Genomic DNA, 53,125 nt, shown 5'->3' with positions numbered 1-53,125 from the left:
GGGCTCCGCCTTGTTTTTCTTCACAGCATCCAGTGTCGTCATCACGGCACCTTCCCCGCCAGACTCACGCCCGACGTATCAGGCCAAAAACACCAAATTCCGAACAGTCCCATGTACTCCTTAGGAAATACATCCTGGGGGTGGCTTCTGGTGAGGTAGCGCCAATAGGTAGGAATGCAATTCGTAGGTGTCAAACATTTGCGAAGTGTCTGCAATCAGGTGGAGGCGGGTATCGTCGTCACAGGGCCATTACTGTCCAAAACCAACTCGTCTACGAGCCAGGAAGGGTCATCCCTATGCGCAAAACACCGGCAGTTCTGGTCTTTGACGTCAATGAGACTTTGTCTGACATGACGCCGATGAAAAATGCGTTCACAGAATCTGGGTTACACGAGACCCTCTCACGTGTATGGTTCGCCGAATTACTCCGCGACGGGTTCGCACTCACTACAACCGGCGAAAACCCGGCCTTCCTGGACATCGCATCCGACAGCCTTCACCGGCTCCTCACCCAAACCTTAGGACCGGGCAACTATCAGAACCAGACCAATCACATCATGGGCGTGTTCAAGAACCTCCCTCTGCACCCCGATGTGGCACCCGGCATCAGGAAACTGAACACCATCACTCAACTGGTCACGCTTAGCAACGGTTCTCCTTCAGTAGCGGAATCTTTAACCTCCAGGGGCGGCATCCGGGACAAGTTCTCCCGATTGCTCAGCGTCCAAGATGCGCCATGCTGGAAACCAGCCGCAGAGGCCTACCGCTACGTTTCACGCCAGACCGGCCATACGCCCGGCGATCTCATGCTGGTAGCGGTCCACCCGTGGGACATCCACGGCGCAAAAACCGCCGGTTTGCAGACCGCCTGGATAAACCGCTCGGCTACTGCCTACCCCTCCTACTACGCCCAGCCCGATGTAGAATCTCAGGACCTTATTGAACTAGCGAGAACACTCCAAACGACCTGATCTCGCCTCTTCTCCCTAACAGTCCACCGAGTTGTATAACCAAATGGTCCTGGATGCCTCTGGGATGGTCTTGCTCCGACTCGTCTGGTCACGGACACTCCAATCTGGACCATTTAGGTAGTAGATGAGGAACGCCGCTGGGAGGACAATGGCTCTCCTCCGGCGCACATCAGGTGCACCTTCGGAGGCGATGAAGGAATAACGATGACTGAAACTATTCTCGTCTACGGGGCAACGGGTACCCAAGGGACTCCGGTCGAGGACCAGCTCCTCACACAGGGGCGGACCACTCGCGTCGTAACTCGTGACGCCAACCGCGCCGCCCACTGGAGCGCTCGGGGCGCTGAGGTCGCAGTGGCCGACTTGGGCGACCCGGACAGCCTAGCGAAGGCGAACGCCGGCAGAGATCGTGCGGTCCTCCAACTCCCCCTGCAGTATGACTTCGAATTGCATGAGGCATATGGCCGCAATGCCGTCGACTCCGCCGGTGCAGCCGGAGTGAAGCTGGTCGTGTTCAATACCAGCGCGCACGTCATCCCCGGCGAAAACGTTCATGCTTATGAGGCGCACAGTGGCCGCTCTAGACCGGCCTGACCTGGCGGGGAGGGGATTCGACGTCGGCGGACCAGAAGCGCTTACCGGCGTCGACATCGCCGGTCGGTTCGCTGACGTTACCGGACGTCCGATGACCTACGTGTCTATCGACCCCAACGATTACGAGCTTGCGCTGGCGCCCATTTTCGGCGAAACGGTAGCGTTTGAGGTGGCAGCTCAGGTGAGATGCATGATCCGCCGCGGGAGTGGTGCAATAGACATGGCGGCGACCAGCGCAGACTTTGGGGTTGAGGCGTTACCGCTTGCACGGTGGCTGAATGGGCATGACTGGGACGTAGCCTGACGGCCCCCACTCAATTTTTGGCGGCAGAAATTCAGCGCTACTTCGAGGGATTTGACGGCACCCACTGTTGCTGGCGAATGCACGCCGATCCCGCCTCCGATAAGACCCAGCGGTCTCCATTGTTCAGCAGTTTCATGCTCATCAGGTGGCAACTCTCCAACCGCCCCCGTGACACCGAACAAATGGCGTCCTGATGGTCCGCCCGAGCCCTCGCATGGACACAGCCTCGACCCGTGACATCCGGACCGCGCTTTGCGTTGTCTGGCGCGAAGCTTCCTGCGGCTATGGTCGCGGTGGCTGGGCTGTCCGCGAGGGATTTGCCAACCTCCACCTGCCCAGATGTGATGCTGAATCTGACATGCGCCTTGTCAGACCGAACATATGCCGACCTGTGCAGGGGATGACAATCCCGCTGGCAGGCAGCGGTGTTTCCGGTGCCGACTGCCACAGCGCGCTGAGAAGCTCACGCGAGAACAAGCCTGTGGAGTGAGTCCACTACGCCCGCTTTCGTCCTCTGGAACTAAGCAGGTTTGGCATATGCGGCTGCGCTCAGAATTTCGTAGCCCACAAATGTTTCATCGTTTTCGACCCAGGCATCATGGCCAGGGGGGATTGAATAGGCTTCGCCGACGCGAATTGTGGCGCGGGTTCCATCTTCCATCTCAACTGTCAGCGTTCCGGCAATACAAAACCCCAAATGACTATTTTGGCAGCTCTCGGTCTGCACCACGGTCTTGACGGTCTCGGACCACCTCCAGCCGGGCTCGAAAGTGAACCTGCCTAAGGTAGTGTCGCCAAGGTTGACCACATCAACTTCGGTCTTAGGCGGACGGCGTTTTTCATCGGGTTCGTTGAATGACTTTGATTCCAGAGCCTTGACACTTATCGCGGACATCTCGTCCTCCCCACTAAGCCTTGCCCAACTGGTTTGACCCGGAGGAGAGATGCTCCGGGATGAGGGTCCGGAGACCTCTGAAGCGTGGCCTTTTCAGGGCTAAACCGGACATTTGCGACCAACGGCTACAGTGTGCTCTCAGCTGTGGCCTATGTCAACAGCTTTCATCGGCATCCTGAAGCCCGGTTCCAAAGTCGCTTCCTCCCTGCTCATCGATGTGATTGTTGGGAAGACTTAGCCCGGCTCGACCGCCCTTTGCCATCCAGTTATTTCACTCAGCAATCACCTCAAGTCATCCTGATAGCAGAATGGAAGACTAGGAGAGGGCTGAGTAGGAAGGAACGATTTCGGGGGTCTCCCCCGCCTGCTTGATGTTTAATAGCTCCTGCCTTGGACTGTGATGTGAGTGTGTACTGTGCGCCGGTCACCGTGTCGATGAGTGCGCCTCGCAGGCGCTGATTGCGGCGGTTATCGTTCAACTGGGCAGCTAGGGGCAACTCTTAGGCGTTGGCGAGCCAGAGGTCGGATCCGAATACTTCATAGTGGATGCGGTCAGCCGGGACGCCTGATTTTAGTGCCTGCGATCGGATTGAGCGCATGAAGGGTAGCGGTCCGCAAAGGTAAACGGACGCGTTATCCGGGATGGTTATTGAGTCCAGGGACATGAATCCCTCACGCGAATCGCTGGTTGGCGTTTCCAGCCAGAGCTCGAGCTCGGCGGACTCGAGGCTTGCCGCGTCGTTGCTCATCTGTTCCCGAAGCGCCCAGCGGTCAAGGCTGGCTTCAGCATGCAGGACGAGTACCTCTCGACGGGATTCTTGTTGAGCCAGGGACCGCAGAATCGAGGCTGTGGGGGTGCAGCCGATCCCCGCAGACGCCAAAACGAGCGGGTGATCACCGTCAGCCAAGGTGACGTCTCCACAGGGGTTTGAGAGCATTAACTGGTCGCCGACCTGGACGCTGTTGTGAAGCACCGGAGTTACTTCGCCCTCCGTGTCGAGTCGGGCGGTGAATACCCGCACGGCTGTCCCGTCGTCTGCGGCCAGCGAGTATTGGCGTACCTGGTGAACGCCGTCTGGCATCCTTACCTTCACGCCAACGTACTGTCCCGGCTGGGATGGTGTCACCGGGGTCTCATCGGCAGGAACGAGAGTGAAGGTCACGGCGTCGCTGCCCGCAGCTTCTTTTTTGCTCACCGTCCATGGGGCCCAGGGCTTGTCATTGGCGGCTGAGGCATATAGTCCCTTTTCCATTTTGATCAGGGTGTGGGCCATCAGCCAGTAGACCTCAGTCCATGCTCCAGCTATTTCGGCGGTAATTACATCGCTGAGTTCCTCGGCAATAGCGTCGAAGAGATGCTTGTAAACGACGTCGTACTGCTCCGGCACAATGCCGAGGGACACGTGCTTGTGGGCGATACGGGCCAGCAGAATTTCCGGGGCACTGTCTGGGTTATTGACCATGTGAGTGGCAAATCCCGCAATGCTTCCCGCCAAGGCCTGCTGCTGTGTCCCATTTTTCTGATTTGATCGGCTAAAGAGGCCATCAAACAACTCCGGATGCGCAGTGAAGAGCCTGGCGTAGAAGTTCTTGGCAATTTCGGGCATTTTCTCGCCCACCAAGGGAAGAGTCGCCTCGATGATGGGATGGGACTGGGTCGAAAGCATGCCGTCTCCTAGATTTGAGGCTCATTTGCCTACTCTAAAAGTAGCATCCCATATGCTGGTTTAACTATTTGAGCTATGACAAGCGCCCCGCTGCGGCACCACCTATTGGTTACTTATTGTGCTCAAAGCAACGAAGACAGGACCCGTCCCACGGGGATCGGCCAGCCCTGCTATGACAACCTCGTCGAGCTCCGAGTAAAAAGCTTCCCGGGCGCGGCGCAATGCCGTACGCAAACCGCAACCGTGAATGAGCGGGCAATCACCGGCCGGTGTGCGGCAATCCGCGAGATCCTCCCGGGTGTCCAAAGCCCGCAGCAAAGAGCCGACACTCGCACGGCGGCCCTCCTCACTGATCCTTAGCCCACCGGAGCGCCCACGGACGACATCGACAAGACCAAGATCGCGGAGCCGTATTACGGCTTTGCTGACATGGTTGTAGGGGATGCCAATTTCCTCGGCGATAACTCTGGAAGTTTTCAGTTCCGCCGCTGGAGCAAGGATCATCATCACGCGCAGGCAGACATCCGAAAAGGCGTTGATCCTCATGTATCAACAGTAGGCCGAGAAAAGGTACCCGGCGGAATTTGGCCTACGGGTTCCCTTCATAGGTGAACTTTCGCCTTTCCCACTGATCAATCTCTGGGCCTACCTGCGAAACGCGGCCGGACACCGGCTGTCAGGAGACTGGCACTTCGACATCAACGATGCCGACGAACCGACTTCCGATTCCCTCGTACTCGCTGCGGACCAGACTCGGCATTACCGGCGGGAGGTCCTCAAGGGCGTGGTGCGCGCAGTAGACATAGGTGAACGGCGGCCACCACTTCTTAGGCCGTGCGGCTTCCGAGAAACCACAGACCGCGCAGGTCAGTTGAACCCAAACGGGGCGCTTACCCGTCCGGTTGTTCCTGGACTGAACGAGCCAGCCCGGTGGACTGTCCATGAGCTCGGATAGCTCGGTGTCCGTCAGCCTTGCAGGGATACCGTGACGGTGCGCCATTTCCAGGGAAATATCGAGGATTTGAGCTGCTTCACGTCGTGTAACCATCAGACAACGATACGGGATGCGGGCCCCTCCCTGCTCACGGATCCGCGTAGGACGCCAATACCCACCAGCACCCCCGACGCCCTTCACAACTGCCGGTTAAAGCCTATTTGGACGTGTCGGCAGTGGACTCCGTCCTCCCATCGACCTCAGAATGCTCGGCCAGCTCGTGTGGACGTACGGCGTCTACCGGTATGCCGTTTACCAGTACCTGCTCGTCCATGTCCTCGGCGCTGCGGGTCTTGAGTAGACTCGCGACGGTCGCTACAACGACGGTGGCTGCGATGAAGAGCAGCGAGAACCAGATGGGGATCTCGGGTACCCAAAGAAGTGGCTCCCCGCCGTTGACGAAGGGGAGCTCGTTGACGTGCAGGGCGTGGAAGACGAGCTTCACTCCGATGAAGCCGAGGATGACGGCCAGACCCTGGGCGAGGTAGACCAAGCGCTCGAGCAGCCCTCCGATGAGGAAGAACAACTGCCGCAGACCCATCAACGCGAAGGCGTTGGCGGTGAAAACGATGTAGGCCTCGTTGGTCAGACCGTAGATTGCGGGGATTGAATCGACAGCGAAGATGACGTCCACAAACCCAATCGCGATGATTGTCAGCAGCATCGGCGTGACGTAGCGCTTCCCGCCCTGCTTCACAGTGAGTTTGTCCTGGTGATACTCATCGGTGACGGGCAGGACCCGGCGGACCAGTGTCATAAACCTACCGTTAGCCGGATTGGACTCGTGGCTGCTGAACGCTTGCCGGTAGGCCAGAACGAGCAGTAGAGCGCCGAAGATGTAAAAAACCCACGAAAAGTTCTCGATCAGGGTCGCTCCGATAGCGATGAACCCGCCACGCAGGATGAGGGCGATGATGATCCCGATCATCAGCACCTTCTGCTGATACTTTTTCGGGACGGCGAATCCGGCCATCACGATGAGGAAAACGAATAGGTTGTCGATCGACAGAGCCTTCTCGGTGAGATAGCCAGCAAAGTACTCACCGCCGAACTTCCATCCCGACACCACCCCGATCCCCACCCCAAACAACAGTGCCAGTCCGATATAGAAGGCCGACCAGCGCGCCGATTCTGCGATGGACGGCTCGTGTGGTTTACGCACGTGGGCGAAGAACTCGTAGACAAAGAAGAGGATCGTCACAGCGATCGTGATGAGCCAGATCAGGGGTGTGACCTGCATAAGATTGCTCCCAAGGGGTAGGCGTTGAACAGATACGCCAAGGTCTCCTCCGCCCCGGACAACACCGGAACCAACGACCCGAGATGCTTCAGTGCATCCGTATTGACGGGCCAATCACAGACGGGAGTACTCCCCTTGATAAAAGAATCCTAACCCACCCGAAACCGGCAGACCAACCGGCATCCACTCAGCGGGACTTATGCTGGGCGGAATCCTTCTTCTTGCCCTTCGGCGCTTTTTTAGATTTCCCGATCTCGTAGCGCTGCGGAACGAACCGCTGGCGGTCCAACGGCGGTCGGTCGTAGATCCGGTTCTGGCGCTCGGGCAACTCGATGTCCGGAAACTCCCGGCGCTCGTAAGGCAGCAGCGATAGCAGATGGGCCATCAGGTTAAGCCGGGCCTCCTTCTTGTTGTCGGCGTCGACCACCCACCACGGGCTGCGCTCGGTGTCACTGAACTCAAACATCTTGTCCTTGGCCTCGGCGTAGTCAACCCACCGGGCTTGCGCCTCAAGGTCCAGGGTGCTCAGCTTCCAACGCTTAGCCGGGTTATCGATGCGGCCCTGGAATCGTCGGCGCTGCTCGGAGTCAGAAAGACTCAACCAGTACTTCACCAGGACGATCCCATCGGAGATCAATGCCTCTTCAAGCATGGGCACCGCCTCGACGAAGTCGGCATACTGTTCATCGGTGCAATAGCCCATCACCCGCTCCACCCCGGCCCGGTTGTACCAAGACCGGTCGAACAGCACAATTTCCCCAGCCGCTGGTAGATGGGCGATGTAGCGTTGAAAGTACCACTGTGACCGCTCGCGCTCAGTGGGCGCCGGGAGTGCAACAACCCTGCAGAAGCGCGGGTTGAGCGCCCCGCTAATGCGTTGGATCGTTCCGCCCTTACCGGCGGTGTCGCGTCCTTCGAAAATAACGACCAACCGCGTGCCGGTTGCGCGCACCCACTCCTGCAAGGCGACCAGTTCCTCCTGCAACCGCAGCAATTCCTTGTCGTAGTCCTTCTTGGACAGGACCTGGGGGCTCGCCTCATCAGACGTTTTCTTGACCACACCTCATATTCTGCCCCAGAGCAGAGCATTTCAGGGAGGTACTTCCACTGTTCGGGCCGAGGGCCACGAGAACCGGCCTTCTCCGAGAACCGTTGGCGCTGATACTCGGACCTTCCTACTCTTGATGTTCATGCACCGCAGGTCGGTGACGGTCGGCGTCTGAGCCGCCGTAATGGCTTGGCGCCCAGCCACCATGGAAGATGTCACAGGCGGGTTTCACACTGCGACCAGAACCTCACCATGCCCCGTGCGGCGCCCCCTCGGTTGGTACGGGCAATCCACTGCAGGGCTTCATAGCGGGTTCTCAATGGAGATCTGTTCCAGGTGTTCAGGCATCCGGGCCCGCCAGCCCAGTTCCCGTTTAATACGGATGCGGAGGGCATCCGATGCAACGGGTTCGCCATGCGTAATGTAGGTCATACGGGGTTGGGTTTCTGCTGCTTTCATCCACGCGATGAGCCCGTCGGAATCGGCGTGGGCAGACAGGCTTTGCATCTGGATAACTTCGGCGCGGATCAAAACGTCCTCACCATAGATGCGGAGCACACGTTCCCCGGCGGCGAGGACCGCGCCCCGGGTACCGCTGGCCTGGTAGCCGCTGAGGACGATGGCGTTTTTCGGATCCGGTCCATACGCTGCGATGTGATGCAGGATCCTGCCGCCGGTCAGCATGCCGCTGGCTGAAATGATGATCATCGGTCCGCCTCGCAGGTTCAGCAGCTTGGACTCATCCGCGGTGCGGGTGAGCGTGGCTAGCCTATACATGCCTTCGTAGTCGTCCTGCTTGAGATGGTGTTCCTCGCGGTACCGCTGGTACATCCGGGAAGCGTCGATCGCCATGGGGCTGTTCAGGTACACCGGGATGTCCGGAATCGCGTTCTTCTTGCGGAGCTTGGACAGATACAGCATCAGCGTCTCAGCCCGGCCTACGGCGAACGCTGCAATCATGATCACCCCGCCGCGTTTCGCCACCCGATTAATGATCTCCCCAAGTTGTTTCTGCGGGTCCATGCCTGAGTGTTTCCGGTTGCCGTACGTTGACTCGGTTACCAGCACCCCGACACGGCCAAGGGCCCGCGGCGGGTACATGAAAGGATCATCGGCTCGGCCCAGATCCCCGGTGAAATGCACGGAGTGTGAGCCGATCCGGATATGGACCTGCGCGGCGCCCAGGATGTGACCGGCGGGCAGGAACGTCAGTTCCATGCCTCCGCCAAGCGGCAAGGGGGTGTCGAACCCGTGGGTTTTGAAACTGTTGAGGGACTTCACGGCATCGGCCGCCGTGTAGAGCGGAAGCGGCGGCCTGTGTTGGGACGATCCGCGGTGGGATGCGTACCTGGCCTCTTCTTCCTGTAAGTGTCCGCTGTCCGGGAGGATCAGCTTGCAGAGGTCGAAGGTGCCCTCTGTGGCGTAGACAGGTCCGGCGAAGCCGTCCCTGACGAGCGCGGGTAAGTATCCGGTGTGGTCCAGGTGCGCATGAGTCAGGACCACGGCGTCGATGGAATGCGGCGGGACGGGAAAGGGTGCGCGGTTGCGTTCGCGGCTGCGCTTGTAGCCCTGGAAAAGTCCGCAGTCGACCAGCACACGCTTGCCACCGGCCTCAATCAGGTATCGGGAACCGGTAACGGTATCGGTGGCTCCAAGGAACCGGAGGGTCGGCTGCTGGTGTTTCATAATTTCCCGTTCCCGTTGATTTTCCCGCACTCTGCCGCCGGATACCGCATTCAGCTATGACCGGCGAGGTAACTAACGAGGCCGTCAACCGTTGCCACCGCCGGATAGTCGCGTTCCGGAATGTCCACACCGGTGGTCTTTGCGATGGTCTCCACGAGATGAAGAAAGTCCAGCGAGTCAAGTTCCAGGTCCTGGCGCAACCGGGCACCGCCTTCGAGATCATCAGGTTCAACATCGGGGGCCACCTGGCTGATTGCTGCCTGCACTGCCTGTCTGGCGTCCTGTTCCTTCATAACTCCTCCGGTCTCTGCAGTAATTCATCGATGCGGGAAAGGAAACGGCCGCCGCGGAGCCCGTCGCTGACGCGATGGTCTGCCGATAGCGTTGCGGTGACAGTGTGGCGGATGCCGAGCATTCCGTTGTGCGCCCACGGCTGCTCAAGGACTTTGCCGAAGCCCACCATGGCCACCTGGGGTGGATAGATTACGCCGTAGACGCTGTCCACGCCGAGGTCGCCCAGGTTGGTCACGGTGATGGTGGGGTCGGTCATCTCGGCGCGCTGCAGCCGGCCCGCCCGGGCTCGGCTGACGAGGCCGCGCAACTTGTCCATAAGTTCATCGAGGGTCAGCGTTTGGGCATCGTGCAGGGCGGGAGCCACCAGACCTCCGTGGCGCAGGGCCACAGCGACGCCAAGATGGACGCTGGCGCTCGGGTGAAACGTCCCACGGGTAAAGAACCCGTTCATCTCCGGCGTTTCCTTTGCGGCCAATGCCGTCGCCTTCAGCAGCAGGGCCGAGGGAACCAGGCGGGATGAGACCGGCCGCTGTTGGTTCTGCGATTGCATCCACGCCATCGCCGTTGCCAGGTCAAGAGTGTTGGCCAAGTAGTAGTGCGGAATTTCCTTCTTCGAACGGGACATGAGGGAGCCGATGGCCTGCCTGAGGGTGGCGGCCTTATCCCCGCCGATCTCTTTCCGGCTCCGCGGTGCAGCGTCGACCGCAGGCTCCGCTTGCCGTGGAGGCTCGGATGCCATCGCCTCCCGTTTTCCGGTGGCCGCGCCCGCGGCGCGACGGACATCGGACTCGGTGATGGCGCCGTCGGGCCCGGTACCGACCACTTCTTGAAGGTCGACCCCAATCTGGGTCGCCAGCCGCCGGGCACGCGGGGAGGACCGCATCCTGCGTTGCCACGCCGGGCCGTTTTGGGCTCCGGGAGCTGCCGGCACTCCCCTGGCCGTACTCTCGGCGGCAGCACTTTCGACGTCGGCACGGGTCACCTCGCCATTCAGGCCGCTGCCACGGATCGAGCCGACGTCGACCCCGAGGGAGTGGGCCAGATGCCGGACCGGGGGCGAGATTTTGCTGCCGTGTTTTACCGGCGGAGATGAAGGGACTTTGGGCTCCACAACGGCTGGTGCCGGCCGGGGTTCGCCAGCCGACGCCATGGTGGGGGTTGGTTCTGACGGGGCCGGGCTTCGGTCGGCGGGTGTCGGAGTGAACCGGGCGATGGGTGTCCCTACGTTCACGGTGTCGCCGATGTCCACAAGGAACTCGGCGACCACGCCTTCCTCGAATGACTCGATGTCCATGACGGTCTTGTCGGTGTCCACAGCGGCCACGATGTCACCCTTGTGGACATAGTCACCGGGCTTGACCAGCCACTCCACCACCTTGCCGTGCTCCATATCGGCGCCCAGGGACGGCATTCGAAACTCAGCCACGGTTTCCCACGGCCTTCCGCACGGCAGCCACGACCCTCTCAACCGACGGCAGCGCGGCCAGCTCCATGTGCTTGGCGTACGGCACGGGCACTTCTTCACTGCAGACCCGTTCCACCGGGGCGTCGAGGTCGAAAAAGGCGTGCTCGCCGATCCTGGCGGCGATCTCGGCGGAGAGGCTGCCGCTCCGCCAGCCTTCATCCACGACCACTGCCCGGTGGGTCTTGCCGACGCTGTTGAAGATGGTCCCGTCGTCGAGCGGCCGGAGGGTGCGCAGGTCAAGGACCTCAGCGTCAATGCCGTCCCCGGCCAAGCGGTCCGCGGCCTCCAGCACGATGGGAAGGGTACCGCCGTAGGTGATAAGGGTGACGGCGTTTCCGCGGCGCCGGATGGCAGCTTTGTCGATGTCCACAGGCCCGGCGCCGTCCTCCAGCTCCCCCGCGACGTTGTACAGCGACCCGTGCTCGAAGATCAGCACCGGGTCCGCGTCCTGGAGCGCGGTCCATAACATCCCGCGGGCGTCGGCGAGGGTGGCGGGGGCCAGGATGCGCAGGCCCGGAATGTGCGCGTACCACCCTTCCAGGCTGTGCGAGTGCTGTGCGCCGAGCTGGCGGCCCGCCCCTGTGGTCATCCGGATCACTATTGGCACGTTGAATTGGCCGCCGGACATGTGCAGCAGGGTCGCTGCGTTGTTGATGATCTGGTCCAGGGCAAGCAGGCTGAAGTTGACTGTCATGATTTCGACGACGGGACGCATTCCGCCCAGGGCCGCTCCGATTCCCGCCCCGACAAAGCCGGATTCGGACAGCGGAGTATCGCGGATGCGCTCCGGGCCGAATTCCTCAAGAAGGCCCAGGCTGACGGCGAAGCTGCCGCCGTAGCGGCCCACGTCCTCGCCCATCAGGAACACCCGCTCGTCGCGCTGCAGGGCGTCCCGGAGGGCTGCCCTGACCGCTTCCCGGTAAGTGGTTTTCATGCTGCCGGCCCCCCTTCGGCTACGTCGTTTCGCTCGCTGTAGACAAACCGGGTGAGGTCCTCCACCGGTTCGAGTGTGCCCGCCTCTGCGAATTCGACGCCGGCAGCCACCTCCGCGTCGACGTCGGCCTGCAGCGCGGCCCACTGCTCGTCCGACAGCTCACCTGCCGCCTCCAGCGCGGATTTGATCAGGACGATGGGATCCCGTTCCATCCACCGGGCCACCTCGGATTTCTCCCGGTACAGCTCAGGGTCGAACATCGAGTGGGCGCGGAAGCGGTAGGTACGCAGCTCCAGGAAATGCGGGCCTCCGCCGGAGCGCACGGCATCAACGGCCCGCCGGGCAGCTTCCTCGACCGCGAGCACGTCCATCCCGTCGACGGCCCAGGCGGGTATCTCATAGCCGGCGGCCTTGAGGGCCATGTCGGTTTGTGACTCCGAACGGAACAGTGCCGTGCCCATGGCGTACAGGTTGTTCTCGCAGCAGAAGAGCACCGGAAGCTGCCACAGCGCTGCAAGGTTCAGGCTTTCGTGGAACTCGCCTTCAGCTACCGCACCTTCCCCAAAGAAGCAGGCGGTCACCCGGCGCCGGCCGGCCATTTTGTCGGCCAAGGCTAGGCCGACGGCGAGCGGCAACCCGCCGGCCACAATCGCGTTTCCACCGTAGAAGCGGGTGGCGGCATCGAAGAGGTGCATGGAGCCGCCCCGGCCGCGGCAGCATCCTTCAAGACGCCCATACATCTCGGCCAGGATGGAGCCGGCGGACAACCCCCGCAGGAGCGCATGGCCGTGCTCCCGGTAGGTGGCCACCACAGCGTCCTCCGGCGCCAGCGTTTCCAGCACCCCGGCGGCCACGGCTTCTTCACCGATGTAGACATGCAGGAAGCCGCGGATCTTAGCGGCGCTGTAAAGTTCAATGCACTTTTCCTCGAGGGTGCGCACACGCAGCATCTGCCGCAAGAGATGCCGGGCGTGGCCAGCATCAGGGATGGCCTGCTCCCGCCGCTCGTTCATGGCCGCAGCCCGGCCTGTTCCAGCGTTGACAGGTCGCCCTCGGGCAGGCTCAGCTCGCGCGCCTTGAGCAGCCGGCGGAGAATCTTGCCGCTACGGGTCTTGGGCAGGTCGGTGGTGAACTCGAGGACCCTGGGGGCGACCGCGGCGCCCAAGCGTTTGCGGGCGAATCCGATAATTTGCAGCCGGAGTTCCTCGGAGGGTTCCTGGCCTCGCTGCAGTTCGACAAAGGCCTTGACCACTTCTCCGGCCACCGGGTCGGGGACACCGATGACCCCGGCCTCCGCCACTGCCGGGTGCTCCATCAGGCAGCTTTCCACTTCGAAGGGCCCGATCAGGTGACCTGATGACTTGATGACATCGTCCCCGCGGCCCACGAACCAGAAGTACCCGTCGCCGTCGCGCCTTGCCAGGTCGCCGGTGAGATACCAGCCACCGGCGAAACAGTGGCGGTACCTCTCGTCCTCGTTGAGGTAGCCGCGGAACATGGAAGGCCATCCGGGCCGGAGCGCCAGTTCCCCCATGGTGTCCGGGTCGGTGACGAGCGTGGCCTTTCCGTCCTGGATGATGGGCTCACCGTGGGCGTCCCGCGCTACCAGCGCAGCTTCGATTCCCGGCAGCGCTCGCCCCATGGAGCCGGGGCGGATGGGCATGGAAGGATAGTTGGAGATCATGATGCCCCCGGTCTCGGTCTGCCACCAGTTGTCATGAATCGGCAGGCCGAGGACATCCTGTCCCCACACCACGGCTTCGGGATTCAACGGCTCGCCAACACTCGCGACGAAGCGCAGGGCAGACAAGTCGTGGCCAGCAGCCCTCTCAGCCCCCGCCTTCATCAGCATGCGCAGCGCCGTCGGAGCCGTGTACCAGACCGTGATGTGCTGTTCGGCGAGAATCCTGTACCACCGGTCAATGTCGAGTTCTTCCTCATCCACCACCACAGTGACCCCATGGACCAGGGGTGCGATGATGCCGTAGGAGGTCCCGGTAACCCAACCCGGATCGGCTGTGCACCAGTAGATGTCATCCGGATGGAGGTCCAGGGCGTAGCGGCCGGTGGCATAGTGGGCGACCACTGCCTCATGGACGTGGATCGCACCTTTGGGGGTGCCTGTGGTTCCGCTGGTGAAGTGCAGCAGGGCCATGTCCTCGGGCTGCGTGACCGCAATGTCCTGGTCCGGCGAGGCTTGGGCCAGGAGCTCGGTGAGGTCCAGGGTGTCCGGTTCAGGGTGGCCGTCAGCATCGGCCAGCAGGACGAAGCGCAGCTCGGGAAGGCTCTCCCTGATGGGTGCGACCTTCTTCCGGTACAACGCCCTGCTGGTCACCAGCACACGGCCCGCCCCGAGACGCAGTCTTTGCTGCACCGGTTCGGGACCAAAGGCCGGAAAGAGCGGGCAGAAGACACTGGCATTTTTAAACGTGCCCAGGACCGCCACGTAAAGGTCCGGGCTGCGGCCCAGGAGGGAGAAGACCCGTTCGCCCCTCCCGACCCCGAGTTCCCGCAGGACCGCGGCAAACCGGCTGGTCTGGCTGGCCAGCTGCGCATAACTCAGTGAGCGGGTGCCGCCGTCTGACCGGATGAAGCGCAGCGCTTCAATGCCGGACCGGTCACCTGCGGCGTGCCGGTCTACTGCCTCGTAGGCGATGTTCAGACCCCGGCCCCCGGGTAGCCCGGATAGCTCTCGCCGCGCCTGGTCCCATGTGAAGGACTTCCGAACTTCCTCGTACTCGCCGAGATTGGGCGGCACGCGAAACGATGCCGGGTCCTTCACGATGACAGGCCACCGGGTGGGACGTGCGGTTGCTGCTTTCATGGTTCCATCACTCCTATCCGTTAGAAGCCCATGGGCTCGGTTTCGAGCTCAGGTTCAACCGGCAGGTCCTCGTAGTGCAGCGGGCCCTGCACCAGCCCTGTTCGAGAACCCGAACACCGCGGTCCTCATCAGGTTGTCTCTTCCTCGTCCAGGGGAGCAGCATTCGAAGGACTCCACGACATCCTGAGGATGAAATGCGCGTCCCCACTGCTGCGGGCGATCAGCGCCCCCGCATCCCCAGCCAGTTTCACGCCGAATTCGATCTCCACCTTTTCAGGGGTCAGCTCTGCCATGGCCTCCAACGCTGCCCGGGCTGCTGGGCGGATGCTCGCGAGAGCATCCTCCAGACGCCTGCCGACATCCAGGATTCCCTGTTCGTTGCGGGCCGGGTGGTTCACGCCGTAGCTGTTATCTTCAGTCTCGACGAGCACCGTCCCGGAGCCCACTTCATACCGCATTACCTCAGTCATGGCAGCTTTCCTCCGCTATTGGGACGTGCGCATGTTGTGCTGAGCCTGGGTGAAGGACAAGGGCCCCAACCGCCCCTGATACGACTTATCCACGCGATTCCCTCTCTATCCGGTGCGGAAGAGTTCCACCTTCCGTCCCGCTTGTACTTTCGGCCCGCAGTTCAAGTCAACGCTGCCCAAAATCCGCCCGCTAGGGTAGAAAGGCCTGCCCTCCGATGTCATGAACCGCTAGGAAACTGTTCGCTCTATTTGTGTCTCGGGCATTTCCGTCGACCCCTGCCCAGCGGACAACCGGGTTGCTCAGGAAGGTGGGACTTTCGGCTCTTCGGGTGCGTTTCCTAACCTGACATTGTTGAGTCCGATGATGTAGGAGGTCTCGGTGCTCGCTTGGTGGGTGGACCAACCCGGTCCCATGAATACCCGGCCCATGGTCAAGGGGGTCCGTGGAACCCCTGAACCCGGCCCCAATGAACTCCTGGTGGATGTGAAAGTCTGCGGTGTGTGCCGTACCGATCTCCATCTGGCCGAGGGTGACCTCCAGCCGCGTCGCCCTGCCGTCATCCCCGGTCACGAGGCAGTGGGCACAGTGGTAGCGAGCGGCCCAGGCAGTTCCGGGTTCGCGCCAGGCGACAGGGTCGGCGTTGCCTGGCTGGGCGGCGTCTGCGGTACGTGCCCCTACTGTCGCCGGGGTGATGAGAATCTGTGCGCGGCACCCGTCCTCACTGGATGGGACAAGGACGGCGGTTACGCCGAGCAACTCACCGTCTCCCAGGACTTCGCCTATCTCATTCCGGAGGCTTTCACGGATGAACAAGCCGCACCACTGCTGTGTTCCGGCATTATTGGTTACCGTTCGCTGAAACGGGCAAATGTGCCATCTGGTGGACGCCTAGGCATCTATGGTTTCGGCAGTTCCGCGCACTTGACCGCGCAGATGGCGATGTACCAAGGCGCATCCGTCTACGTCATGACCCGTTCCGAGGAGGCCCGCGCCTTAGCCAGAAAGCTTGGGGCAGAGTATGTCGGCGATGCCTACGACGAACCGCCCGTACCTCTTGATTCCGCCATTCTCTTTGCTCCGGTGGGCGAGCTGGTGCCAGTGGCGCTGGCTGCCCTTGACCATGGCGGCACGCTGGCGATTGCCGGTATCCATCTCAGTGACATACCGCCCCTGAACTACAACGCCCATTTGTTCTACGAACGTCAAGTGCGCAGCGTGACAGCCAATACCCGCGCCGATGGACGGGAATTTCTAGCGCTCGCAGCCCAGATTCCGTTGGCTCCTTCCATCAGCGTCTACCCGTTTGATGCGGCAGATACAGCCCTGGCTGATCTCGCCGCAGACAGGGTCACCGGTTCCGCTGTCCTTCGCGTGCGCCCCTCAGGATCAACCGGGCAGGGTTGAGGCTCCAAGTCGTTACAGTTTCAACGCCGGCTACCCCGACGGCGGTATCTTCGGTGCCCAGATTTTACTCGGCAGCCGCTAAGGGGAGGCCGTGGGGTGGATTTCCGCTGCCTTCACGTCTTTATTGCGTCCTTGCCTTCGATTACGATGCCACCGTGGAAACTTCGCTGAAGAAGTACGATCCCTACCTCCCGCAGACCCCACTGATGGCCGGGGACGACCCGGTCGTGCAATGGCTGCTCCAAGGCGATCCAGCGATCCGTTGGCAGGTGTTGCACGACCTCCTCGATGCCCCACAGGATGAGGTGGAATTTGAACGGGCGCGGGTGGCACACGAAGGGTGGGGCGCTGGGCTACTCGCGCTGCGAGCCCCTGACGGACATTGGGCGGGCGGGGCATGCTTCCCGAATACCGCGGCGTTCGCCGAAAGTACCGCGCGGGCCCTGGCTGCCGGCGGGCCACCTCCACCGTTCCCGACCCCCGACGCGGAACCGACCGAGACGCCAGGTGAGCCACCCGGCGAGGAACCGGAGCAACCATGGATCGCTACCTATCCGGTGTTGCTCGACCTGTGCCACCTGGGCGTACCGCCGGGCAGCGCGGTGATGCGGGAGACAGCGCAACTGGTCGCCCACAACTGCCGGTGGGAGTATGAGGGGTTGCCGTTCTTCGCCGGGGAAGTCGACTGCTGCATCAACGCTGGCACTATTCTGATCGGCACCTACCTGGGCATCGACGTCGACCCGGTGGTGCAGCGGATCGTGGCCGATCAGCTGCCTGACGGTGGCTGGAACTGCTGGGCCGAGGCGCGTTCGGCAGCGGGATCGTTCGCCAGCACTCTTGACGTGGTCGACGCCTTGCTGAGGTGGGAGCGACACACCGGTGGATCCGACGAAGTCCGCCGGGCGCGCCACGAGGGCGAAGAGTATCTGCTTCGACGCAGCCTGTTCCGTTCGTTGCGCACCGGGGAACTGGTGAACCCCCGATGGTTGCAATTCTCCTACCCTCCACGCTGGCACTATGACCTGCTCAAGGCGACGAGCTACTTCGCCCTGCGTGGCGGCCCGGCCGATCCGCGGCTGGTTGAGGCGATTGACCAAGTTCGCGCCAAGCGTCAGCCAAACGGACGTTGGCTGCTGGAGGGCACTCACCCTGGGGCGGTCCACTTTCGATTCGAAGGACCCGATGGCACCCCGAGTCGGTGGAACACCCTCAGGGCTCTCCGTGTTCTGCGCTGGTACGACGCAGCAAGTCCTTCCAACGAAGCATGCGTGACACCGTGACAAGGGCTCGGACATGTCGCGTCGCAGTTGGCGGCTGACGCCCCGCAACGTGATGCTCGGGAATGCCTTGGGCATCTCGACTGGCATCTCCGGCACCCCGCTCCAGCCTCAGGTGCGGCCGGTCTCATGAGCCCACATGGCGAGCTCGACCCGATTACGCGCGCCGAGCCACCGTGAGGAGCACTTGCTCCTCACGGGCGGTGAGCGGTGCTATCGGCTGCGCGGATCCACATGCCCCATGTATGGCATCAAGAGTCATATGGAACCTGATTGAAGAAGCACATATTTGGAAACGATGGTTCACAGGCGGCTGCGGGCTGATGTAACGCGCTAGGGGATTCTCGTGTGGGACGGTTCGTTGGCGCAAATCTAGACTTATGGGATGAAGCCGTTCGAAGTCACTATCGATGATGAGCTGTTCCGGGTCAGTGAGAGAAGGCAGCCAGATGGAGGCCTCAGCTATGATTTCGCGTGGCTCAACGGCCCAGCAGGGGGAACCTACGGGTTCACCGTAGGTAAGTTCGCGGCCGGGTCGGCAGGGCATACACCAGATGACACGGCGCGTATGACCGAAGACGAACTGCTCGATGAAGTACGAGGGTTCGTGGAGTCATTCTACGAACCTGGCGGGATAGGAGAAGAAGACTTTCCCGAACACATCCCGGCGAGGATCAGCGGACAACTCGAGCAGTAGAGATCCATCTACGCCTCGCGAAGCACCTGCCCCGCAGGAGGATCTCCCACCGCAACACACCTCGTTGAGGTCCGGCGAGATGAGAGAAAGCGCTAAACCCGATTCGCGGAGGTGCAGAGGGAATTATTACGCGCTGAACTATGGCTGTAGCGGACGTTGAGTGTCCTGATCTGTTGCCTACTGCACCGCAACCTATGGGTTAGAAGTGTGGCTCGTTTGAGAATGTTCAAGCGACGGGGCAAAGGCGCGGATCACAATAGCAGCACCGATCAACGTTGTCCCCATCGGTATCATCGCCCACCGAACTAAGGTGAGGACGATTTCTACTGCCCCAACTCCAATAGCCGCCGTTTGGCCCGCGGTTTGCGCGAGAAGGCCGATCAACAACGGGAGCAGAAGCAGCACAAATCCACCGCCGATGATTAGTACGACACCCCATTGAATGCACTTCTTTGCGGTTGACTCCATTGTTCCCCCAATTTCAAGCGACTAGGTGTCAGCGAGTCTAATCACTGAGGGCATTAAAAGAACTACCCTCAGCTCTTTTGCGGAAATCCGTACCGCTCCAACGCAGCGGATAGGCGTCCCTAAGTCGGTCCACTACCGCAACCCCCAGGGTCCATCGCAGTGCAGCGTCGGAGCATCGACCCATGAGACGGATACGTCTTTGGCTGAAGCAAGAGATCGGAGACAGGCTCTGTTGCAAGGCGAGACCGGACGCTAACCTCCCCGTATGGGGGAACAAACTACGCCGCTGGCAAGCGCCTTTTTCAGGATGGTCATCTTCGGGGGCATGGTCGGCATCGGGACCAGCCTCGCCCTGCACATCCTGGGCTCCTTCACATCAGGTTTGCCGCACCTGATGACCGTGTTCGGGCAGTCCGGATTGGCGTTCCTGACCGGCTTGCCGGTCGCCGCGTCGGCAGCCGCACCGGCCCTCGGAATGCATAAGTTGGTTGAAGCCAAAAAGTCCGGACTTCGAATCCCTGCCGCCGCCCTCGGTGCTGTGCTGGGCCCGTTGGCCGCGGTCAGCCTGCTTACGGGCGGTCCACCCTTCCAAGCGCCGATACCAGCGCTCGGATGGGTCTTGTTCCTCCCCGCCGCCGCATTGGCCGCTATCCACTTCACCAAACCCCTACGGCGAAGTCAGGTACCGCCAGAGATTGTGATCCCCCCTGCCGCATTGAACCCGCCCGCGAAAGTGTCCGCTGAGGGATCGGTCAGCGGGACGGTCGAAGCATGCGATTGATGCAGTACCCGATCACAACGAGATCTCGGCGCCTTAACCGAGCAGGCAGACGTCGACGCACTTGTCGCTTCGGTGAAGCAATGTCGGGCGATCGGCCAATCCGCTGGACAACCATTCTTTGGTGTAGTGCAGCCATGGCTCCCCCAGTTAAAGAAAATCAGCCCGAGCCGTGAGGCGAGCGGGCTGATCATGATGAATAAAACATACCACGCCCCCGATGCACACGCATGGTGAGAATCCGGAACTGGCTGCAGAAAGGTAGGATCCCCATTAACCTGAAGCCGTCACGAGAAACGAGACGAAGGCCTCGGCGTGTTACCGCCATTCTTCAGCCTCACGATCAGCGACACGCAAACCATCGTTTACTGCCATCGACCAAGTCTGAGCCAGATGGAACCAGCAGGGTCCCTCGCTAGAACCTATAGTGCACGTAAACTTTCCGGATGTCGACGTGCGCGTTCTTTCTCTACACCCGCAGCAACAACGTCGAGGCCTCCCGCCGGTTCTACTCCGATTTATTAGGACTTGACCAGATCTGGAACGAAGAAGGAGACATCGCCTACCTGATCGGAGGCGATGTCCAGTTCTCTATCAGTGACGACCCGACGGCGACCGCTGACAAGGATTGGGCTTTTCAGCCCGGGTGGGTGTTCGGATTAGAAATCGAACCCAGGCCAAAGCGCACGCATGCGTCGTGGAGCATCCCGTTATCGCCGGAAGCGTTTAGAAGTGCCGTCGCTCGGTTACAGAACGCCAGAACCGTTGCTCTGCGAGCTGAGCCCTTCTGGGTTGGCTACTGGAGTTACGTGGTCAAAGACCCAATGGGCCAGACCGTCGAACTCACAGACCCGATCAGCGATGGCCCCTGAACGTACTGATCCCACCGCAATAAAATGCTTATTGGACCGATTCATTGGTTCCACCGAGGTGCTGGCGAACACTCGATACCGGTTAACCTAGCTTTGCTCACCACTGTGGACACCCGCGCCCCGTCTAACCACTTCTACTGGAAACAACAGCCAACGGCTTACAGCTGCCCATTTAGCGCATCCTCGCCGGACGGTTGGGACCACGTCGAGGCAGATGGCTTTGGGTGAGGCGAAATCCGAGTCATCCAAGACGAAGTATGCCCGTTCCCAGCGTCGAAGTAGAGGCGCTGCCCTCCGACGTACCGCCACATCGTTTGGGTGCTCGGGTCCGGGGTGGCTGCCATTCGCGCTGCGGTTGAGGCTAAATGACAACTTAGCGGCCAACGACGGGCCCCTTGGCTCCGGCGTACGATTCAGGCACCGGCTACAAAAGCCAGCTTCAAGGACGAAAGGGGCCAGAATGCGGCGGGGAACCAACCTCCCTCGGATGGGAGACTTCAATCAGAGTGTGGTGCTCGACGCGATCCGCCGGTCCGGGGAAGGCCTTAGTCGCGTTGAATTGGTCGAAGCCATCGGACTCTCGCCCCAGGCCGTCTCCAACATCACCCGCCGCCTGTTGGATGAGGATCTCATTGTGGAGGCCGGCAAATCCGGCACCGGCCCCGGCAAGCCCAGGACCATTCTGTGCATTAACCCGTCCGGACGCTACGCCGTCGGCGTCCATCTCGACCCCGCGGTGATGACCGTGGTGCTTATGGACCTGATGGGGACGGTGCTGCAGCGGCGGACCCTGAACACCCCGCTGGGAAACGATCCCGCCAGCATCATTTCTGCCATCGCCCTCGCAGTGGAGCGGCTGATCGCGGGTTCCGGTGTTGACCGGAACCGCATCGAAGGCATCGGGGTGGCGCCTCCTGGTCCGGTTGATTTGCCTGCAGGAACCGTCGTCGACCCCCCGCTCCTGCTCGGCTGGCACCGGGTGCCGCTGCGCGAAGCTCTCGCCGAAGCAACCGGGATGCCCGTGCTCGTTGAAAAGGACGTCACAGCCGCCGCCGTCGCGGAGATCTGGGCCGGGGGACATAGCAGTATCGAAAGCTTTATTTTCGTTTACATTGGCACCGGAATCGGCAGCGGCTTAGTCATGAACGGTGAGGTGCTCCGTGGCGCCTCTGGCAACGCAGGCGAGATTGGCCATATCGTCACGGATCCAGCCGGTCCACAGTGCTCCTGCGGCCTGCGTGGCTGTGTCGCCGTCACCTGCATCCCGCAAACCCTAGTAATGGAAGCGGAGAGCCTCGGCGTCATGAGCAACCATAGGCAGCCGAGCGGCGGAACCGAGACCAAAGAAAGCTTCCTCCAGCTCTGTCAGGCCGCCGAGCGCGGCAACCCGGGCGCCGTAGAGATCCTAGACCGCGCGGCCGCCCGCACCGCCCGGGCGGTCTCAGTCCTCGCCAACATGCTGGACGTGGACCGCGTCATCTTCGGCGGACCGTTCTGGGCACCGCTGGCGCGGCGATACCTTGAAGTGATCCCGGCGTCGCTGCTTGAATTCCGGGCGGCCCGTAGCATCCACTCGGTGGAGGTCGTAGCCACAGGAATCGGCGAGGACGTGGCTGCAATCGGCGCTGCGTGCCTGATGCTGGAGCAGACCCTGGGTCCGCGCGCAGATCGCCTCCTCCTAGCCGAATGACTCGGCGGCCCAGGCAGGCGTGCTGTTCGCCAGATCCACCAAGTCCGCCGGTTGGACGCACGATTGCCGGTTCGAGGCGGCGATTGTGCACCTACCCGGCGGGTTTGCCTGGCCACGCACCCGCCCAAATAGCCGGCACGCACAAACGCCGGTCAGCGAAGAGGTAACACCTTGATCACGGGCTCCCCTAGCCATTGTCGAGTAAATCCATTCGATGTACTATTCCCGTATCGCGTGCGCTCGTCTGCACGGAGCCCCAAGGATCAAAGGAGAACCATGCGCGGCACCACCAAGACTTATCTGGCCGCTGCGGCAGTCAGCTCGCTCGCCCTAGGCGGATGTTCCGCGGGCGGCGGCGACGACAACGGAGATGACGCCAATTCCCTGCGGATTGTCTACCAAAAGACCGGCGACGCGTCCCCGTTGGATGCCCTCATGCAGAAGGTCAAAACGGATTTTGAAGCCGCCAACGACGGCGTCACCGTCAACCTCGAGCCCGTCGAGGGCACGGATGAGGACTACACCACGCGGCTGGCCCTCTCCCAGCGCTCGCCTGACACCGCACCGGACGTCTTCTACGAGGACACCTTTCGCCTCCGCTCCGACGTCGAAGCCGGTTACCTGCTCCAGCTTGACGAGTATCTTGACGGCTGGGACGAGTGGGACATGTTCAATGACGCCGCTAAGGGAGCCGGGATCGCCAGCGACGGCGGCACCTACGCCGTACCGCTGGGCACCGACACCCGGGTGATCTGGTACAACAAGAACGTCTTGGAAAACGCTGGCATCGCCGTGCCGTGGGAGCCCGGCACCTGGGATGAAATCCTGGAAATGGCCCGCACCGTCAAGGACGCGCAACCTGATTCCGTACCGTTCAGCATGTACGCGGGGACAGGCACCGGTGAAGGCACCGTGATGCAGAGCTTCTACGAATTGCTCTACGGAACCGACAGCGGGGGACTTTACGATGAGGAGCAGCAGAAGTGGATCGCGGGCTCACAGGGATTCGTTGACTCGTTGACCTTCCTGCAAACCCTCTACCAAGAGGAACTGGCCGTCACACCGGCGGAAGCTCTGGATCCCAACGTCTGGCAGACGGTCGTGGGGACCCTACTGCCGGAAGACACGATGGGAGGTACCGTTGAGGGCTCCTACGCGCCGTCGTTCTGGCAGGAAGGCGGACAGTTCGAGTGGGCTGAATATGGCGACGTGATGGGCGTGGCACCGTTCCCGACCCAGAACGGACAGGAACCGGGCGGGGTGAGTATGTCGGGCGGGTGGACCTTGGCCATTGGTGCCGGTACCGAGAACCCGGACCTGGCCTTCGAATTCCTCACCATGGCGATGAACCAGGAGAACCTGCTGGAATACACCGTTGACAACTCACAGATCGCAGTGCGCACCGACATCGCCGAGGATCCGACCTACCTTGAGGCGAACCCGTTCATCGAGGAGGTATCAGCGGTGGTTGACGTGACCAACTACCGGCCGGCAACGTCGGACTACGCAGAAATCTCCACGGCCGTGCAGGAGGCCACCGAGGCGGTCATAGCAAGCGAGACCTCGCCAGAGGACGCGGCCGCAGCATATGACGAGGCGCTACGTTCCATTGTGGGGGACGAAAACGTGGTCGAGGAGTAGGCCATCCCGTCGACAGTCGCTTCCCGTGGCCCGGGTGGCGGGGGCCCATCCAAGGGTGAACCGGGCAGCGGGTTCCAAAGGCGGGAGCCGGAGGGAAGCGAACAGCCCACCCGCTCCCCCCGGGGCCGGAACGCCCTGCGCCTGCTGCCCCTCGCGCCAGCCATTGTGCTCATCGGCATTTTCCTTGCCGGACCGATCATCTGGTCCTTCTACGGCTCCTTCACCAACGCTGCCCTGACCGGGGCGAACGCGCAGAACCCGGAATGGATCGGCTTCGAGAACTACCTCGAACTGTTTAGCGATCCCCTGTTCCCGCAGTCTGTCTGGCTGACCGTCCTCTTTGTCCTCGCCTCCGCGGTGATCGGGCAGAACCTGCTGGGGCTTGGCCTGGCCCTGCTGATGCTGAAGGCACACAAGTGGATCTCGGCCGTCGTCGGGACCTGCGTAGTTGCTGCGTGGGTGCTGCCGGAAATCGTCGCCGCCTTCGTGGCGTACGCTTTCTTCTTCCGGGACGGCACGCTGAACCAGCTGACCGGCTTCATTGGTCTGCCGGCCGTCGACTGGCTGTTTGAAACGCCGATGCTGGCCATCATCCTCGCCAACATCTGGCGCGGGGCGGCCTTCTCGATGATGGTGTATCAGGCGGCGCTGAACGATGTACCCCAGGAGATCACCGAAGCGGCCGAGATTGACGGCGCCGGTGGGGCCAGGCGCCTCTGGTATGTGACCATCCCCATGATCCGGCGCAGTATCGCCACGAACCTGATGCTCATCACTCTGCAGACTCTGGCGGTGTTCACGCTGATCTACGTCATGACCGCCGGTGGTCCCACCAACCGGAGCACCACCCTGCCGATCATGGCCTACGAAGAGGCCTTCCGTTACAGCAACATCGGCTACGGTACCGCCATCGCCGTGGTGATGCTGATCATCGGCGGTGCGTTCTCGCTGGCGTATATCCGGTTGCTCCGGGAGAGGAAGGACTGATGGCTGCCACCTTGTCCACGGCGTCGGTATCCTCCGGCCGCCGTAACATCGCGGGGATCTTCTCCAATGCGGCGCTGATTCTGCTGGCGTTGTGCTTCCTGGTGCCGCTGAGTTGGCTGGTGCTGGCGTCGCTGGACGCCGACGCCAGCTACCAGACCCAACTGCCGTCGTCGTTCTCCCTGACCAATTTCGCGGCCGTTCTGACACCGGAACAGAGCCTGATTCCGTTGCTGAACAGCGCGATCCTCTCCGCGGGGTCCGCGGGCTTGACGATGGTGGCGGCGGTGCTGGCCGCGTACCCGCTGTCCCGGTTCAACATGCGCTTCAACCGGCCGTTCATGTATACGGTGCTGTTCGGCACCTGCCTGCCGATCACGGCGATCATGGTCCCCGTGTACAGCCTGTTCGTGCAGCTGAACCTGCTGGACTCCCTCGCCGCGACCACGCTCTTCATGGCCGCGACGTTCCTCCCGATGGCCATCTGGATGACCAAGAACTTCATGGATTCGGTACCGATTTCCCTGGAGGAGGCGGCTTGGATGGACGGGGCGTCCTCCATGAAGGCCCTCTGGCACATTGTGGTGCCGCTGATGCGCCCGGGGCTGGCCGTCGTGTTCATCTTCGTGTTCATCCAGGCGTGGGGGAACTTCTTCGTGCCGTTCATCCTGCTGTTCTCGCTTGAGAACCAGCCGGCCGCGGTGAGCATCTTCCGGTTCTTCGGGCAGTTCGGAACCGTCGCGTATGGGGAACTGGCCGCGTTCTCCATCCTGTATTCGCTGCCCGTAATCGTGCTGTACATCGTTGTTTCGCGCGGCATCGGCGGCTCATTCGCCATGTCCGGCGCGGTGAAAGGGTAGGTCCATGCACGACAACCGGCTGCTCGTTGAAGCCCGAATCAACCGGTTTATGACCGAGCGGCTCACTCCCGCGGTCTGGCGCGTAGCCGTGCCGCTGTCGGTTTCCGTCTGGGAGGCACCCGGCGAGCCGGTGCCCTTCGCCTCGGCGGTAGCGTCCTCCTTCGAGCCGTTTTCGGCGGGGTCCCCGTGGGGTGCGCCGTGGGGGACCACGTGGTTCCGGGTGTCCGGGACCGTGCCGCAGGAGTGGGTTTACGACGACGACGGCAGCTCCGCCCGCGCGGGCGGTACGTCTGGCGGGGATGGTTCGAGTCCCCGTGGCTCGGGCCCTGGTATGTCCGCTTCTGATGGTTCCGCTCTGGCGCATCGCCTGGAAGCAGTCGTTGACCTGGGATTCAGCGCAGAGATGCCGGGTTTCCAGGCGGAGGGGCTGGTGTACTCGTCCGAGGGCCGGGTATTGAAGGCGCTGGAGCCTTTGAACATGTGGGTCCCGGTCGACGCCGCACCAGGGTCCTCCTTCGAGTTTTACGTGGAGGCGGCGTCCAACCCCAACGTCCTGGTCGGGTTCAATTATGCGCCCACCCCGCTGGGCTCGCTCTCCACCGCCGGCGCCGATCCCCTCTACGTTTTCCGCGGCGCCGAACTTGCCCTCTTCGATGTGCAAGCCTGGGAGTTGGGACAGGACTTCTGGACACTCAACGGGCTCATGCACCAGCTTCCGGTGGACCTGCCGCGAAGATATGAAATTCTGCGGGCGCTGGAACGGGCGGTCAACGCCGTCGAGCCCGCCGATGTGGCCGGGACTGCAGCCGCCGGGCGCGCCTGCCTCACGGAGGTGCTGGCCGCTCCGGCATATGCCAGCGCCCACCGGCTCCACGCCGTCGGACACGCGCATATTGACAGCGCCTGGCTGTGGCCGGTGAGGGAGACCGTACGGAAGGTGGCGCGGACCTTCTCTAACGTGCTGGATCTGATGGACCGGAACCCGGAATTTGTCTTTGCCGCGTCCTCGGCACAGCAGTTTGCCTGGCTGCGCGACTACTACCCGGACCTGTTTGAGCGGGTGGCGGCCAGGGTGCGGTCGGGCCAGTTTGTGCCAGCCGGCGGCATGTGGGTCGAATCCGACACGAACATGCCGGGCGGCGAAGCTCTCGCCCGGCAATTTGTGGCGGGGAAACGCTTCTTCCTGGAGCACTTCGGCGTGGAACCGCTCGACGTGTGGCTGCCGGATTCCTTCGGGTATTCGGCGGCATTGCCGCAGATCGTCAAGGCCGCCGGATCCCGGTGGTTCCTCACGCAGAAGATTTCCTGGAACGAGACCAACCTGTTTCCGCACCACACCTTCCGTTGGGAGGGGATCGATGGGACCCAGGTCTTCACGCATTTCCCGCCGGTGGATACTTACAACTCGGAGCTGTCCGGGCTTGAGCTGGCGCACGCCCAGCGGCGGTACCGGGAGAAGGGTGCGGCCAACACCTCGCTGGTTCCGTTTGGCTGGGGCGACGGTGGCGGCGGACCAACGCGGGAAATGCTCGCCGCTGCGGCGCGGGTTGAGTCTCTGGAGGGTTCGCCCGCGGTGTCTCTGTCCAGCCCGGAACGGTTCTTCAAAACAGCCGAGGCGGAATATCCGGCAGCGCCCGTCTGGTCCGGTGAGCTGTATCTGGAATTTCACCGGGGAACCTACACCTCTCAGGCCAGGACCAAGCAGGGCAACCGCCGCTCCGAGCACCTGCTGCGGGAAGCCGAGTTGTGGTGCACGGCTGCTGCCCTGCGCGTCGGCTTGGAGTACCCCTACGATGCATTGGAAAGCGCCTGGCACACCGTGTTGCTGCAGCAATTCCACGACATCCTGCCGGGTTCCTCGATCGCCTGGGTGCACGAGGAGGCGGAGCGCCAATACGCGGCCGTTGCTTCGTCGCTTGAGGAGCTAATCAACACCGCGTTGCGTGCCTTGCTGGGGACTGGTTCCTCCGCCGTCGCGTTAAACGCGGGGCCATACCCCATCGCCGGTGTTCCTGGCTTTGGCGGCGGGGTCGCTACGGGTGCGGCCGAGTGCTCGCTGACGCGGGAGGGTTCGTCGTGGATCCTTTCGAGCGGCTCCCTCCGGCTGAGGGTGGATGAAAACGGGCTGTTTACGTCGTTGGTTGTCCTGTCCTTGGAACGCGAGATCTTTTCACCGGGGTATCCAGGGAATGTGTTCCAGCTGTTCCGCGATACACCCAACCAGTGGGATGCGTGGGATATTGATGACCACTACCGGTTCAACGTCGTCGAGCTGACCGCCGCGGATTCGGTGGACGCCGTCGATGGCGTGCTGCGGGTTGTACGATCCTTCGGTAAGTCGCGGCTGGTGCAGCGGATTTCACTGAGCGGCGATGGCACCGCGGTTGACATCTCGGTGGAGGTGGACTGGCACGAGCAACAGAAGCTCCTGAAGCTGGCTTTTCCGATGGACCTGCTGGCTGACCGAGCGGCCTCGGAAGTCCAGTTCGGGCACATCCACCGGCCAACCCACAGCAACACCTCGTGGGATGCCGCGCGGTTCGAGACGGTGGCGCACCGGTGGGTGCAGGTGCAGGAAAACGGATTTGGGGTGGCCGTGGCCAATGATTCGACGTACGGGCACGACATTTCCCGCTCGACGCTTCCGGATGGAGGAGCATGCACGCTGGTGCGGCTGTCACTGCTGCGCGGGCCGCTGTTCCCGGATCCGGAGTCGGATCAAGGTTTGCACAATTTTGGTTTTGCGCTGCGACCATTGTCGGGCGTCGCGGAGGCGGTTGCCGAGGGGTACCGGCTGAATCTGCCGCTGCGCCGGCTGTCCGAGGTCGGGTCCTCCTCCCTTCCACCGGTGATTACCGTGGACAATCCGGCGGCTGTGATCGAGTCTGTGAAGCTGGCGGAGGACCGGAGTGGCGACGTCGTCGTCCGGCTCTATGAAGCCTTTGGAGGCAGGGCCGATGCGCTACTGACTCTGGGATTTCTCTGTGACGCCGTCGTGGCGACTGATCTGCTGGAGCGGGAGGTTGACGGCGTGTTCCCCGCCGCAGACGACCGGCAGGTTGCCCTTCGGCTGCGTCCATTCCAGCTGGTGACGCTGCGCTTCCGGGTCCGGCCAGGCTCCTGACCACAGGCCGTCCGGTCACAGCCAGACCTGCCGGTTCAACCCGGCAGGTCCGGGGAAGTTATTGTCTCCCAGCGTGAGCCTGACAAGTGGTTTGTGTGAGCGGGTGGCACCGGCTGCGTTCAGACGGGAGACGGCGGAAGCTGAAAGATGAACCGGTCATAGGGGGGCCAAGTGTGCTCGTCGTCGCACTGGTAGCCGCGAAGCCACGCTTGGCCGTCTACGACGCGCAGATAGAAGCCTTTCGGATACTCGTCGTCCTCACTAAGCGCTTCAGCGGCCACCGTGAGGGCACAATCGGGCGCGCTCCCCGACGACATCACCGAATCGCGAGACGCTGCCTGCTCATTGAGAGCCATCCGTAAAAAGGGTGCAGTATCCACCGGGCACAGCAACAGGCCCTGTTGATGCGCACTGTCGAAAATCTGCGCGAGCGTCGCCCCATGCGGAAGCCCTAGTTCAGCGACAGTACGCTCTGTGACCACGACCCGCCGAGATGCCTGGTTGCCGAAAATGACGTCCCCAATCAGCGTCTCCGCGTGACCATTAACCAAGATGCCATGCGCGCTCAGGCTGTCCATAAGTTGCCGCCGGGAAAGCCCTCCGACGCGGACTTCGAGTCGTCCGACGGGAGATCTGTCTGACATGAGTCTCCTAGAGATAAGCGTTTGCCACAGGCTGGCACCCAACGCCAAGCTAGACCGGATCGCCGGGCGCAATGAAGCTTATCCAACGGGGTCGCTCAGTTACACGCCGACGCACCCTTTTGCCGATCGCTTATCGGAACGTTGGCGACAGCTCAGAAAGCGGGGTCTAAGTGTCGATCCAGTAACGGAGTTTTGCTGTCGTAGCAGTATCAGCCGCCAGAGGCGCCTCACGGACACCGCCGCAGTTCTCAATTGTGGACCTGGACGCGTGATTGTCGGCGTCGCACGTCACCAGAACCTGATCAATTCCGAGTCGCTTTGCTTCAAGAAGGGCGAGCTTTAGTATTTGATGAGCGTATCCGCGCCTCCTGAACTGGGGGCGAACGGCATATCCAATGTGTCCACCGACCGTCCGAAGAAACGTATTCAGATTATGGCGGATCGAAACCCGTCCGACGATGCTCCCGTCAACTTCCGCGATGAGGAAGGTAGCCGGGACACGCCCGACAGAGAGATCTCGACCCTGTCGAATTGCTTCAAGGTCGACCAGGAAGTCCGTCCAGTCGTCCCCGGGGTCATAACTCAAGAGGAAGTCGAATTGGTCTACAGCAAGTTCCTTCTGGGCGAGTAGCGCCTGATCCATATCGGATTCGGAAAGAGAACGTAATTCCATGAGTTCCGACGATACAGACGACGCACCGTCCAGGCCACCCGTTAACCTGCGCAGCACGAAGCTGCGCGGTCCCCGTTTAGCTCACCGCAACTTAATCGAAGCGCCCGTCAGCCGGTCTTGTACCGCGAGACGCTCTCCGGGCAAAAGACTCCCCCGCGCAGGTGTTGCCTCGACCAACAAATCCGGGGTAGCTCAACCGCTACAGAGCGCCGAGCCGGCCGTGGAACCATAATAAAAACCCTCACCGAAGTCATGTACCTTCCTCGTCACTCCCCACGAGAGCATTTCTGGAGGACCAGTGCAGCCAGTTGAGCACGACCATCGCCCAAGTCGCGAAGCCGAACAGGACGAACAGTGCGCCGGTAAAGTACCCCAGCCCACCGTCGCTAGACGCAGCGAAACTTGGAGAAAAGTGGCCGAGCACGTTGGCGAGCACCCAGGTCACAATCACAGCGAACACCGTAGCCGCGCAGATGATGACAAACCCGCGCAGCGGCTGAGGGATACGGTCGAATCCCCAGAACTCGGTGTTGAAGCCGATAAAGACGATGAACAGAATCGCCCAGAACAATGCCGCATTGAACGGCAGCGGATAAAACGCCCAGGGACTCGTAGTCGGGTCTGCAAGCAGATACCACGACGCGAGCGCCAACACCACCACAACAACCAGGTTCGAGATACCGAACAGGAACCACCGTGTTCGCGTCGTGTCTGGAACTCTGTCAATTGGAACCTCAGCGTCGGCATCCCTGCCGACCGTCGTCGAAAAATCCATCCTCACGCCTCATCTCACGTTGCTTTCGTCTTTGAACGCGCCGGGAGGCTACGGGTGGACCAGAATCTTCACCGCGGTGTCATTGTGGTTGATCAAGGTATCGAACCCCTTGTCGACCAGGTCTTCCAGCGCGATCCTGCCGGTGATGAATGGCTTGAGGTCCACCTTGCCGTCCTGGACCAGCCTGATCGCCTCGGCGTGGTCGCGCACGTAGGCGATTGTGCCCCGCAAATCGATCTCCTTCAGCACGATTTTCTGCATATCCACCGTCGCCGGATGACCCCAGATGGACACGTTCACCACCACGCCGGCGGGCTTTACGGCACTGAGTAGCGTATCCAGCACGGCATTGACGCCGGCACATTCGAAGGCCACATCTGCGCCGACGCTATCCGTGATTTCCTGTACCCGTGTCTGGACGTCTTCCTGACTCGGATCGATCACGTAGTCCGCGACCCCGCTGGAGCGTGCCTTTTCCTTGCGGGCCGCGCTGAGCTCGCTGATGATTGTGGTGACACCCCTACTTTTCAAAACGGCCGCCGCAAGCAGCCCGATGGGTCCGGAACCGCCGATCAGTGCGACGTCGCCTGTCTTGGCACCGCTGCGGGTCACCGCGTGGTGGGCAACCGACAGCGGCTCGATCAACGCGGCCTCATCCAACGGAATGTCACCGATTTTATGAACCCACCTCGTGTCCACAACAATTCTCTCGCCGAGACCGCCGCCCCCGCCGGACAAGCCAATGAAGCCCATCTTCGTGCACAGATGATAGTTGCCTGCCTTGCAGGGTGCGCACTCGTCGCACACGAAATAGGGTTCGACGACGACATTGTCGCCGACTGCTAGTTCGTCAACACCTTCCCCGACCTCCACAATCGTCCCGGAGAATTCGTGTCCCAGGGTGACTGGGGCTTCTTCTCCGGAGAGAGGATGGGGGTGTCCGGGCGATGGGACAAAGATGGGGCCTTCCAGGAACTCGTGGAGATCGGTTCCGCAGATGCCGCACCACGCAACCTGGATTTTTACTGTCCGGGCCCGCACCTCCGGCTCCGGAACATCCTCGATCCGAAGATCATTGCGGGCGTAAAACCGTGCTGCTTTCATCTTTTCTTCTTCCTTTGTATTGATGTCTGATTCGTCGGGCTCAGCTATACAGGATGCCGCCGTCTACGATCAGCGTTTGTCCGGTGACATAGTCCGAATCCGGGCTGGCGAAGAAGGAGACTACCTTCGCGACGTCGTCGGGCGTCTCGATGCGGCCCAGGGCGATGGCTTTGACGTTCTCACTCAGGTTCTGACCGGCCGGCTTACCGTTGATCTTGCTCAGTTCCCGGTCGATCAACTCCCACATTCCCGTGCCCACAATGCCCGGCGCATAGGCATTTACGGTGATGCCTTTCGGCGCCAGCTCCTGCGCCGCGGCCTGGGTGATGCCCCGGACCGCGAACTTGGATGCCGAGTACGCCCCTAGAATCGGAAAGCCCTTCACGGCCGCAATCGAAGCGGCTGAGATGATCCTGCCACCGTGTTGAAGTTCATCGAACTTTGCAGCGGCCGCCTGGATGCCCCAGATCACGGAGTTCAGGTTAATCCGGAAGACCTGCTCCAGATCCTCCTCCGTGATCTCCAGCACCGGCCGAACCTGGGCGATGCCCGCGTTGTTGACGATTACGTCAAAGCCGCCGAGCTGCTGGCTGGCCGTCTCGACTGCGCCCACAACATCGGCCCGCCGCCCGACGTCGGCGGCGATGAAGACCGCCCGCCCCCCGCCGGCCTCAATTTCGGCAACTACGGCCTCGCCCTTCTCCTGCTGGGAATCAAGATCCGCCACGGCAACGTTGAATCCGTCCCGGGCCAATCTCAGCGCTATACCCCGGCCGATCCCTTGGCCGGCGCCGGTGACGAGGGCTACTTTGTTTTGAACAGTCATGTGGTTAGCATCCTTTCAGGCATGGCGACGGCTGCGCCATGTCGGCGCAGTCGTCGCCTGAATGGGGGGTTATCAGCGGGTGTGGTGCGAAGCCTGAAGCTCAAACACCGGTGTGGGCAGCCCCTCCAGCCGAGCCTTGATCTGCAGTGCCAGGTAGTTGGAATAGTGCCGGCTCTGGTGCAGGTTGCCGCCATGGATCCAGAGGTTCTCCACGTTGGTGGGCTTCCACATATTCCGCAGCTCGCCCTCCCAGGGGCCGGGGTCCTTGGGGGTTTCGGAGCCGAAGCCCCAGCACTTGCCCACCCTGTCCGCCACCTCGGGTGAGACGAGGTCGGCGAGCCAGCCGTTCATGGAGCCGTAGCCGGTGGCGTAGATGATCACGTCGGCTTCCAGCTCGGCACCGCTGTCCATGACCACGGCGTTGCCGGTGATCTTACTGACCTGGCCGTTGGCGAGTTTCACCCGGCCGTCGATAATGAGCTGGGAGGCGCCGACATCGATGTAGTAGCCGGAGCCACGCCGCAAGTACTTCAGGAACAACCCCGAGCCGTCCACACCGAAGTCCAGCTCGAACCCCGCGGCCTCAAGCTGTGAGTAAAAGCCAGCGTCGCGCTTTGCCATCTCCTGGTAGACCGGGATCTGGGCTTCCGGGAGGATCCGGTACGGCAGCGAGGCGAACAGGAGGTCGGCCTTCTCCGTGGTGACGCCGTTGGCCAGCGCCTTCTCCGAATAGAGATCACCAAGCGCCAGGTCCATGAGGGACTCGCTGCGGGCGATGTGGGTGGACGAGCGCTGGATCATGGTGACGTCGGCGCCGTGTTCCCAGAGGTCGGCGCAGATGTCGTGGGCCGAGTTGTTTGACCCGATCACCACGGCCTTCTTGCCCGTCCAGTCGCCGCCACCCGGGTGTTTGGAGGAGTGGTACTGCTCCCCCAGGAAACTCTCGGCGCCGTCGAACGTGGGCACGTTGGGGTAACCCGAGACGCCCAGGGCGAAGACGAGCTGCTTGGGACGCAAGGTGACCGGCTCGCCGTCGCGGATGACCTGGACGATCCATTCCTGGGCGTCCTCGTCGTAGCGGGCGTTGGTGCATTCGGTGCTGGACCAGTAGTTCAGCTCCATGATGCGGGTGTAATTCTCCAGCCAGTCGCCGATCTTGTCCTTGGCCGCGAACACAGGCCAGTCTTCCGGGAACTTCAAGTACGGCAGGTGGTCGTACCAGACGGGGTCGTGCAGGTGCAGGGACTTGTAGCGGTTCCGCCAGGAGTCGCCCGGCTTCTCATTCTTCTCGATGATGATGGTGGGCACGCCGAGCCGGCGCAGCCGGGCACCGAGGCCGATGCCGCCCTGCCCGCCGCCGATGATCACCGTGTATGGCTGGTCCTGGTAGCCGAGCCTGGCTTCCTGCTCTTCCTTCAGTTCCAGCCAGGACTTGCGGCCCTTGCTGATGTGGTGGGCCACGCCCTTCTCACGGTTGGCACCCTTCTTCTCCTCGAAACCCTTCAGCTCCTGCATGGTGGTGAGCAGGGTCCAGCATTTGCCGTTGCGCAGGCGCAGGTGTGCGTAACCTCGGGCTTGTGAGGTCTCGAAGTTGACCCATGCTTCGGTGTTCGCGGCGTCCCCGGTGGCATCTTCGGCGAGGGTCCAGTTGGCCGGCTGGATATTCTCGAGCGTGGCGTCCAGCATGCTCCTGATCTGGTCCTTGCCCTCGAGGGTCTTGAGGTTCCAGGTGAAGGATACGAAGTCGCGCCAATACGATTCGTCCTCGAACAATTCCAGTGCGGCCCCGGTGTTGTGGCTGCGCAGCGCCTCGTCAAACTGCGCCAGCCAAGCCTCGGCTATGCCGTTTGCGGTCTCAGGCATGTTTCCTCTTTCCTTTGCTGACGATGAGTCATTTCCCGGTTCCGTAATAGCCGGGCTGATGGTGACTTTCATCACAAGTAAATGTCGCGGGGGGTTACAATCGGGTTACACGGGCCTCTCCCCTTTTTGCTGTGGGGTTGTCGGGCGGATCGATTCGACGGCGAGTTGGGAGTAGACACATGGGGCACGCGTTGGCGCCCGATCCTGGGCTCCGCTTCTCCTCTCCACTGGAATACGCCATGACGCTCCGCAGTGCCTGGGAGGCTACGCTGGCCGGCTCGCCGGATCCGGCATTCTCGCCGTCGTTGCTGGAGTCATGGCGCCGCTCCCTGGCTTTGGGAATCAATCCCGAGCAGCACAGTCCGCTGCATCTGCATGACGTGTCTGAAGCCCGGACGCTGGGAGCGGAGCATCGTCTGGCATCCGTGGTTCCGGCTCTGTCCCAGCTGCTCGCCGATGAGTCGGCCGCTGGCCGTCACCTGCTGATCGTCACTGACCATCAGGGCGAGGTGCTGTGGCGGGTCGGCAGCGGGTCAGCGTTGAGGCAGGCCGACTCGCTGGAGTTCGTTGAAGGTGCCGACTGGTCCGAGTCCGGTATCGGCACCAATGCCATCAGCGAAGCGCTTATTTCCGGGCGCCCGGCCCAGTTGTTTTCGTCCGAGCACCTGGTCCGGACACACCACGACTGGGCATGCACTGCCGGCCCCATCCGTGACCCTTTCAGCGGGAAAATCGTCGGGGTGCTGGATGTTTCCGGGCCGATCGATTCCATGACGCGGGACAGCCTGCGCATGGTGCGTTGCGGCGTGCGGCTGGCCGAGGAACTGCTGCGGTCCGCGGGCCCGACGGCGGACGCGGCTCCGCGTGCCGCCGTCGGGCTGTCCAGCCCCTACACCGCCTCCACGCTCTTCCTGCGGCTGCTCGGCGACAAACCGACAGCAGAGCTCGACGGCGGCCGCGGCGTTCCGATCACGCTGCGCCGAGCCGAAATACTGGCCTTGCTGGCCTCCCGGACGCAAGGCTGGAGCGCAGAAGAGCTGGCCTACCAGCTGCACGGCGAGGACGGAGCGGCCGCGACAATCCGGACGGAAATGCACCGGATCCGTTCGGTGCTGGGTGCCGTGGTGGAGCCCAATCCATACCGTTTTACCGCCGGCGTGCGTGTGGTGTCCGACGCCGACGAAGTGGCTGCGTATCTGCGGGCCGGCCGCCTCGGAGAAGCGTTGGCCGCGTACCCGGCCCGCTTGCTCAACCGCTCGACGAACCTGACTGTGGAGCTCATGCGTGACGAATTGAATGAGGCGGTTGCGGCCTCGGTCCGTTCCAGCGGAGACGCCGAGATGATGTCACGTTGGTGCGCCAGCGACATGGGCTCGGGCGACATCGCCGCCGCTGCCGCGCTGGCAAGATTGACCGGTCCCGGGGACGCGCGTTTCCAGTTGGTGCGTTCTCGAATGGAACGGATTGATCGGGAGCTGCGGGCGTAAGCTCGGTAGCCCCCGATCGCGAGCCTATCCTGATGAACGCCCCGGGCAGCCCTCGCCTTGGGCGATTCACGCGACAGATACGACCCGTGCCGGTCAGAAGCTAAAAGAGGGGAACTCGGAAGAAACTTCCACCAAAGTCATGTACGTTCACCACCACTCCCCCATGAAGTAGTAAGAAAGCTCGACCAGTGCTCCAGGCGAGAAAGGAGGCGAACCGCCACAGGAAGATTGCAACCCACCCACCCAAACAGGCACACCCTGTTCACGATCTGAGCCGGTTTGTGCACAGTCAGAGGACAAAACAGCCTCTGACAAGGGGAAACGCGTGCCCGAAGTGGGACTTGAACCGGCTTTCACCCCCTGCAAACACGGGCCTCCCCCGAAAACCTCCCCAAACCGGCCCAGTCCGGCACCGATACGACCCAGTCCAACTGAACCGCTCTGGGTTTGTTGGAGACTCCTGATCTTGGAACGAGAATAGAGTCATGGCAAAGAGTCAGGGATCTGGGAAGTCGACGGCACGTCGGTATTCGCCGGAGGAGAAAGCGGCTGCAGTCCGGATGCTTCGGACCTTGCGGGCGGAGCTGGGGACCGAGCACGGAACGGTGCATCGGGTCGCGTCGCAACTGGGATATGGAACTGAATCGGTGCGGGCGTGGGTGCGGCAGGCGGATGTTGATGATGGCCAGAGCCCAGGGGTGAGTACCTCGGAGGCCAGACGGGTGCGTGAGCTTGAGCAGGAGAACCGTGAGCTGCGTCGTGCGAATGGAATTCTCAAGCGCGCCGCGAGTTTCTTCGGGGCGGAGCTCGACCGCCAACATCGGAAATAGTCTCGTTCATCGACGCGAACAAGGATGACGTTGTCGAGGGACGACGGCTCGGAGTCGAGCCCATCTGTACACTGCTGCAGGTGGCTCCGAGCACCTACTATGCCGCGAAGAACCGCGCACCGTCGGCGCGAGCTGTCAGCGATGCAGTCCTTACCCCGGATCTGATCAGACTCTGGGAGGACAATTATCGTGTCTACGGGGTCCGCAAACTTTGGAAAGCCGCCTGTCGTGCCGGGATCGACATCGGCCGCGATCAGACTGGCAGGCTGATGCGCGCCGCCGGCATCGAGGGTGCGAGGCGTTCAAAGCGTGTGAGGACGACGAGGCCGGATCCTGCCGCGAGGAGGCACCCGGACCTGGTGAACCGGGAGTTCACCGCGGTGGCCCCGAACCGGCTTTGGGTGACCGACCTGACCTTCGTTCCGACGTGGGCTGGGGTCGCGTATGTCTGCTTCATCATTGACGTGTTCAGCCGAATGATCGTCGGGTGGCGGTGCGCGTCACACATGCGCACCGAGATGGTCCTCGACGCGATCGAAATGGCACGGTGGGGCCGCGGCACTCACCATGATGACCTGCGCTGTCACAGCGATGCGGGCAGTCAATTCACGTCGATTCGCTACGGCGAACGTCTCGCTGAAATCGGTGCAACACCGTCGATCAGGACCGTCGGCGACAGCTATGACAACGCGCTGGCCGAGACCGTGAATGGCTATTACAAGACCGAACTCGTCCGAGGCCCCGTCCGACCTGGTCCCTGGAGAACGGTTGAGGACCTTGAGCTAGCGACCCTCGGATGGGTTCACTGGCACAACACCGAACGTCTTCACGGCTACCTCGGCGACATTCCACCCGCAGAATTCGAGCAAACGTTCCATGCTGGCAAAACCAACAACACTAAGCTGGTAGAAATCAAATAGCGCGAGTCTCCATCAAACCCAGAGCGGTTCAAACCCTGCTGTAGAGCTGAGGGTAACGGCTGAACTGGTTTTCGATTCCGGGCATTCCTATGAGTATCAGGGCGATGTTGTCGCGGTCGTAGCGGTCACGCAGCACTTCGAGTGCGGTTGGGCTCAGCCGTTCGGACTCGTCGATGATAATCAGCTCGACATTCTTACTGGTGCCTTTACGAGGACCTTGCTTTTTCTCCGTCTTGTAGAGATGTTCATCGATACAGAGGGAGACGCGGATGGTGAGGTGTTCGATGTCGGACCTGGTTTCTTTGGGTGTGCTCAGGACACCAGGGGTGTAGAACACGGTGCGCTTCTTGGCGAGGCTGGCGTAGATCTGGAAGTCCGAGTCGTCGCGTGGCCCCCATTCCTCGAGAAGCCCTTCGGCTTTGTTCCAGTTGGCGTAGCGCCTGGCGGAGAGGGTTTTGCCGATTCCTGCCTGCCCGACCCCTGGTATCCCGTGTTAGCGGGCATCTTCCGCACATGCATGTTCTAGTCTGATTCCATGGAAGACCAAGCCGCCAGAGGATCCTCAGATGTTCCCGCAACCTCGTCTGATGGAAACGCCCATTTCGTCGGTTCCTACGAGCCGCTTGAGAGCGAAGAACCTTACGTGGCAGAGGATCAGGACGCTAACCCTCCGATAGGTCCGCATGAGGCCGACGTTTGGTTGACCGAATGGCAAGTGTTGGAGGACGGATTCGACGTCGTGCTTGGCGACTATGTCGATTGGTTGCTGGTACCGATGGATCAGGACTGGCTTGGTCTTTTGTTCACGGGCCGCTGGCCAGTGGCTCTGCAACGCGATACCTACGCCGACGCAGAACAAGATGGTCTGGGCAGATCATTGAGAACTAAACTCACGGGTCACGTGACACGGATCGATCAGGTGTCCGTCCGGTATCAGCAGCATCCTTCATCAACAGACCGCGGAGAGCACTTGCCTGAAATCGGCGGTGCCATGCAGCACAACGTGTCCAGCATCCAGGAACGTCGAGGCCATCACGGAAGCGTCGTCGGGTGGATCGTCAGAGTTCAAGCACCCGCGTCCTGAGGCATCGTACCCAGAACAGCTATCGCGGTTTAATCCCGGGATACCACTTCCGAACATGTCTTTTAGCGGATCCCTACCCGGGCACTGGTCACGAGATCGTTGGCAATCGTCCCGTAGAAGGGTCCTTCACCGATCGCAGTCGGCTTCTACATGGCAGGCCGACGCGAGAACGTCCAGTGCGGACTCCCCTGAGTTTGAGTGTGCTGATCCCGTGGATGGGTGGATGGGTGACCAAGCGGGCGGCGGCGCCGGGTGCCCGGCAGGAGCCGGGCACCCGCGGGGCTAACGGAAGAACTCGCAGTAATAGGTCCCGAGCCGGTCTCGATAGGCGGGATCGTCAGCGGTGGCATCATCGAGTTCGGCGAATCCTTGATCTGGGCCTTCGTGAGATCGACGTAGACCTTCTCATCCGCGTCGTCGACACGCTGAATCGTGCCCGCCGGAAGAATTACCTTCCGGCCGAAGATCCATGGGCCGGTGTCGACCACGATGCTGCTTTCATCGACCGCGTTGCTGGCCTCGTCGACCTTGCCGATGTCGCCATCGGAGGCGTGAACGCGTTAGCCCACGATGGTGCCGGACTCAGCTGCGCGAGCCGACGAATCACGGTAATTCCAGGCGTCCCACCGATCGAAGTCATCGGAGACATCCTGTTGCGATGACCGCCAGAATCCACCGATTCCTCAGGGGGCGAATTTCGCTCGTCGTGACCGAATGTGCCCTTTGACCGGACGATCAATGGAGATTCGCCGCGCCCGTGCTTTCGACAGAGTTTTCCAGCGGGACCAGCGGATCGGACCACTCGCCAGGCTTGTCGAATACGCCCTGGATGAACACCGTGCGCCCGGCGTCGGTGTTGCGCCCGGAGTTACTCACCTTGACGGCTGCCTGTTCTCCCAGCAAGAGATGCATTCCAAGCGGAGGAGGGGCGCTGGAGCCGCTCGCACCCGACGCTTGCGCCTTCGCCTGCTGTGCTTTGCGCGCCGCCACAATGTCGGCGGTAATGTCGCGCCAGGTGCGCTCCAGGAGACCTTCACCGCGGATCAACCCGCGGAGGGATTCCGCATCGGCCAGATGGCTCTGGTTGGGGCGGCTCGCCCATGGGACCGGAAGCTCGATCGGCTCGCCGTTCCCCGCGCAGATTTCCTGGCAGACGAACAGCCCGCCCGGCCTGAGTACCCGGGCGATTCCGGAATACAGGCGGCGCTTGTCCCGGACGTTCATCTGCATTTGTATCGTCCACACCACGTCGAAGCCGGACGCGGCGAACGGAAGCTCCAGGGCATCACCCGCCTGAAAGCGGGTGCGATCGGACAACCGCGTCATCCGAGAAAGGGCGTTGGCCACCCCGCAGAATTCAGGCGAGAGATCGATGCCTGTCACGTCGCAACCCAAAGTTGCGGCGAGGTAACGCGCCGGGCCGCCCAACCCGCTGCCCACGTCGAGCACTCGCGATCCTGGCGGAATCTTCGCAAGCTCCACCAATGCGCGCGTGGCCGAACGTCCCGCGGAGTGAAACTCGTCGGCTGGCGCGAGATCTTCGTGCGTGACCGAGTCCAGGTCCTTGCCGAGAGCTTGCAACCCCGCCACGATTCGCGGCAGAAGTCCGCCCGGCTCGTAGTGACGAAGCATTTCTTCGTGCGAGTCGCCCATGGACGCAAATTCTGCGCGGATTTCGGGGAGCCGTCAAGTATGCGCTTGCTCCCACCACCCCGTCACCTGCCCTCCTCCGGCAGGAGGGAGGGTCTGGCCTGTGCCCTCACGAGGTCTCCACTCGACGCAGAACGGCATCGCAGACCCCCCTAACCAGCAAACGATCTCTGTCCTCCTAAACGACATCGGAAGGGTCGCGGTCGTGCAATTCTCCCTTCGTCCCAAGGGTCCGTGGGTGGCTGACAACCTGGATCAGCGGATAGCTCGCCTCCCCTCAATCGCTTACGGCTTCGTCGTCCGCTGGACCGTTCCCGAGATGCGATCCATGGCGCAATTCCTACTGGTGCTGTCAGGCGTCTTGCTCGGCACCGCAGCAACGCTTCTTATCGAATTTCTCCTGCCCCGCCGTGCGGCAGAGAAGGCAGAGGAGGCGACGGATGCGTCGCGAGAAATTCAAGAGACGTCGCTAGAACTTCTTCGCGAGGCTCAACTCCTGCTCGCCCACGCGCAGGCCGAGTTGCGTCAACGACCCTGGTGGCGACGGCGGCCGAAAGGTTCAAGGCGATACAAATAGGAACCTTATCTACCTCGACCCTGTCGTCTCGCGGAGGCCAACATCGCCGCTCAGCAATCACAGCGAGCCACCAGCGGTCGTAAGCCGGTCCTTCACCGCAACAACGGGAACTGCAAACTTATACGCGGGTCTGCATAGGCCAAACCGTCCCTAGACCGGGACTGCTGAAGGTTTAGTTGACAGCTGGGGTTGATAGTTTGCTATGCGGCTGTGACCGCATTGTTTATTGTCTCAAACTCGATCGGGGTTAGCCGGCCGAGGGTGCGTTGCCGGCGTTTACGGTGATAACTTCGCTCGATCCAGGTCGTGATAGCGAGCCTGAGCTCGGCCCTGGTTTCCCACCGTTTCCGGTTCAAGACGTTCTTTTGCAGCAGCGAGAAGAACGATTCCATCGCAGCATTGTCACCGCACGCGCCCACCCGTCCCATCGATCCGCTCAGCCCATAGACGTGCAGGGCGGAGACGAATTTCCTAGATCTGAACTGGGACCCTCTATCGGAGTGAACTACCGTACCCGCGGGTTTTCTGAACGAAACGGCATGGTCCAAGGCCGCTACTGCCAGGGACGCTTTCATCCGCCCGTCCATGGAATACCCGACGATCCGGTTCGAGTGCAGATCTTTGATGGCACAGAGGTAAAGCTTGCCTTCGTCCGTGGGGTGTTCGGTGATGTCGGTTAACCATTTCTGGTTCGGCGCCGCCGCCGTGAAGTCCCGATCGATGAGGTCATCGTGGACCGGCGGGCCGGTCTTGATCCCGGATCTGCGCCGACGGTGGATCACCGACAGGATGCCATTTGCTGAACACAGCCGCCAGATCCTTCGTTCACTCACCACCTGGGCGCTGGCGTTGATTTCATCGGCGATGAACCGGTACCCGAACGCAGGGTCATCACGGTGGTGATCTATGGCGGCGTTGATCAGATGTGCTTCCTCCCAGTCCCGGGCCGAGACGGCGTTCGCAGCCCACAGATAGTAGGCCTGTCTGGAGAAGTTCAATACCCGGCAGGACACTGCAACAGGAACCCTGACAGGGGCGTCCTGGGCAGCTAATTCACGGACCAGCGGGTACATCATTTTTTTGGGTTGATGTCCCTGGACAGGTAAGCCACGGCACGGCGCATCACTTCCGCTTCCTGCTCCAATAACCGGATCCGCTTATTGGCCTCCCGGAGCTTCACAGAGTCATCGGACACGCCCCCGGAGTTCACCCCGTCTTCGCGGTCGGCGATTTTCAGCCAGCGGTGCAAAGCCGCAGGTGAGACACCGAAGTCCTTCGCGATCTGGGCAATGGGCGCTTCGCCCTTTCGGGCCACCGCGATAACGTCACGGCGGAACTCACCAGGAAAGGCTTTAGGCATGATGAACATCCTTCCACCAGCAAGGACCAAATCCTCACAGGCAAAGTGTCAAGCAAACCTTCAGCAGTCCCCACTATTGCTTTCCGAATGGCTTGCGGAAGTCCCACTCGGTCCCTTGCACACTGTGCTTGTCAGTTGAGACCGTTCTACTCGAAAGGGAACATCACCTTCACAAAGGGGCAGCTAGTGTCTCGACAGATGTCGGGTCCAAGGACAGCTTGGTAGTCCCGTTTTCCTTCCCGGCATCTGCTACCTCAGTGCTCGAAATGAAGAGAACGCAGGAGATGACCGAAGCGTTTTGGGACGAGCGCCAAAGAATCCCGGTTAGCGGGCTTACCTTCCCAGTGATGCGAGTGCGGAAAAGATCAGCCACCTTCTGGGTAGGTATATAGACACGCTTTTCCTCATCTGATGGGTGAGCAACTTCAGTGATGTCTTCAACGAAACCGGTCAGGAAAGCGATGGGGGCGCGGAGGTGACGACGCTTTGAATCAAACAGCGAAGGAACAGCGGGGAGGTCGGTCAGGTCGAGGACATCCAAGGCCCTGGTTGTCTTGAACAAGCCAACGGTGCCTTCATCGGTGGGATCAGCGTAGCCGGCGACCTCTGCTCGTGGTCCTTCTCGAGTCGAAGCTCCATAAAAGGCGCCCATACCCTTTGGGCTCATTCGGTTGTGCTTCGCGTATTGATTTGGCGGGGTGCCTATGGCAGCAGCGGAGGTATGCCGCTCTCCTGGATTGTGAACCCGTATGCGCCACCACTCGGTCGAAACAGGCAGTGTCCTTATTAGACCTGATTCGCTGACTGAATGGATAAGAGCGCCAGGCATGTCATGCTTCGCGATCTCCCCCGCTCCTAAACCATGGTGTGCGCTGTCCTCCGCCCGCGGCAGACGTTTGTGTTCTCTCACAAAGTCTCTAAATGCATTCCAACCCCACTTCAGTGCTTCAGTCGGCGAGCTCGCATAGGGGTCACGCTGGCACCATTGTTCCTGCGGAATTAGGTCGCAGAGCGCTTCATGTACGGATTCACGTTCTGTCACCTCGAAATCCCACAGGAGATCGGACAACTCATACACAGCGCCTACCCATTCACCGTCATAGGCTAAGGCCTCGACCGGGGCTTCGTATTCGTGCCGCAATCCGTTAACGATCAGAGGTAGGACCACCTCAATTGGTCCGCTAGCTGCCGCAGCTGAGGGGGTCCGCCCGCAGTAACTGCACACGTCCTTAGTATTCTGATCGCGCAATGCCTGCGCTAGAACTTGTTCAGTAATGCAGTCAGTGCACACAATCGTGCCATCCTCATACCAGCCGCGTTCCTCTTGAGCTTCTAGTTCATTGTCTATTCCCATAGGACGATCCTAAGAGTGAATGGACGCACCGTAGTCCACCGATTCCCGTAAGGCGTGCCCTATAGAATGCCCCGATCAAGGTACGAAACCTACGCATGGGCCTTGTCTTGCAACTCTAGGGAAAAGAGACGCAGAGGTTTCGACACACCGAAGCGGATTGGATGGAGGGGGGCGCCCGCCGGCGGGATCGCCTTTCGGATCGAGAGGCAAACCCAAAGCGAAAAAGCCGGGGCTGCGACGGATAACGCCCACGTAACGGCTGCCGCGGGACACTTCTTGTACATGGCGCGTCTTCTCAAGTGCGACAGCACGAGATCAGACAAGCCAAGGCAGTAGTGCCACATTCATTCAGAACATTACTAGGACTGGCGAGATCATGGGTTTATGGGGCGCGGTCAAATCGGCTGGTAAAGCAGTCGGCAGCGCGATAAAAGATGGGGCGGAGGCAGTCGGTGACGCCGCCGTAGAAGTAGCGGGTGTCACTGAAGATATTGGCTCTGCAGGGGGCTGGTTTGCCAACCGGGCATGTTCCCTTGACGGTGACATCATTTGTGGAGCCGGGTCCGGCCTGGGAGGCATCTGGTCCGGAGGATTCAACATAGCTGGTGGACTCATACGTAACGCGGGCGAGATTGCTGACAGCGGGCTGTCCGGCGTCGGCAACCTTTTTCAGGGGCGCCTTAGAGATGCCTTTCACGATCTGGGCGGTGTTTTCGCCGGCATTTTGGGCGGTGTCGTGACTGTGACAAGCTGCCTGAAGCAAATTTACGACGAGGCGAAGAGACACTGGGACCGTAATCAACTCCGCAGTTTTGTCGCAGAACTCATCGATAACGAATTTTCCGACGACGCCCAGCTGCGGACGGACATTAAGCGAGAAGCGGGAATCGATAGGACGGATTGGGGTTTGAGGGTCCACGCAACGCACCGGCTCCTGACCCTGGACAGCACGGACGGCTTGGACCTGAGGGGCCTCCATGGCGAGGCGTTTAACTTGTACGAGCTCGCAGGGTACAAGCAGCTCGAATACTTCGGACCCAGCTATCCCACTGCTGTCGTCTACACAGACTCTCCTGAGGCAGGCGGGGCTTCGGAAAAGGAAATTGAGGAATACCTGAGCGGCGGCCGTCAGAAAATAAAAGTGGCGGCAATGCATCCCAAGCACAGTGACCGTTCAAAAAAGTATGCATCTATGATTACGCCCGATGTCGGCATTCGCCTCTCATGGAACGACCAGCCTTACAGCGTGAAAGACGGCGATCTAACGGCGAGCAACTTTCCAGTCCACTGGAAGCCCGGAGCAGAGCATGCTGCTTTTCTTCGTCGCCATAATTTCCGTGACGGATCTATTCAATCCGAGTGCTCTCTCGAGGCGTTCGGCGTCCTGTTTCCCTACGAAGGTGGCGTTCAGAACCGCGGCGTAGCCATAGGCATCAGAGGGCTTGGCGCCACCGGCGGCTGCGCTCGTACTGACGACTGCTGCGCCTCCATTGACACCGGTCCTAATCGGGGCACCTCTGTCGCATATATGTGGCCGAACAACGCTGGCGCACGCGCCTCAAATCGTTTCATTCTCGCGCACGAGATCGGGCACTGGCTGGGACTGTGCCATAAAGGACATGACAATTCCTCACAAATAATGTTGACATTGAAGGAAACTTCTTGGATCAAAGCCTTAGGAAAGGCCTTTTGGTACGGCGCCCAGCACCCTGATTTCACGAGGGAAGATGGCCGGAACCTCTGGAGATTCATCCTCCAGGAACGTGCGGGAAAGTGCTTCGCCGTCCAGCAGGAGCCTAGCCCGGTTGAGTAGCACGACTGCCGGTGGGTGACAGCCTGTATATGAGATGTGCCTTCTATCTGAAGGTGACGAGTCGGCTTGAACGAAGCCAGGCCCTTCGCCAACGGGTGAAACGTGGACACGACCTTCCTTCGTCGGATGCATCACTGTCCCGTCCGTATGGAGCAGATCGGCAACTGTGACCTAGCCTCGATTCTTCATGATGCTCGTTGATGGCCGCTGATTGGTGGCGGCGACTGGCGAGCGGTTGTTTTCTGTTTTCGGGCAGTCTGGTTTGGCCTGTTGGTTCGCCTAGGTTGGCGCCGGTTCCACTTCCGGGTGATCGTGCTGTTTGTTGGGACAGGATGAGGTCCATGGTCAGCCGGTGGAAGGAACGGGGCCTTTATTGAGGCGGGCGGTGTTCTCCAGTAGCAGTTTCAGGAGGTCTTTCTCGGGCGCTGTTTCCGGGAGCAGGAGCTGGGTGCGGCGGGCGCGGGTGATGATTTTCCCGGCGGTGGCGAAGATCCGGTAGCGCCAGCCGTTTGACGTCCCGGGCTTTGGCGTGGTGGCCGTCCGGGAGGGCGGTGAGCGCCAGTGGATTAGCAACCGCACAGAGCACCAACAGCCTCCGGCGTCTCACAACCCTAGAGATATGAGGCGTCTTTTCGCTTACCCCCTGCCCAATCGGTGCTACCGAATGTGACTGTTAATTCAGAATGGCGGTTCTGCCACAGCTCGGTTTGGCGGTTCAGGTGCCCTCAGACGGAACCGACGGCGACTGGAAGGCCCACGCCCGCCAGGTAATTGGTGATGACGCTGTTGAACACTTCTTCTGGTCTCTCGGGGTCGTGTTGCCCGGTGAGTGCGCCCGCCAGAAACGGGTAATTCCCGGACTGGACTACATCGGAGAGGTACTGCAGGCGCGCGTTCGCCCCGTCGAGGCCCGTCCCGGAGCTGTCGGCTGATGCCAGCTCATTTTGTACAAATGCGGAGGTGATGGCCGTCATCATGGCCACGGTCTGCAGCTTGGCGGGCCCTGGCATGTTCACCGGCTCCATTGCGGACAAGGCACGCTCCAGATATCGGAGAGCATTGGGGCCCATTGAAGGCCGGGTCAGCAGCAGCGGAGCCAGCCACGGGTGCCGGTGCATAATGGCCCGGCCTTGCCGTGCCAGATTCAGCAGCTGCATCGGTGGTGGTTCATCGGAGGGGTCAAGGTCGTATTCACTACTGACCGTGTCAACGATGAGTTCGATGAGCTCGTCGTGGGATTTCAGATACCGGTACAAGGACGCCCCGCCGGCTCCGATGCCGGCGGCCACTCGTCGGATGGACACCGCCGTCAGGCCGTCCCGGTCGGCGATATCGATCGCCGCCGCGGCAATCCCCGCGCGTGAGTGCTCCGGTTTCGGCCCGACACCGGAACGCTCCGGCCGCAGCCAGATATCAACGCGGTCATGAGAGGGCATACCTGTTCCGCCTTTCGTCTAGCCGCCTGGGTTAGGTTCCGTACCTATTCCACTATATTCTTGATTGCGAACGGTGATCGCAATCAAGCGGAATGAGGAATGTTATGCGGGTACTAATGATTACGCCAGGGACCCGAGGGGATGTCGCCCCGATGGCCGGGCTCGGCAGCAGACTTCAAGCCCTGGGCTATGACGTCGCAATCGCGGCGAATGCCGCGTATGCCCCGCTGGTCACCGCAGCCGGGTGTGAGCACCGCGAATTACCCGGAGATATGAGCCACTTGGTCAGCCCCGCCGCGCCGGGGAAGAAGGCCACGGGCGCGGATCTGCGCAGGTACATGCGCGAACTCGGTGACTACATGGACCTGGCCGCGACCGGCACCCTTGCCGCGGCCGAGGCCGGCACCGACGTGATCCTGGCCAACGCGATCGCCCCCTATGCCTACGATGTTGCGGAGGCCTTCGGTGTCCCCGCCATCGGTGCCCACCTGCAGCCGATCGAACCAAGCACCGCCTATCCGCCCGTGACCCTGGGATCGGCCCGCAGCCTCGGCTCGGTCGGAAACAAACTGCTCGGGTCTCTAATATCCGCTGGGAAAGCACCCTATGACGCCCCGAGCGCCCGCATCCGCCAGATGCTCGGCCTACCCAAAAAGGCCCGGTCCGCATCCGACCGTACCCGAAGGAAAACCAACAGTCCCGTTCTCCACGGCATCAGCCCCACCGTATTCCCGCGCCCGGCGGACTGGCGATCCGGGCTCACCATGACCGGCTACTGGTGGTCGGAAGTTGAGCCGGGCTGGCAGCCCCCTGCGGAGCTGGTCGAATTCCTCGCGGATGGACCGCCCCCGGTGTTCATCGGCTTTGGTAGCAGTGCGGCCCTGGACGCAGAATTCATGCTCGACGCCGCGCACCGTGCCGGGGTTCGCGCGGTACTGCAGGGCGTACAGGGTGTCGCCGGGCCCGATGCCATCAGCATCGGTGCTGTTCCGCACGAATGGCTGTTCCCCCAGATGGCCGCTGTCGTCCACCACGCCGGAGCGGGGACCGCCGCGGCGGGGCTGCGCGCCGGCGTGCCGACGGTCAGCGTGCCGATATATACGGACCAACCGTTCTGGGCCGCACGGATCACGTCCCTCGGCGGGGGCCCGCAACCGGTCCCCTACAAGGAACTCACCACCGAACGGCTGGCCGACGCCATCACGCAGGCCACCACGACGCCGGCCTACGCCGCACGAGCACGCCAACTGGCAGCAATGCTCGCAACGGAAGACGGAACCGCGCCCGTCGCGACAGCGCTGCGGACCGCCGCGAAGCAGATGTAGCGCGTTCCAAAAACGACCGTTTCCGCTACAAACAACCAGGCGCGTTCAATAGATTCCGTGCACTCCCAAATTTTGTAGTGTGACTGTTAGCCAGGAATGGCGGTTAATCGCAGCTTCAGTTGGCGGTCCTGTCGTCCTATTTGGCGATCCTTCTGCGAGACGCTGACCGCTTGCCGCTACCGCTCGGGCTTGATGTTGCCATACGACGAGGTGGATCGGCCAAGACGCCATTCGTAGCCGTCCACTTCAATCTTCAGAACTGAGACCTCGCCCCGGCGAAACAGTCGCCACTGTTTTTCTATGTGCCCTTTCCCTTGAAGGTAGGCGCACACCACGAGGCATAGCTTACGTAGTTCGGCTTCCTTTTCATCCTCGACGTCGTCGTAGGCGAAGAGGATCGTGCCGACGTCCAGCTCAGGTATGAATACAGTCGCCCACTCGTAACTGGCTCTGATCCTTGCTGTGCGGTCGTTGCCGAAGCGGCCGCTCACACGAACGCTGTGCAGCCCGGGTTGGGTTTCAGGAATGGCCTTCACAACGGCCAACGTCTCGTTAAACACTTCGTCCACGACACGGTGCAGCAGGGCTTTGATGTCGATCGTCACGGAGTCAGTCTCTCAGTCCATGGGCAGCTGTGCAGTCCGATTGAGGATCCCTCAGCGGACACTTTCTCGGGCGGGTCCACCGCAACATGGCGAGCCGTCGAGTTCGTGATTAGGCAATTCGCGGACTGTGGAGGCATCAGGTGGGTTTGTTGAAGGCCAAGGCGTACCACCGGGAGCAGCGGGGTTCGGATTCGAGCACGTCCGCGATGAAAACATCCAGCTGCCGCCTAGTCCTGGGATAGCCGTCAGGAAGGGTCTGGCTGATCCCCTGGGCTTCGGCAGTGATTTGGTGCAGCAGGGCGAGGACATCGATGTGGGGCCAGAAGGACAGCCCGCCGACGAAGCGCTCTTGGATCATATACATCTCATCTAGGAGCTCATCTATACCGATCTCGTCAGTAAGCGGACCGTCCGGGGTCTCCATATGAGCAGGGGTGCCCGTGTAGATCGAGTCTAGGGAAACCGCTAGTCGGTGGAGCTCCTTGATGCATCGGCGGCGTGCCAGCAGCCGCTTGGCCGGCATCGGGACGTGCATAAATTATCCTTCGGTGTTGCTGAGGTCGATTGTTCACATCTGCCATAACGGGTCCAGGCATCCTGTTTCCAGGCGCTGCCCACCTGCTTATCCTAATAAGAATTGAGGTGCATCATTTGCGGATCTCTCAACGAACATCCGGCTTCACTCGTGCTCGACTCTAAAGTCCGGGGCAGAATGGCAGGTATGACGAATATTCTGACGCTGGCCGATCGGCAGGTACCCGGCACCACGTTAAAGAAACGCTACCTCGTCTTCGGGACGGTCAAAAAGACCGTTGAAATGCATTTCGATTTCTTCATAGACGGTAAGTCACTCCGCACCTGGATCCAAGAATGGGAGGGAGCAGACAGACCTCCCGAAGAGGTTTCCCTCCTGACACCGGCTAAGCCAAAGCTCGCACTCGAACAGATCGACAGGCTTCTCGGGCTTCGCCCGCACCAATACTGGAACCGGGCATGGTTGCTGTTCTGTCAGGCATGCTGGGACGAAGGCTGCGGAGGAGTGACTGTCGACATCCACCGCGAGAACGGCCGGGTCACCTGGTCAGGTATCGGATGGGACGACTCCATCACACCTGACACTTACCGAATCGAGAATGCACGCACCTTCGAGTTCGATGAAAAGCATTATGATCAGGTCTTCCTAGAAGTACGGAATCGCTTCACCCGCGGGTAACAGTGAGCTGAGGCGTACACAGATCATGCCCGCCAGTAAGCCGATCCTCTAGCGCGACAACGTATTTCGGCAATTTATACATTCAGCCGTATAGTCCTGAACTCGCCGCGATATTGGTGCGGCACGGACGCGGGCTTGTCTTCGTGTTTGCCGATGTCTAGCTCTCGGGTACGCCCAGGGTTCAGGACCATGGCGTCGCAGAGTGATTTGTAGAAGGTGCCGTACCAACGACCAGTACAACCGTCTGCAGCACTTGGTGCCACCATCTGAACGGTTCTCGAACTGTGCCGCATAAAGGCTGCATGGCGCCTACCTCCAGGTCAAAGCATCGACTAGGTTATAGCAGGGTTCAAGGACACAGGCCGACTTGTGATGATGAGTGCCGCTCGGCACCGCGGAGGAATCTGGTGGCATTCGAAGGTGTAGCTAACAGTTTCAACATTTGTGGGTGGATCACCCGTCTGTCGCTTCGACGGGACTGGGGGAAACGGTACGAGCAGGAGCTATCTACTCAGGATGCAATGTCGCGGGCGACTGCCAGAGACTACGAGCATTTCATCGAGAGCTGGTCATCGATAAGCATGATGGTGGCCGCGATAGCCATACTTCCTTTGGGTTGGGTCTCCATGCAAATCATGCCAGCTCTGTTTGTCCCTCTAATCATTGTCCTCATCTTCCTTCCAATGGCAGCAATAATATGCTTTATCGAAATACGACTTCGTCTCGGAGCCCAGCTAATATCTAAACGATTCAGGGGAATCCCTCCCAGAGGGCTGACTTGGCTAGCCGATCGCAAGTCCCTGAGAGTCAGCAGCTTCATCAGTTATATCTGTGCCCTGTTGCTGTACCCCGCGCTGGGATCTGTAATGGGCGGTTAGTCACGTCGGACTGTACGGGGCAGCTAGTTTTACTCAGACAGGTCGTTGGTTACACCGGGTGATGGGTGCTTACTCCACCATCGTCTGTGATTGCCCGGTGATTAGCGTATCCCGCAACTCTTGGTGCAACGGCGAGGGGCGCCATTCGAGGCCGCCCACCTCGATGCTCAGGACCGGGACCGAGCCCTGGCCGAGGAACCGTCGTCGAGGGCGTCTATCCACCCTTTACTCGCCAGGGATGCGTCTGGTGCGGGCCATCCCTCCGCAGGTCAAATCGGCTTCGGGCCGCTCGAGAAGTTTCGCCCTAGGCGCCACTCGAAGCCGTCTGACTCGATGACCAGTTTGCGGACGACGCCGCGGCCCAGCAGACTTCGTCGTTCACTGATACGCCCTCCTCCTTCGAGGTACGCGTGCATGACGCGGCAGACACTCCTTAACTCTGCCTCCCTGTAGGCCTCGATCACGTTTTCGGCGTCATCGTCTTCTTCACCATCGTCCAATAGAACGCTGGTTTGGACATTCAGTTCCGGAATGAAGACGTCAATCCATACGTGGCCGGCTCGGATGGTTGCTGTCCGGTCCTCGCGGTAACGGTTGCTCACCCGGACGCCATGTGTTCCGTGGGCTTCATCAGAGCTGACCCGCGTTGCAGTGAAGTCTCCATTGAAAACCTCTGCAATGACGCGATCGAGCATGGCCTTATTTTCGATCGTCATAGAGCAGTGTTAACGCCGGCCGAAAGTAGGGCCAGGAACGCCAACTGAAAATAGGGCCACCGACCATGATGGAAGGTGATCAATTTGGATGATTGGGCGAAGATACGCCACCTGTTTTCGACGGGTCAGCACTCGAAGCGTGAGATCGGCAGGATCGTGGGGGTTTCCCGCGGAACAGTGGATCGGGCGTTGGCATCGGATCGGGTGCCGAAGTATCAGCGGGCGTCTGGGGCGTCGAGTTTCGACGCGTTCGCTCCGAGGGTGCGCGAGTTGTTGGTGAAAACCCCGACAATGCCAGCAGCGACGCTCGCGGAGCGGGTGGGCTGGTCTGGATCGGCGTCACTGTTCCGGGCGAAGGTCGCCTTGATCCGGCCCGAGTACGCGCCGCCGGACCCGGTGGACCGGCTGGTCCACGTACCGGGCTTCCAGATCCAATGCGATTTGTGGTTCCCGCATGAGCCGTTGCCCGTAGGCGAGGGCCAACACGATACGCCGCCGGTGCTGGTGATGACGTCGGCGTTCTCGGGATTCATCCAGGCCCGGATGCTGCCCTCCCGCACGACCCCTGATCTACTTGGCGGAATGTGGGCCCTGATCCAGGACGCGCAAGCGGTCCCGGCGCGCCTGTTATGGGACAACGAATCCGGTATCGGCCGTCGCCAGCCAACGGAGCCAGTGGCCGCGTTCGCCGGATCGCTGGGGTTGGAAGTTCGGTTACTTCCACCGAGGGACCCGGAGTCCAAGGGCATGGTGGAGCGGATGAACAGGTTCTTCCGGCAACGCTTCATGCCGGGCCGGAACTTCGCC

The 53,125-nt window shown here is 61.3% G+C and carries 49 protein-coding genes and 2 pseudogenes; 22 read left to right on the top strand and 29 right to left on the bottom strand.

What is annotated here, in order from left to right; translation table 11 throughout:
* Positions 1-296 precede the first annotated feature (296 nt).
* From ACX80Z_RS14580 to ACX80Z_RS14570, 3 genes are all read left to right on the top strand, one after another.
* Positions 297-971: a haloacid dehalogenase type II gene (locus ACX80Z_RS14580; RefSeq protein WP_459316360.1), complete on the top strand. Its 675-nt coding sequence runs from the start codon at positions 297-299 to the stop codon at positions 969-971.
* Between the two features lie 204 nt (positions 972-1,175).
* Positions 1,176-1,565, top strand: coding sequence for an SDR family oxidoreductase (locus ACX80Z_RS14575; protein ID WP_459316359.1), 390 nt, complete (start codon positions 1,176-1,178; stop codon positions 1,563-1,565).
* Positions 1,543-1,869, top strand: coding sequence for a hypothetical protein (locus ACX80Z_RS14570; protein WP_459316358.1), 327 nt, complete (start codon positions 1,543-1,545; stop codon positions 1,867-1,869). Before ACX80Z_RS14575 ends, ACX80Z_RS14570 begins: the two co-directional genes overlap by 23 nt.
* Positions 1,870-2,389: 520 nt before the next feature.
* Here ACX80Z_RS14570 and ACX80Z_RS14565 read toward each other — a convergent pair.
* From ACX80Z_RS14565 to ACX80Z_RS14505, 13 genes are all read right to left on the bottom strand, one after another.
* Positions 2,390-2,764, bottom strand: coding sequence for a cupin domain-containing protein (locus tag ACX80Z_RS14565; RefSeq protein WP_024477387.1), 375 nt, complete (start codon positions 2,762-2,764; stop codon positions 2,390-2,392).
* Positions 2,765-3,264: 500 nt separating this feature from the next.
* Positions 3,265-4,431: a globin domain-containing protein gene (locus tag ACX80Z_RS14560; protein WP_459316357.1), complete on the bottom strand. Its 1,167-nt coding sequence runs from the start codon at positions 4,429-4,431 to the stop codon at positions 3,265-3,267.
* Between the two features lie 102 nt (positions 4,432-4,533).
* Positions 4,534-4,977, bottom strand: a complete 444-nt coding sequence (locus ACX80Z_RS14555) for an RrF2 family transcriptional regulator (protein ID WP_459316356.1) — start codon at positions 4,975-4,977, stop codon at positions 4,534-4,536.
* Between the two features lie 130 nt (positions 4,978-5,107).
* Positions 5,108-5,479 (bottom strand): hypothetical protein, encoded by a 372-nt coding sequence (locus tag ACX80Z_RS14550; RefSeq protein ID WP_459303641.1) that lies wholly within the window; start codon positions 5,477-5,479, stop codon positions 5,108-5,110.
* A 103-nt stretch (positions 5,480-5,582) separates the two neighbouring features.
* Positions 5,583-6,665, bottom strand: coding sequence for a TerC family protein (locus tag ACX80Z_RS14545; protein WP_024477391.1), 1,083 nt, complete (start codon positions 6,663-6,665; stop codon positions 5,583-5,585).
* Positions 6,666-6,852: 187 nt separating this feature from the next.
* The gene (gene ppk2, locus ACX80Z_RS14540) at positions 6,853-7,725 is read right to left on the bottom strand and encodes a polyphosphate kinase 2 (RefSeq protein WP_024477392.1); all 873 of its coding nucleotides are present in this window, start codon (positions 7,723-7,725) and stop codon (positions 6,853-6,855) included.
* Positions 7,726-8,016: 291 nt separating this feature from the next.
* Positions 8,017-9,399, bottom strand: coding sequence for an MBL fold metallo-hydrolase (locus ACX80Z_RS14535; protein ID WP_459316355.1), 1,383 nt, complete (start codon positions 9,397-9,399; stop codon positions 8,017-8,019).
* A gap of 50 nt (positions 9,400-9,449) precedes the next feature.
* Positions 9,450-9,692, bottom strand: coding sequence for an acyl carrier protein (locus ACX80Z_RS14530; protein WP_459303639.1), 243 nt, complete (start codon positions 9,690-9,692; stop codon positions 9,450-9,452).
* A complete protein-coding gene (locus tag ACX80Z_RS14525) occupies positions 9,689-11,119 on the bottom strand; it encodes a 2-oxo acid dehydrogenase subunit E2 (protein ID WP_459316354.1) in 1,431 nt (476 codons plus the stop codon). Before ACX80Z_RS14525 ends, ACX80Z_RS14530 begins: the two co-directional genes overlap by 4 nt.
* On the bottom strand, positions 11,112-12,092 hold the full coding sequence (locus ACX80Z_RS14520) for an alpha-ketoacid dehydrogenase subunit beta (RefSeq protein ID WP_459316353.1): 981 nt from the start codon (positions 12,090-12,092) through the stop codon (positions 11,112-11,114). Before ACX80Z_RS14520 ends, ACX80Z_RS14525 begins: the two co-directional genes overlap by 8 nt.
* A complete protein-coding gene (pdhA, locus tag ACX80Z_RS14515) occupies positions 12,089-13,105 on the bottom strand; it encodes a pyruvate dehydrogenase (acetyl-transferring) E1 component subunit alpha (protein WP_024477397.1) in 1,017 nt (338 codons plus the stop codon). The genes ACX80Z_RS14520 and pdhA overlap by 4 nt, the downstream gene beginning before the upstream one ends.
* Positions 13,102-14,916 (bottom strand): acetate--CoA ligase, encoded by a 1,815-nt coding sequence (gene acsA, locus ACX80Z_RS14510; protein WP_459316352.1) that lies wholly within the window; start codon positions 14,914-14,916, stop codon positions 13,102-13,104. The genes pdhA and acsA overlap by 4 nt, the downstream gene beginning before the upstream one ends.
* Before the next feature lie 128 nt (positions 14,917-15,044).
* Entirely contained in the window at positions 15,045-15,386 is a 342-nt protein-coding gene (locus tag ACX80Z_RS14505; RefSeq protein WP_024477399.1) for a CU044_2847 family protein, read from the bottom strand.
* Between the two features lie 379 nt (positions 15,387-15,765).
* Here ACX80Z_RS14505 and ACX80Z_RS14500 point away from each other — a divergent pair, with 379 nt between their 5' ends.
* The 10 genes from ACX80Z_RS14500 to ACX80Z_RS14455 all read left to right on the top strand — a co-directional run bounded on the left by ACX80Z_RS14500 (position 15,766) and on the right by ACX80Z_RS14455 (position 29,185).
* The gene (locus tag ACX80Z_RS14500) at positions 15,766-16,791 is read left to right on the top strand and encodes a zinc-dependent alcohol dehydrogenase family protein (protein WP_459316351.1); all 1,026 of its coding nucleotides are present in this window, start codon (positions 15,766-15,768) and stop codon (positions 16,789-16,791) included.
* 155 nt (positions 16,792-16,946) lie between these two features.
* The gene (locus ACX80Z_RS14495; protein ID WP_459316350.1) at positions 16,947-18,074 is read left to right on the top strand and encodes a hypothetical protein; all 1,128 of its coding nucleotides are present in this window, start codon (positions 16,947-16,949) and stop codon (positions 18,072-18,074) included.
* Positions 18,075-18,456: 382 nt separating this feature from the next.
* Entirely contained in the window at positions 18,457-18,768 is a 312-nt protein-coding gene (locus ACX80Z_RS14490) for a hypothetical protein (RefSeq protein ID WP_459316349.1), read from the top strand.
* A gap of 733 nt (positions 18,769-19,501) precedes the next feature.
* Positions 19,502-20,017 carry a hypothetical protein gene (locus ACX80Z_RS14485; RefSeq protein WP_459316348.1) on the top strand — a complete coding sequence of 172 codons (516 nt, stop codon included), beginning with the start codon at positions 19,502-19,504 and terminating at the stop codon, positions 20,015-20,017.
* Between the two features lie 443 nt (positions 20,018-20,460).
* Positions 20,461-20,886, top strand: coding sequence for a VOC family protein (locus ACX80Z_RS14480; RefSeq protein ID WP_459316347.1), 426 nt, complete (start codon positions 20,461-20,463; stop codon positions 20,884-20,886).
* Positions 20,887-21,373: 487 nt separating this feature from the next.
* Positions 21,374-22,576, top strand: coding sequence for an ROK family transcriptional regulator (locus tag ACX80Z_RS14475; RefSeq protein WP_459316346.1), 1,203 nt, complete (start codon positions 21,374-21,376; stop codon positions 22,574-22,576).
* 276 nt (positions 22,577-22,852) lie between these two features.
* A complete protein-coding gene (locus tag ACX80Z_RS14470; RefSeq protein WP_459316345.1) occupies positions 22,853-24,217 on the top strand; it encodes an extracellular solute-binding protein in 1,365 nt (454 codons plus the stop codon).
* 165 nt (positions 24,218-24,382) lie between these two features.
* On the top strand, positions 24,383-25,204 hold the full coding sequence (locus tag ACX80Z_RS14465; protein WP_459316344.1) for a carbohydrate ABC transporter permease: 822 nt from the start codon (positions 24,383-24,385) through the stop codon (positions 25,202-25,204).
* A complete protein-coding gene (locus tag ACX80Z_RS14460; protein ID WP_459316343.1) occupies positions 25,204-26,061 on the top strand; it encodes a carbohydrate ABC transporter permease in 858 nt (285 codons plus the stop codon). Before ACX80Z_RS14465 ends, ACX80Z_RS14460 begins: the two co-directional genes overlap by 1 nt.
* A 4-nt stretch (positions 26,062-26,065) precedes the next feature.
* Positions 26,066-29,185, top strand: coding sequence for an alpha-mannosidase (locus ACX80Z_RS14455; protein WP_459316342.1), 3,120 nt, complete (start codon positions 26,066-26,068; stop codon positions 29,183-29,185).
* A gap of 119 nt (positions 29,186-29,304) precedes the next feature.
* Here ACX80Z_RS14455 and ACX80Z_RS14450 read toward each other — a convergent pair whose 3' ends face one another.
* From ACX80Z_RS14450 to ACX80Z_RS14425, 6 genes are all read right to left on the bottom strand, one after another.
* Positions 29,305-29,829 (bottom strand): hypothetical protein, encoded by a 525-nt coding sequence (locus tag ACX80Z_RS14450; RefSeq protein ID WP_459316341.1) that lies wholly within the window; start codon positions 29,827-29,829, stop codon positions 29,305-29,307.
* Positions 29,830-29,995: 166 nt separating this feature from the next.
* Positions 29,996-30,472 carry a GNAT family N-acetyltransferase gene (locus ACX80Z_RS14445; protein ID WP_459316361.1) on the bottom strand — a complete coding sequence of 159 codons (477 nt, stop codon included), beginning with the start codon at positions 30,470-30,472 and terminating at the stop codon, positions 29,996-29,998.
* Between the two features lie 280 nt (positions 30,473-30,752).
* Entirely contained in the window at positions 30,753-31,277 is a 525-nt protein-coding gene (locus ACX80Z_RS14440; RefSeq protein WP_459316340.1) for a hypothetical protein, read from the bottom strand.
* Positions 31,278-31,325: 48 nt separating this feature from the next.
* Positions 31,326-32,381, bottom strand: a complete 1,056-nt coding sequence (locus tag ACX80Z_RS14435) for a 2,3-butanediol dehydrogenase (RefSeq protein ID WP_459316339.1) — start codon at positions 32,379-32,381, stop codon at positions 31,326-31,328.
* Between the two features lie 40 nt (positions 32,382-32,421).
* Positions 32,422-33,207, bottom strand: coding sequence for an acetoin reductase (locus ACX80Z_RS14430; RefSeq protein WP_116778998.1), 786 nt, complete (start codon positions 33,205-33,207; stop codon positions 32,422-32,424).
* Positions 33,208-33,279: 72 nt separating this feature from the next.
* A complete protein-coding gene (locus tag ACX80Z_RS14425; protein ID WP_116778999.1) occupies positions 33,280-35,070 on the bottom strand; it encodes an NAD(P)/FAD-dependent oxidoreductase in 1,791 nt (596 codons plus the stop codon).
* 239 nt (positions 35,071-35,309) lie between these two features.
* On the opposite strand from ACX80Z_RS14425, the gene ACX80Z_RS14420 reads away from it, so the two are divergent.
* Both ACX80Z_RS14420 and ACX80Z_RS14415 read left to right on the top strand, forming a co-directional pair.
* Positions 35,310-36,557 (top strand): helix-turn-helix domain-containing protein, encoded by a 1,248-nt coding sequence (locus ACX80Z_RS14420; protein WP_459316338.1) that lies wholly within the window; start codon positions 35,310-35,312, stop codon positions 36,555-36,557.
* A gap of 485 nt (positions 36,558-37,042) precedes the next feature.
* A protein-coding gene (locus ACX80Z_RS14415; RefSeq protein ID WP_459316337.1) for an IS3 family transposase occupies positions 37,043-38,307 on the top strand; the annotation gives its coding sequence in 2 pieces (ribosomal slippage) (positions 37,043-37,346 and positions 37,346-38,307; 1,266 coding nt in all).
* 31 nt (positions 38,308-38,338) lie between these two features.
* On the opposite strand, the pseudogene ACX80Z_RS14410 reads toward ACX80Z_RS14415, so the two are convergent.
* A pseudogene (locus ACX80Z_RS14410) lies at positions 38,339-38,782 on the bottom strand (AAA family ATPase); the annotation flags it as partial.
* A gap of 60 nt (positions 38,783-38,842) precedes the next feature.
* Between ACX80Z_RS14410 and ACX80Z_RS14405 the strand changes: the two are divergent.
* A complete protein-coding gene (locus ACX80Z_RS14405; protein WP_459316336.1) occupies positions 38,843-39,391 on the top strand; it encodes a DUF6578 domain-containing protein in 549 nt (182 codons plus the stop codon).
* A gap of 176 nt (positions 39,392-39,567) precedes the next feature.
* Complete coding sequence (locus tag ACX80Z_RS14400) at positions 39,568-40,053, top strand: hypothetical protein (protein WP_459316335.1); 486 nt, start codon at positions 39,568-39,570, stop codon at positions 40,051-40,053.
* 73 nt (positions 40,054-40,126) lie between these two features.
* On the opposite strand, the gene ACX80Z_RS14395 is transcribed toward ACX80Z_RS14400, so the two are convergent.
* On the bottom strand, positions 40,127-41,044 hold the full coding sequence (locus tag ACX80Z_RS14395; protein WP_459316334.1) for an SAM-dependent methyltransferase: 918 nt from the start codon (positions 41,042-41,044) through the stop codon (positions 40,127-40,129).
* A 235-nt stretch (positions 41,045-41,279) separates the two neighbouring features.
* Between ACX80Z_RS14395 and ACX80Z_RS14390 the strand changes: the two genes are divergently transcribed.
* Positions 41,280-41,618, top strand: coding sequence for a hypothetical protein (locus tag ACX80Z_RS14390; RefSeq protein WP_459316333.1), 339 nt, complete (start codon positions 41,280-41,282; stop codon positions 41,616-41,618).
* Positions 41,619-41,818: 200 nt separating this feature from the next.
* Here the strand turns inward: ACX80Z_RS14390 and ACX80Z_RS14385 are convergent.
* Positions 41,819-42,978 (bottom strand): IS3 family transposase gene (locus ACX80Z_RS14385; RefSeq protein ID WP_459316332.1). Its coding sequence is split into 2 segments (ribosomal slippage): positions 41,819-42,697 and positions 42,700-42,978, totalling 1,158 coding nucleotides; the frame shifts between segments, so codons are not numbered across the junction.
* A 169-nt stretch (positions 42,979-43,147) separates the two neighbouring features.
* Positions 43,148-44,332 (bottom strand): HEPN-associated N-terminal domain-containing protein, encoded by a 1,185-nt coding sequence (locus ACX80Z_RS14380; RefSeq protein ID WP_459316331.1) that lies wholly within the window; start codon positions 44,330-44,332, stop codon positions 43,148-43,150.
* A 376-nt stretch (positions 44,333-44,708) separates the two neighbouring features.
* Here ACX80Z_RS14380 and ACX80Z_RS14375 point away from each other — a divergent pair, with 376 nt between their 5' ends.
* Complete coding sequence (locus tag ACX80Z_RS14375; protein ID WP_459316330.1) at positions 44,709-46,145, top strand: zinc metalloprotease; 1,437 nt, start codon at positions 44,709-44,711, stop codon at positions 46,143-46,145.
* Positions 46,146-46,490: 345 nt separating this feature from the next.
* Here ACX80Z_RS14375 and ACX80Z_RS14370 read toward each other — a convergent pair.
* Positions 46,491-46,707: pseudogene (locus ACX80Z_RS14370) on the bottom strand (IS1380 family transposase); the annotation flags it as partial.
* Between the two features lie 163 nt (positions 46,708-46,870).
* Complete coding sequence (locus ACX80Z_RS14365; protein WP_459316329.1) at positions 46,871-47,581, bottom strand: TetR/AcrR family transcriptional regulator C-terminal domain-containing protein; 711 nt, start codon at positions 47,579-47,581, stop codon at positions 46,871-46,873.
* Positions 47,582-47,685: 104 nt separating this feature from the next.
* On the opposite strand from ACX80Z_RS14365, the gene ACX80Z_RS14360 reads away from it, so the two are divergent.
* Positions 47,686-48,906, top strand: a complete 1,221-nt coding sequence (locus ACX80Z_RS14360) for a glycosyltransferase (RefSeq protein WP_459316328.1) — start codon at positions 47,686-47,688, stop codon at positions 48,904-48,906.
* Positions 48,907-49,082: 176 nt separating this feature from the next.
* Here the strand turns inward: ACX80Z_RS14360 and ACX80Z_RS14355 are convergent, their stop codons facing one another.
* The gene (locus ACX80Z_RS14355; protein WP_459316327.1) at positions 49,083-49,511 is read right to left on the bottom strand and encodes a hypothetical protein; all 429 of its coding nucleotides are present in this window, start codon (positions 49,509-49,511) and stop codon (positions 49,083-49,085) included.
* 136 nt (positions 49,512-49,647) lie between these two features.
* Positions 49,648-50,046: a hypothetical protein gene (locus tag ACX80Z_RS14350; RefSeq protein WP_459316326.1), complete on the bottom strand. Its 399-nt coding sequence runs from the start codon at positions 50,044-50,046 to the stop codon at positions 49,648-49,650.
* 186 nt (positions 50,047-50,232) lie between these two features.
* Between ACX80Z_RS14350 and ACX80Z_RS14345 the strand changes: the two genes are divergently transcribed.
* On the top strand, positions 50,233-50,724 hold the full coding sequence (locus ACX80Z_RS14345) for a hypothetical protein (protein WP_459316325.1): 492 nt from the start codon (positions 50,233-50,235) through the stop codon (positions 50,722-50,724).
* A 947-nt stretch (positions 50,725-51,671) separates the two neighbouring features.
* Here the strand turns inward: ACX80Z_RS14345 and ACX80Z_RS14340 are convergent.
* On the bottom strand, positions 51,672-51,824 hold the full coding sequence (locus ACX80Z_RS14340) for a hypothetical protein (protein ID WP_459316324.1): 153 nt from the start codon (positions 51,822-51,824) through the stop codon (positions 51,672-51,674).
* A gap of 47 nt (positions 51,825-51,871) precedes the next feature.
* Positions 51,872-52,318, bottom strand: a complete 447-nt coding sequence (locus ACX80Z_RS14335; RefSeq protein WP_459316323.1) for a hypothetical protein — start codon at positions 52,316-52,318, stop codon at positions 51,872-51,874.
* 75 nt (positions 52,319-52,393) lie between these two features.
* Between ACX80Z_RS14335 and ACX80Z_RS14330 the strand changes: the two genes are divergently transcribed.
* A partial coding sequence (locus tag ACX80Z_RS14330; RefSeq protein WP_459316322.1) for a transposase occupies positions 52,394-53,125 on the top strand: 732 nt, incomplete at its 3' end.

The sequence above is a fragment of the Arthrobacter sp. TMT4-20 genome, assembly GCF_054510775.1.
This window is presented reverse-complemented; position numbering and strand designations above follow the sequence as displayed.

Bases quoted from the DNA above. Each gene is read 5' to 3' on its own strand.
- ACX80Z_RS14580 (WP_459316360.1), top strand. From the start codon at position 297: ATGCGCAAAACACCGGCAGTTCTGGTCTTTGACGTCAATGAGACTTTG.
- ACX80Z_RS14575 (WP_459316359.1), top strand. From the start codon at position 1,176: ATGACTGAAACTATTCTCGTCTACGGGGCAACGGGTACCCAAGGGACT.
- ACX80Z_RS14565 (WP_024477387.1), bottom strand. From the start codon at position 2,764: ATGTCCGCGATAAGTGTCAAGGCTCTGGAATCAAAGTCATTCAACGAA.
- ACX80Z_RS14560 (WP_459316357.1), bottom strand. From the start codon at position 4,431: ATGCTTTCGACCCAGTCCCATCCCATCATCGAGGCGACTCTTCCCTTG.
- ACX80Z_RS14555 (WP_459316356.1), bottom strand. From the start codon at position 4,977: ATGAGGATCAACGCCTTTTCGGATGTCTGCCTGCGCGTGATGATGATC.
- ACX80Z_RS14550 (WP_459303641.1), bottom strand. From the start codon at position 5,479: ATGGTTACACGACGTGAAGCAGCTCAAATCCTCGATATTTCCCTGGAA.
- ACX80Z_RS14545 (WP_024477391.1), bottom strand. From the start codon at position 6,665: ATGCAGGTCACACCCCTGATCTGGCTCATCACGATCGCTGTGACGATC.
- ACX80Z_RS14535 (WP_459316355.1), bottom strand. From the start codon at position 9,399: ATGAAACACCAGCAGCCGACCCTCCGGTTCCTTGGAGCCACCGATACC.
- ACX80Z_RS14530 (WP_459303639.1), bottom strand. From the start codon at position 9,692: ATGAAGGAACAGGACGCCAGACAGGCAGTGCAGGCAGCAATCAGCCAG.
- ACX80Z_RS14520 (WP_459316353.1), bottom strand. From the start codon at position 12,092: ATGAAAACCACTTACCGGGAAGCGGTCAGGGCAGCCCTCCGGGACGCC.
- pdhA (WP_024477397.1), bottom strand. From the start codon at position 13,105: ATGAACGAGCGGCGGGAGCAGGCCATCCCTGATGCTGGCCACGCCCGG.
- acsA (WP_459316352.1), bottom strand. From the start codon at position 14,916: ATGAAAGCAGCAACCGCACGTCCCACCCGGTGGCCTGTCATCGTGAAG.
- ACX80Z_RS14505 (WP_024477399.1), bottom strand. From the start codon at position 15,386: ATGACTGAGGTAATGCGGTATGAAGTGGGCTCCGGGACGGTGCTCGTC.
- ACX80Z_RS14490 (WP_459316349.1), top strand. From the start codon at position 18,457: ATGAAGCCGTTCGAAGTCACTATCGATGATGAGCTGTTCCGGGTCAGT.
- ACX80Z_RS14485 (WP_459316348.1), top strand. From the start codon at position 19,502: ATGGGGGAACAAACTACGCCGCTGGCAAGCGCCTTTTTCAGGATGGTC.
- ACX80Z_RS14480 (WP_459316347.1), top strand. From the start codon at position 20,461: ATGTCGACGTGCGCGTTCTTTCTCTACACCCGCAGCAACAACGTCGAG.
- ACX80Z_RS14475 (WP_459316346.1), top strand. From the start codon at position 21,374: ATGGGAGACTTCAATCAGAGTGTGGTGCTCGACGCGATCCGCCGGTCC.
- ACX80Z_RS14470 (WP_459316345.1), top strand. From the start codon at position 22,853: ATGCGCGGCACCACCAAGACTTATCTGGCCGCTGCGGCAGTCAGCTCG.
- ACX80Z_RS14460 (WP_459316343.1), top strand. From the start codon at position 25,204: ATGGCTGCCACCTTGTCCACGGCGTCGGTATCCTCCGGCCGCCGTAAC.
- ACX80Z_RS14455 (WP_459316342.1), top strand. From the start codon at position 26,066: ATGCACGACAACCGGCTGCTCGTTGAAGCCCGAATCAACCGGTTTATG.
- ACX80Z_RS14450 (WP_459316341.1), bottom strand. From the start codon at position 29,829: ATGTCAGACAGATCTCCCGTCGGACGACTCGAAGTCCGCGTCGGAGGG.
- ACX80Z_RS14445 (WP_459316361.1), bottom strand. From the start codon at position 30,472: ATGGATCAGGCGCTACTCGCCCAGAAGGAACTTGCTGTAGACCAATTC.
- ACX80Z_RS14440 (WP_459316340.1), bottom strand. From the start codon at position 31,277: ATGGATTTTTCGACGACGGTCGGCAGGGATGCCGACGCTGAGGTTCCA.
- ACX80Z_RS14435 (WP_459316339.1), bottom strand. From the start codon at position 32,381: ATGAAAGCAGCACGGTTTTACGCCCGCAATGATCTTCGGATCGAGGAT.
- ACX80Z_RS14430 (WP_116778998.1), bottom strand. From the start codon at position 33,207: ATGACTGTTCAAAACAAAGTAGCCCTCGTCACCGGCGCCGGCCAAGGG.
- ACX80Z_RS14425 (WP_116778999.1), bottom strand. From the start codon at position 35,070: ATGCCTGAGACCGCAAACGGCATAGCCGAGGCTTGGCTGGCGCAGTTT.
- ACX80Z_RS14420 (WP_459316338.1), top strand. From the start codon at position 35,310: ATGACGCTCCGCAGTGCCTGGGAGGCTACGCTGGCCGGCTCGCCGGAT.
- ACX80Z_RS14405 (WP_459316336.1), top strand. From the start codon at position 38,843: ATGGAAGACCAAGCCGCCAGAGGATCCTCAGATGTTCCCGCAACCTCG.
- ACX80Z_RS14395 (WP_459316334.1), bottom strand. From the start codon at position 41,044: ATGGGCGACTCGCACGAAGAAATGCTTCGTCACTACGAGCCGGGCGGA.
- ACX80Z_RS14380 (WP_459316331.1), bottom strand. From the start codon at position 44,332: ATGGGAATAGACAATGAACTAGAAGCTCAAGAGGAACGCGGCTGGTAT.
- ACX80Z_RS14375 (WP_459316330.1), top strand. From the start codon at position 44,709: ATGGGTTTATGGGGCGCGGTCAAATCGGCTGGTAAAGCAGTCGGCAGC.
- ACX80Z_RS14365 (WP_459316329.1), bottom strand. From the start codon at position 47,581: ATGCCCTCTCATGACCGCGTTGATATCTGGCTGCGGCCGGAGCGTTCC.
- ACX80Z_RS14360 (WP_459316328.1), top strand. From the start codon at position 47,686: ATGCGGGTACTAATGATTACGCCAGGGACCCGAGGGGATGTCGCCCCG.
- ACX80Z_RS14350 (WP_459316326.1), bottom strand. From the start codon at position 50,046: ATGCACGTCCCGATGCCGGCCAAGCGGCTGCTGGCACGCCGCCGATGC.
- ACX80Z_RS14345 (WP_459316325.1), top strand. From the start codon at position 50,233: ATGACGAATATTCTGACGCTGGCCGATCGGCAGGTACCCGGCACCACG.
- ACX80Z_RS14335 (WP_459316323.1), bottom strand. From the start codon at position 52,318: ATGACGATCGAAAATAAGGCCATGCTCGATCGCGTCATTGCAGAGGTT.